This is a genomic window from Azospirillum sp. FG154, from assembly GCF_057809575.1.
Genome location: NZ_JBMDKF010000037.1, coordinates 1 through 46,152, shown reverse-complemented (window position 1 = coordinate 46,152; position 46,152 = coordinate 1). Strand labels below are relative to the sequence as shown.

Sequence of the window (46,152 nt, the reverse complement as noted above, 5' to 3'; positions counted from 1 at the left end):
GAGCATCAGACTACGAATCTGAGGGTCAGGAGTTCGAATCTCTTCGGGCGCGCCATCCTTCCAAAACAGCATGACACGACGACAAGGCCGCCTCCGGGCGGCCTTCGTCGTTTCCGGGCTTTGTTTGTCAGGGTCGGCTTGTCGTCGCCGCGTCCAGCAGCGTCACGGCGTCCGGCCCGGCCCGATCCGCGAGGGTTCGGTCGAACGTGACCAAACGCGCCGCCTTGGCCTTGCCCGCTTCAAACAGAATCACCCCGTCGGCGAAATCCCCACCGGCTTCCAGCAGGCGCAGACCGGCTTCGGCGGCGGCCCGGTTGGTGTCTATGCTGCGGCTTTCGATCAGGCGGCGGATGGCGGTCGCGATGTCCGCCGTCGGGTAGCGGTAGGCGCGTTTGAGGACCCAAACCAGTTCGCACAGCACGATTGTGGAAATGAAAACGGCTTCGGCGCTCTCAATCACGCGGGCCGCTTCGGTGGCTTGCGCCTCGTCGTCCCAGGTCAGAAAACGAACCAGGACGTTCGTGTCCACCGCGATTTTCACCGTTCCCCCGCCTCTTCGATGGTGTTTTGCATCTCTTCCAGAGACAGGGGGCGCTGCCCTGTCCGCCGCAGAGCGCCGCGCAGGTCGGCCACATCGGCGCGCGCGCCAGCGGGCCGCAACTCCACCCGGCCATCGGGCAACAGTTCCACATCGACCCGTCCGCCGGGCTTGACGCCGAGATGGTCAAGCACAGCCTGCCGCAGCGTCACTTGCCCTTTCGCGGTCACGGTCAGTTCGGCTCTCATGGCGCGCCTTAAAGTAAGGGTGGAGATACCTTACTTTAAGGCGATGGACGCGGTGCGTCAAGAGCGCCCCCGCCGCCGCTCAATGCGTGTGGGTGTGGTGGGCGTCGGGGAAATGCGGGTGGCTGTGGCGCAGCGGGCGGTGCCGGTGCGGGTGGCTGTGCGGGGCCTCGGCGGGGCCGGGGAGCGGGCCGTCATGCTCATGCTGGTGATGCGCGTCATGGACGTGCGGGTGGTCGTGGTCGAGGGCGTCGTGGTCATGCTCGTGCGCGTGGGATTCGGTCAGATGCAGCCAGACTCCCAGCCCCATCAGCGCCGCCGCGATCAGCAGCGGAACGGTGACGGGTTCGCGGAACAGGGCCAGCGCGGCCAGCGCGCCGACGAAGGGCGCGGTCGAGAAATAGGCCCCCGTCCGCGCCGCGCCGATCCAGCGCAGGGCCAGCACGAACAGCGCCAGACTGACGCCGTAGCCCAACAGGCCGACGGCCATCGTCGCCGCCATCAGGGCGGGGCCGGGCAATGAATCGCCAAGCGCGAGCGCCAGCGCGACGTTGACGCTTCCCGCCACCAGCCCCTTGACCATGGCCACGTCCACCGGATCGGCCAGCGCGACCTTGCGGGTCAGATTGTTGTCGAGCGCCCACATCAGGCAGGCCCCGATGATGGCGGGCGGCCCCCATCCGGCGAAAAACCCGGAAAGCGACAGGGCGGCGCCGCTGATGGGCCAGGACAGGGCGACGGCCCCGGCGACGATGGCGGCCATTCCGGCGACCAGACGGCGGTCGAAGCCTTCCTGAAAGACGAACCACGCCAGCAGGGCGGTCAACACCCCTTCCAGATTCAGCAGCAGCGAGGCGGTGGAGGCCGCCGTGCTGGTCAACCCGATCATCAGCAGCACCGGCCCGGCGATTCCGCCAGCGGCGACGGCGGCCAACAGCCAGCCCCATTCGGCGCCGCGAACGTTCCGTTCCCCACGCTTGCCCGATTGCGTCAAGCCACGAACAAGCCGGACGGCGCCCAGGCCAAGGCCGGAGCCAAGATAGAGCGTTCCGGCCAGCATCCAGGGCGACAGGTCGGCGACCAGCAGTTTGGCCAGCGGCGTGCTGAGGCCGAACAGAACCGCCGCCGCGATGGCGAGGGATGGGCCAAGACCGATCATGACGACGACGCCTTGTTGTTGAGCCAGCGGTGGCGGACCAGTGTAGGCGCTTTGCCCGGCGTGGATCCCGCAAAGTTTTCGTGATGCCGGACCTCAGTCGGGTGATCCGGCGGGGCGTGGGGGCCGTAGCAAGCGCAGCAGGAACGCCAAGACGTCCCTCTGGCGTCCACGATCACGAACGGATCACCGCGATGACCGCCCGCAACCGCTTTCGCTCCAGCGCGCTCGCCGCTGTCCTTGTCCTGATGGGAGGCGCTTCCGCCATGGCCGCCACCGCCTATGACTTCACCTTCCAGGGCATCGACGGCCAGCCCTTGCCGCTGTCGCAATTCGCGGGCAAGACCGTTCTGGTGGTCAACACCGCCTCGCAATGTGGTTTCACCCCGCAATACAAGGGGCTGGAAGCGCTGTGGGAGAAGTACCGCGCCCGTGGTCTGGTGGTGCTCGGCGTGCCGTCGGACGATTTCGGCGGGCAGGAGCCGGGCAACGCCGCGACGATCAAGGATTTCTGCGAGGTCAATTACAAGATCGACTTCCCGCTGGCCGACAAGACGGTGGTGTCGGGCGACAAGGCCCACCCCTTCTACCGCTGGGCCGGGGACGAGTTGGGCATGCTGGCCAAGCCGCGCTGGAACTTTCACAAATATCTGATTGGCCCGGACGGCAAACTGGTCTCCTGGTTCTCGACCATGACCGACCCGGAATCGGACAAGGTCCGCGCGGCGATTGAAAAGCTGTTGCCGAAGTCGTGAGACGCGCTCACTCCACCGCTTGGCGCAGGGCCGCCGCGCCGGCCCAGGGGGCCAGCGGCAGGGCGGCGGCGAGGATGCCGGCCAGCAGCAGCAGATGCGGGCGCGGCGTCAGCCCGTTGATGGCGGCGTCGATGGCGCCCGCCCCGAAAATCAGCACCGGGATGTAAAGCGGCAGGATCAACAGCGACAGCAGCACCCCGCCGCGCCGCGCCCCCAGGGTCAGGGCCGCGCCGATGGCCCCGATCAGGCTGAGAATCGGCGTGCCGATGGCCAGCGTCAGCACCAGAACGCCAAAGCCCGCCCCGTCCATGTTCAGCAGAACCGCCAGCAGGGGGGCGGCGGCGATCAGCGGCAGGCCCGTCACCAGCCAATGGGCCAAGGTCTTCGCCAACACCACCGCCTCCAGCGGCAGGGCGGTCAACGACATCAGTTCCAGCGAGCCGTCCTCGTAATCGGTCTGGAACAGCCGTTCCAGCGACAGGAGCGAGGCGAGCAGGGCGGCGACCCAGATCACCCCCGGCGCGATGCGGGCCAAAATGTTCGGCTCCGGCCCGACGCCGAAGGGAAACAGCACGACGCACAGCACAAAGAACATCACGGCGATGGTGGCGTCGGAGCCTTGGCGCAGCGCCAGCCGCAGGTCGCGCCCGACCAGACGCAGAAAGCGGTTCATGGCGCGGCATCCTCTCCAACATCATCATCCTGGCCGCCGTCTTCGTCGTCCGTCTGCGGCGTGAAGTCGTCGAGTCGCAGTTCCTCCCCGCCCGGAGTCGCGATGTCGGTGTGGGTGGACAGCGCCACCATGCCGCCCTTGGCGCGATGCTCGGCGATCAACCCCTCGAACAGGGCGATGGCGGCGCGGTCGAGCGCGACGGTGGGTTCGTCCAGCAGCCACAAGGGCGCGGGCGCGGCCAGCAGGCGGGCGAGATTCAGGCGGCGCTTCTGCCCGGCGGACAGGCAGCGGCCCGGCACGTCGGCGATCTGCGGAACCCCCAGCCGGTTCAGCGCGTCGCGCGCGCGCGCCATCGGGTCGGCGGCCCCGCCCAACGCCGCCCAGAAGGCGAGGTTTTCGGCGGCGGTCAGCACCGGCTTCACGGCGTCGAGATGGCCGACATATTGAACGTTGGCCCGATGGGCGTCGGGATCGTCGGCGACCAGGGCGCCGTCCCAGCGCAAGGCCCCGCGAAAGGGCTTCAGCAACCCGCCCATCACCCGCAGCAGGCTGGATTTGCCGCTGCCGTTGGGGCCAAGCAGCACCAGCGCGCCGCCGGGTTCCAGGCGGAAATCCAATCCGGTGAACACCAGCCGGTCGCCGCGCAGGCAGGTCAGCTCGGATCCGGTGAAAACAGGCATGGCGGTTCGACGGGCGGAGCGGTGGAGGGGGAAAGGCGCTGCTATAGCACAGCCCAGGACCGGAGCCGGAAAAAAGAAACGGCCACCGCGAGGGGGTTCTCACGATGGCCGCGCGTCCAGTCGGGGTCTGACTGGTGACTGCTCGGTCGTACGGCGGCCTGTCCGGTTGCGGGTGGCGTTAGGGGGGACGCCCAATGCGCAACAGGCGGCTGCCGTTTGGTTGCCACTAGGACTAATCCAAGAAAGTGGCAAAATTTGGATGAATTAGGGCGGCGGCGTCCCTCGTGTGATTTTTTTGAGGCATTGTTCTGAATCAATGGTTTCCCTTGGCGGCTTGGCCATCGTGCCCAGGTTGCGCCGTGGCGCTGGACTCGCTCGACCGCCGTATTTCGCCCCACTTTTCTGGATTGGCCCGCATGACCACTCTGCTCGCCCTGTTCAACGGTCTGCCCGACATCGCGCGGATCATGCTGACGCTCAGTTTGATCGCCGTCGCTGGGTTGGCGCTGGGGCAGGTGAAGATCAAAGGGGTGGGTTTGGGCATCGGCGGGGTGCTGTTCGCCGGGCTGGCGGGCGGCCACATCGCGGCGGCGGCAGGGGTGAAATTCGACCTGCACGTCCTGCATTTCCTGCGGGAATTCGGGCTGATCCTGTTCGTCTACACCATCGGGGTGCAGGTCGGGCCGGGCTTCTTCGCCGCGTTGAAGCGGTCGGGGTTGACGCTGAATCTGCTGGCGGCGGCGCTGGTCGGCTTGGGCGTGCTGGTGACGGTCGTCATCCACAAGGTCGCGGGCGTGCCGCTGCCCGCTGTGCTCGGCCTGTTTTCCGGGGCCGTCACCAACACGCCGTCGTTGGGCGCGGCGCAACAGATTTTGGCGGAGGTCGGGGCGCCCGCCGCCGCGCTGGAGACGCCGAGTCTTGGCTACGCCATCGCCTATCCCTTCGGCATCGTTGGCATTCTGATCGCCATGATGACGGTGCGCGCCGTCTTCCGCCTGGATCCGGCGGCCGAGGCGAAGAGCTTCGACGACCGCCGCCGGGCGGCGGCGGAGACCCTGGAAACGCTGGACGTCGCCGTGCGCAACCCGACGGTCTTCGGATCGGCCCTGCGCGACATCCATCTGTTCGGCGATCTGGGCATCGTCGCCTCGCGCATGATGCGCGGCGGGCGGCTGTGCGTGCCGCACCCCGACACGACGGTCCAACCGGGCGACGTCTTCCATCTGGTCGGCCCGCGCGCCAAGCTGGAACGGCTCCGCGCCTTTCTGGGGGAATTGTCGGAGGTGACGTTGACCACCAAGGGCACGGATGTGCGGTGGGACCGGCTGGTCGTCACCAGCAACCATGTGCTGGGCAAAACCATCGGGCAATTGAACCTCGCCGACGCTTACGACGTGGTGGTCAGCCGGGTGAACCGGGCGGGCGTCGAACTGGTGCCGTCCCCGGCCCTGACGCTGCAATTCGGCGACATCATGACCGCCATCGGCAAGCCGGAGGATCTGGCCCGCGTCGCCCATCTGGTCGGCAACGCGCCGCGCCGCTTGCAGCAGGTCGATTTCATTCCGGTGTTCATCGGCATCGCGCTGGGCGTGCTGCTCGGTTCGATTCCCGTCTATGTGCCGGGAATGCCCGCGCCGTTGAAGCTGGGTTTGGCGGGTGGGCCGCTGGTGGTGGCGATCATTCTGGCGCGGTTGGGGCATGTCGGCCCGCTGGTCTGGTTCATGCCGCCCGCCGCCAATCTGGCTCTGCGCGAGATCGGCATCGTGCTGTTTCTGGCGGTGGTCGGCTTTTTGTCGGGCGACCGCTTCCTCGACACGCTGCTGCACGGCGACGGGTTGGCCTGGATCGGCTATGGCGCGGCCATCACCTTGATTCCGTTGCTGATTGTCGGTCTGGTCGCGCGGGCGGTCTTCAAGCTGAACTATCTGACGGTCTGCGGCCTGCTGGCGGGCAGCATGACCGATCCGCCGGCGCTGGCCTACGCCAACGCCCTGTCGCCGTGCGAAGCGCCGTCGCTGGCCTACGCCACCGTCTACCCGCTGGTGATGTTCCTGCGCATCCTGGCCCCGCAGCTCATCGTGCTGTTTCTGTGGTAAGGCCCCGGAAAACTGTGAAATCCGCGTTGCGTAACCCATGCGTCACGGTCTAGCCTGTGTTGCATTGGTACGACCACAACCGATCCGGTCCTTCGCATGCATCGACACCCGCCTGTCAGTGACGCCGCCCCCGCCGCCGTCGTCGTCGAGGATCTGCACAAACGGTTTGGCGAGTTGGAGGTTCTGAAAGGGGTGTCGCTGACCGCGCGGGAGGGCGACGTCATCACGATGATCGGCTCCTCGGGATCGGGCAAAAGCACGCTGTTGCGCTGCATCAACATGCTGGAGATCCCCGACGATGGCCGCGTGACCATCGGCGGCGAGACCATCGGCCTGAAGAAGATCCGCAACGGTCGGGCCACCGTTCCCGCCGACGCCCGTCAGGTGGAGCGCATCCGCACCAAGCTGGGCATGGTGTTCCAGAGCTTCAACCTGTGGACCCACATGACGATCCTGGAGAACGTCATCGAGGCGCCGGTCCATGTGCTGGGCGTGCCGAAGGCCGAGGCCATCGACCGGGGCCGCATGCTGCTGGACAAGGTCGGCATTCTGGCCAAGGCGGAATCCTACCCCGTTCAACTGTCCGGCGGCCAGCAACAGCGCGCCGCCATCGCGCGCGCGCTGGCGATGCAGCCCAAGGTCATGCTGTTCGACGAGCCGACCTCCGCCCTGGATCCCGAACTGGTCGGCGAGGTGTTGCGCGTCATCCGCCAATTGGCCGACGAGGGCAACACCATGATCCTGGTGACGCACGAGATGGGCTTCGCCCGCGAGGTGGCGTCCAAGGTCGTCTTCCTGCACCAGGGCCGGATCGAGGAGGAGGGCGCGCCCGACAAGGTGCTGACCAACCCCGATTCCGAGCGGGTGCGGCAATTCCTCGCCCGTCACCTGTCGGGAGCGGCGTGACGCGCGGTTTCGCTTGAAACTTTTGACGAAATGGTCAGCTTTGTCGCGGGGGAGTCCACAAGCCCCCCGACCAGACCAAACACCACGCAACCGCTTGAATCAACCATGCCCGAATCAACAAGGGCGTTCCTGAACAGAGGAGAGTTTCCGTGAAGAAGATCGTTGCCGCTCTGGCGCTTGGCGCCCTGATGGTCGTCACCGGCGGCGCCGCCGAGGCCAAGGACTGGAAGAAGATCCGCATCGCCACCGAGGGCGCCTACGCCCCGTGGAACGCCACCGATCCGTCGGGCAAGCTGGTCGGCTTTGAAATCGACCTCGCCCAGGATCTGTGCAAGCGCATCGGCGCCGAATGCGAGGTTGTCGCCCAGGATTGGGACGGCATCATCCCGGCGCTCCAGCAGGGCAAATATGACGGCATCATGGCCGCCATGTCGATCACCGCCGAGCGCAAGAAGGTGATCGAATTCTCGAACCCCTACGGCACCGAGCCGTCGATGTTCGGCATCCCGAAGACCTCGCCGCTGGCCGCCGCCAAGTTCGGCGCCGAGCGCGTCGATCTGACCAAGGACACGCCCGAGAACAAGGCGGCGCTGGCCAAGCTGGGCGAAGTGCTGAAGGGCAAGACGGTCGGCGTCCAGACCTCGACCATTCAGGCCAACTTTATGGAAAAGCTGCTGCCGTCGGTGGCGGTCCGCACCTATGACAAGCTGGACAACGCGGGCATCGACATGGCCGCCGGTCGCGTCGACGCGATCTTCGGCGACCGTTCGGCGGTCAGCGCCGTTCTGGAGGCTGACGCGGCCAAGGGCATGGTTCTGTTCGGCCCGGCCTTCTCGCGCGGCGTGCTGGGCGACGGCGTCGGCGTCGGTCTGCGCAAGGCGGACAAGGACCTGAAGGAGAAGTTCAACAAGGCGATCGCCGACGCCACCAAGGACGGCACCGTCACCAAGCTGAGCACCAAGCATTTCGGCTACGACATCGCCATCAAGTAAGGATCCCGGCCCCTCTCCCATCCCGTGGGAGAGGGGCCGTCCGTTTTCGCCCTCACGTCCTACCTTGAGCGGCCCATGCTCGAACTTCTTTCATTCGGCCCGAACGGCTGGGGCGGACAGCTTTTGAGCGGATTGGCGATGACCATCGCCGTGTCCGTCTCGTCCTTCACGCTGGGCATCCTGTTTGGTTCGGCGGGCGCGGCGGCCAAGCTCAGCCACAGCCTGATCCTGAACGGAATCGCCGAGCTTTACACCACCGTGGTGCGCGGCGTTCCCGAACTGCTGGTCATCTATCTGCTGTTCTTTGGCGGCAGCGGCATGATTATGGCCGTCGCCGGGATCTTTGGGTATGACGGCTATATTGAGATCAACGCCTTCACCATTGGCGTCGCCTCGGTCGGCCTGATTTCCGGGGCCTATTCGACCGAGGTCATTCGCGGCGCGGTCCAGTCGGTTCCCTTCGGCCAGATCGAAGCGGCGCGCGCCTGCGGGATGAGCCGTTGGCTGATCCTGCGCCGGGTGCTGGTGCCGCAGACCCTGCGCTACGCCCTGCCGGGGCTGGGCAATGTCTGGCAATTGACGCTGAAGGACACGGCGCTGATTTCGGTGACGGCGCTGGCCGAGATCATGCGCGTCGCCCATGTCGCCGCCGGATCGACCCGCCAGCCCTTCCTGTTCTACACCACCGCCGCCGCGCTCTACCTGCTGCTGACCACCGTTTCGACGGCGGTCTTCGAGCGGGCCGAACGGCGCGCGAATCGCGGCGTGCGGAGGGCCTGAGGCATGGATTGGGAACTGATGTGGGACAGCCTGCCCCGTCTGCTGGGGGCCATGCCGCTGACCTTGCTGCTGGTGTTCGCCTCGCTGCTGTTTGGCGCGGGCGTGGCCTTCGCCACGGCGTTGCTGCGTCTGTCGGGCAACCGCGTGGCGGAGACCCTGACCGCCGCCTATGTCTTCGTCTTTCGCGGCACGCCGCTGCTGGTCCAGATCTTCCTGATCTATTACGGGTTGGGCCAGTTCGAGGCGGTGCGCGACAGCTTTCTGTGGCCGATGCTGCGCGAGCCGATGTGGTGCGCCATTCTGGCCCTGACGCTGAACACCGGGGCTTACACCAGCGAGATTCTGCGCGGCGCCATCCTGTCGGTGCCGTTGGGGCAGGTGGAGGCGGCGCGGGCCTGCGGCATGTCGCGGGTGTTGACCTTCCGGCGGATCGTGCTGCCGGTGGCGATTCGCCAGATGCTGCCCGCCTATGGCAACGAGATGATCTTGATGGTGAAGGCCAGTTCGCTGGCCAGCACCATCACCATGCTGGAAATCACCGGGCTGGCCCGCAAGATCATTTCGCAGAGCTTCGCCGTGTTCGAGATCTTCATCCTGGCCGGGGCCATCTATCTGCTGCTGAACTTCCTGGCGTCGCGCTTCATCAAATACACCGAATGGCGGCTGACGCCCTATTTGCGGGCGCGGGCGTGATGTTGGCGGCTTGATCCCGGCCCGCGTGGCTCCACCTTGAGGATGAGAGGGGCGGTTCGCCCCCCTCTCAACAACCGACGGGGAGGGATCAGGCCATGACCGTTCTTCTGCGTTCCGCCGCCAATCCGGGCGGATCCACCACCGAACAGCTTCTGAAAACCGTGCGCGCCGACGTGATCGAGCGGATGCAGGCTTACGCCGCCGATCCCCGCCCGGAAATCGCCCGCATCCTGGCCAACAACATCCGTATTTTGACGCTGCTGACCGAATCCATCGAGTTGGCGGAGGCCAACACGCGGATTCTGTCGTCCAACGATTGAGGGTGTTTTGCGGGCTTGACCTGTCGGGCTGACGCTCCATCTGACGGGGCATGACCGACACGACGCTCTCACCCGCCAAACCGCCCCCGTCTTTCGTTCCGCTCCGGCAACGGTGGTGGCCGCCCCTTTTGTTTTGGCTGCTGGTCAATGTCTGGGGCTTTGTCGAGCGGGGCGGGCAGCCTTTCGCCGGGCATCAGCCCTCGCCGTTGCAGCCGCCGGGCTGGGTGTTTCCGGTGATGTGGTTCACCCTGAACGTCTTTCAGATCTGGGGCGGTCTGCGCCTGCTCGACCCGGCGCGACCGATCCGTCACCGGCGGGCGGTGATCGCGCTTCAGGCCGTCACTTGGGTGATCTACGCCACCTTCAGCGCCGTCTATTTCACCTTGGGAAGCTCGATTCTGGCGGCGGGCTGGACGGTCGGCTTCTTTGTTCTGACGGTGGCGTCCATCGCGCTGGTGGCGCGGGACGACCGCAGCGTCGCGGCGATCTGGTTGCCGCTGATTCTGTGGACCGGCTTCGCGTCGGTCGTCGGGGTTCACAACGCCCTCATCAACCCCGACCCGCTGTTCGGCACGGCGGCGCTGTGGCTGCGCTGAGGCTCAACCGCGATAGCGGTGGGTCTGGCCGGTGAAATCCGTGACGTTGTAAACCCCGACCTCGTCCGTTTCCTGGATCCAGGCCGGGGCGGCGGGGGCCTTGCCGTGGCCGCCGGGAATGTCCAAGACATAGGTGGGTTGGCACAGGCCCGACACCCGCCCGCGCAGGCTTTTGACCAGGGCCTGCCCCTCGGCCAGCGTGCCCCGGAAATGGCTGGTTCCGGCGGCCAGATCGGGGTGATGCAGGTAATAGGGCTTCACCCGGTTGCGGACCAGACCGCGAAACAGCGCCTCCAGCGCCGCCGGGTTGTCGTTGACGCCCTTCAACAGCACGGTTTGCCCAAGCAGCGGGATCCCGGCATCCACCAGACGGGCCAGCGCGGCGCGGACCTCCGCCGTCAATTCGTCGGCGTGGTTGATGTGGACGGCGATCCAGGTCGCCAGATCCGGCGCGGTCAAGGCGGCGATGAGGTCGTCGGTGACGCGGCCCGGATCGGCGGCGGGGATGCGGGTGTGCAGGCGCACCACGCCGACCTGCGGCATGGCGGACAGGGCTTGCGTGATCGTTCGCAAGCGGCGCGGCGACAGCAGGAAGGGATCGCCGCCGGTGACGACGACCTCCCACACCGACGGATTGTCGCGGATGTAGGCGAGCGCGGCGTCCAACTCGTCCCCGCTCAGCGCCTCGCCGCCGGGGCCGACCATTTCGCGGCGGAAACAAAAACGGCAATAGACCGCGCAGGCGTGCAGCGGCTTCAGCAACACCCGGTCGGGGTAGCGGTGAACGACGCCCTTGACCGGGCTGCGGGCGACGTCGCCGATGGGATCGGCCAACTCCTCCGGCGTGGCGTACGCCTCGGCGGGGGAGGGGACATATTGGGCGTACAGCGGGTCGTCGGGCGTACGCCCCTGCAACTGGTCGCGCAAATACGGGGTCAGCGCCACGGCGTAGCGTTCGGCCACCGTTTCGACGGCCTCGCCCGCCTCAACCGTCATCAGCCCGGCGGCCACCAGATCGGAAACGCTGCGCACGGCCTTCATTCCTCTTTCCCGCCTCGGCGGATTGCGTCATTAGGAAAGGGATCGCTCTTACTCCCGTGAGACCCATGCTGTCGACTCTTCCCCGTCTGATTGGTCATCGCGGCGCCAAGGAAAGCGCGCCGGAGAACACGCTCGCCTCGATCCGCGAGGCCGCCCGCCAGGGCGCCCGCTGGGTCGAACTGGACGTCATGCTGTCGCGCGACCAACGCCCGGTTCTCATCCACGACGACACGCTGGACCGCACCACCAGCGGGACCGGCCCGGTGCCGCTGCGCGACGTCGCCGACCTGCGCGCGCTCGACGCCGGAACCTGGTTCGATGCGAAATTCGCGGGCGAGCCGCTGCCAACCCTGGAAGAGGCGGTTGCGCTGATCGACGAACTGGGGCTTGGCCTGAATCTGGAAATCAAACCCTATCCGGGGCAAGAGGTCGCGACCGCCACGGTGGCGCTGGAAACGCTGCGCCCCCTGTGGCCCGCCGGGCGCCCCCTGATGTTTTCCAGCTTTGAGATTCCCTGCCTGGAGGTGGCGCAAAGCCTGTGGCCGGAGATTCCGCGCGGTTATCTGATTTGGGAGGAGCCGGAGGATTGGGCGGCCATCGCCGACCGCGTCGGCGCGGCGACCTTCAACGTCAATCATGAATGGCAGACGCCCGAGACCATCGCCGCCTACCGCGCCACCGGGCGGGCGGTTCTGGCCTACACGGTCAATGAGTCGGAACGGGCCAAGACCCTGTTCGACTGGGGCGTGACGGCGATCTTCACCGACGCGCCGGGACGTCTGGAGTCGGAACTGTCCGGTTCTTCCGTTCGCGATGACCGGAAATCCTGAACGTTTTTTGCGTGAGGGTCCGAATCCGCTCGTAGGAAGCGTCGATTCCTCATATATAGAACCGCTTGGCGCACCCTGCCGGAAGCCGTCCGGTTTTCGACGGGGCCTTTTGTCGTCGGGTGTCCGCCTGTTGATCCGGCGTCCTGGTTTGGGCGCGCGTTCGGTTTTTGGAGGGTTCGTTGAAGGCGTTGAAGCCGTTGCCGATGTCCGGTCGGGATGTTCTGCCGCTCGTCGAGGGTGGCAAGGGGATTGCCGTCTCCAACGGCGAAAGCTCCGGCGCCTGGGCGGCGGCCGGTGGGGTTGGCACCTTTTCCGGGGTCAACGCCGACAGCTATGACGAAAACGGCAACCTTCTGCCGCAGATCTACAAGGGCAAGACCCGGCGCGAGCGCCACGACGAGTTGATCGCCTTCGGCATCGAGGGCGGCATCGCTCAGGCCCGCATGGCGCACGAGGCGTCGAACGGCCAGGGCCGCATCCACATGAACGTCCTGTGGGAAATGGGCGGGGCCGAGCACATCCTGAACGGCGTGCTGGAAGGGGCCAAGGGCCTGATTCACGGCGTCACCTGCGGCGCCGGCATGCCCTACAAGGTCGCCGAAATCGCCGTTCATCACGGGGTGCATTATTACCCCATCGTGTCGTCGGCCCGCGCCTTCCGGGCGCTGTGGCTGCGCGCCTACAACAAATTCCGCGAGAATCTGGGCGGCGTCGTCTATGAGGATCCGTGGTTGGCGGGCGGCCACAACGGCCTGTCCAACTCCGAGGATCCGCAGAAGCCGGAGGATCCGTTCCCCCGCGTTCTGGCCCTGCGCCAGATGATGAACAGCTTTGGCTTGAACGAGACCCCCATCGTCATGGCGGGCGGCGTCTGGTGGCTGTCGGAATGGGAGGACTGGATCGACAACCCCGATCTGGGGCCGGTCGCCTTCCAATACGGCACCCGTCCGCTGCTGACGCAGGAAAGCCCGATCTCCACGGCGTGGAAGAACCGGCTGCTGAACCTGAAGCCGGGCGACGTCTTCCTCAACCGCTTCTCGCCGACCGGCTTCTATTCGTCGGCGGTCAAGAACCCCTTCCTGCTCGATTTGATGGCGCGGTCGGAACGGCAGATCGCCTATCTGCCCAAGCCGGTGGGCGAACATTCCGCCGAATTCCCGGTCGGCCCGCGCGGTCGCCCGGTCTACGTCACCGAGACCGACAAGGTTCGGGCGGAAGGCTGGCTCAGCCAGGGCTTCACCACCGGCCTGAAGACGCCCGACAGCACGCTGATTTTCGTCACGCCGGAACAGTCGGACAAGATCCTGCGCGATCAGGTCGATTGCATGGGCTGCCTGTCGGCCTGCGGCTTCTCCAACTGGATGCAGAACGAGGCCGGGACCACCGGCAAGAAGGCCGATCCGCGTTCCTTCTGCATTCAAAAAACGCTCCAGGCGGTCAGCCACACCGACGATTGTGAAAATCAGTTGATGTTCGCCGGGCACAACGCCTACCGCTTCGCCTCCGATCCCTATTACGCTGACGGCTTCATCCCAACGGTGAAGCAGTTGATCGAGCGGATCGCGTCGGGTTACTGATTTTTCTTGTGAGTTCAGGGCTTTCCCCAATGGGCCGCGTGACGCGCTGTGTTGCGTCGTCCGGCCCATTGGTTTTAGAATGGCTCGAATGTGGTGGAGCGATCCTCCGCCGCGCGACCCATGATTGACGCCGTTCGGCTGAGGGGCTTGCCCATGATGACCGTCAACCGCCCCTACAAGCAGATTCTGGATCGTCTGAACGGCGTTGGGCTGCGTCCGACCCGCCAGCGTTTGGGATTGGCCCGGCTGTTGTTCGAGGGCTGCGACCGCCACGTCACCGCCGAGCAATTGCATGGCGAGGCGCTGTCCGCCGATCTGCGGGTGTCGCTGGCGACCGTTTACAACACGCTGAATCAGTTCACCGCCGCCGGTCTGCTGCGCGAGGTGGTGGTCGAAGCCGGAAAATCCTATTTCGACACCAACACCAGCGACCATCATCATTTCTTCCTGGAAAACACCGGACGGCTGGAAGACATCCCCGGCGATCATCTGGCGGTGCAATCCCTGCCGAAAGCCCCGGCGGGAACGCGGATCGCGCGGGTGGACGTGATTGTTCGGCTGGTTGAAGACGCCAGCCCGACGACTCCCCTGCCTTGCGATTGATTCGCAAACTGTGTGGCGCTGCGGCGTCTTGGCGCAGTGTTTAGAGTCCTTCCAAATTGTTGACGCGACCAACGGTCGGCGCCACTATTCCCGTCACGCCCGCGCGGGTGTGAGACACGCACGGTGACGCTGGGCGCAACCGTCTGGAGGATCCCGTCATGGCGCTGAAGGGCAGCAAGACCGAAGACAATCTGAAGGCCGCGTTCGCCGGTGAAAGCCAGGCCAACCGCCGTTATCTTTATTTCGCACAGAAGGCCGACGTCGAAGGCTACAACGACGTCTCCACCGTGTTCCGCTCCACGGCGGAGGGGGAGACTGGCCACGCTCACGGCCATCTGGAGTTTTTGGAAGAAACCGGCGACCCCGCCACCGGCCTGCCCATCGGCACGACGTCGGACAATCTGAAGGCGGCCATCGCGGGCGAAACCCACGAATACACCGACATGTACCCGGGCATGGCGCGAACCGCCCGCGACGAGGGGTTCGACGAAATCGCCGACTGGTTTGAAACGCTGGCCAAGGCGGAAAAGAGCCACGCCGGGCGGTTCCAGAAGGCGTTGGACAATCTGCTGGGGTGAGGAACGCCGTTCCCCTCTCCCGTCGGCGGCGGGGGAGGGGTGGGGCTTGCGCGTCCGACGCCGCGACACCCATTCCTCGGAGGAGACCGTTCCATGCGCGAAGGCAGCCTGGGGGCGCCGGTTCGTCATCCGCTCGACTGGCAAAATCCCGATTTCTATGACGAGGCCAAGCTCGACGCCGAGATGCGCCGGGTCTTCGACATCTGCCACGGCTGTCGGCGCTGCTTCAATCTGTGCGACAGCTTCCCCCGCCTGTTCGATCTGGTGGACCAGGCGGGCGACGCGGAGTTGCACGGCGTGCCGTCCGCCGCGTTCAAGGGGGTGGTGGACGCCTGCACGCTGTGCGACCTGTGTTTCATGACCAAATGCCCCTATGTGCCGCCGCACGAATGGGCGTTGGATTTCCCGCATCTGATGGTGCGTCACCGTGCGGTCGAGGCGAAAAAGAACGGGATTTCGGTCGCGCTCAAACAATTGACGCAAACCGACCGCAACGGCGAACTGGCGCGCCCGGTCGCCGCCCTCGCCAATTGGGCTTCGGCGGAGACCAACAGCCTGACCCGCCCGCTGCTGGAGAAGGTCGCGGGCGTCCACCGCGACGCCCATCTGCCGCGCTTCACCGGCAAAACCCTGACCATGCGGGCCAAGGCCGAACCGCTGGCGCTGAACCGCGACGCCCCGGCCTTCGGCAAGCGCAAGGCGGTGCTCTACGCCACCTGTTCGGGCAATTACAACACCCCGTCCATCGGCATGGCCGCCCGCGCCATTCTGGCCCGGAACGGCGTCGAGTCGGAGGTGGTCTATCCTGGCTGCTGCGGCATGCCGCAGCTTGAACAGGGCGATCTGGCGCGGGTGGACGGCAAGGCGGCGACGGTCGCGACCGCGCTCGCCCCCTGGATCGACAAGGGTTATGACGTCATCGCCCTGGTGCCGAGTTGCGCCCTGATGCTGAAGCTGGAATGGCCCTTGATCGCGCCAAAGGACGCGCCCCACCGCGCGGCGGTCGAAAAACTGGCGCAGGCGACCTACGACGTCAGCGAATACATCGTCGACATCGCCCGCAAGGAGGGGCTGGCCCCAGGGCTGGAACCGCTGCCGGGCGGGGTGGCTCTGCACATCGCCTGCCACGCCCGCGCCCAGAACATCGGGCAAAAGGCGGCGGAGATGCTGCGGCTGATCCCGAAGGCTGATTTGAAGGTGATCGAGCGCTGCTCCGGCCATGGCGGCTCCTGGGGCGTGCTGACCGAGAATTTTCCGTTGGCGCTCAAGGTCGGCAAGCCGGTCGCCGCGCAGGCTCTGGCCTCGGGCAAACACTTCGTCGCGTCGGAATGCCCCATCGCCGGGCCGCACATCATGCAGGGGATCGAGCGGTTGGCCGATCCCGAAGCGCCCGCGCCCAAACTGGAAAACCTGCACCCCGTCGAACTCTTCGCCCGCGCCTACGGCATCGCCGTCTGAGCCGGACCTGCCAGGAGCCAGCCATGGCCGCCAAGACCGAAATCACCCGCGCCGACATTCTGCCGATGGCGCAATACGCCGCCGAGCGGGCGGAACGCCGCACAGCCTTGATGGCGCTGAAGAAAAATCGCCGCCTGTCGGTCGGCCCGCACGCGACTTTCTTTTTTGAGAATTACGAAACGATGTGGCAGCAGATCCACGAGATGCTGCGCATCGAGAAGGGCGGGGAGGAGCAGATCGCCGACGAACTCAACGCTTACAACCCCTTGATTCCCAAGGGGCGGGAACTGGTCGCCACGGTGATGTTCGAGATCGACGACGCCGACCGCCGCCACCGCGTCCTGAGCGCGCTGGGCGGCGTCGAGGCCCATATGGAGATCAAGATCGGCGGCGAGACCGTTCCGGGCCGTTCCGAGGCGGACGTCGAGCGCACCAACGCGGCGGGCAAGACCTCGTCGGTGCATTTCATCCATTTCGACTTCACCGACGCGCAGGTGGACGCCTTCCGGCATCCAGGCGCGCCGGTGATGGTCGGCATCACCCACCCAAACTACGGCCATCTCGCGGTGATGCCGGAGGCTGTGCGGGCGGCGCTGGCGGAGGATTTTGCGTGAGGGGAATGTTTTTCCCCCTCCCTAACCCTCCCCCGCTCACGCGGGAGAGGGAACTCCGCCGAACGCCGACAAGGAGCCAGCCCCCTCTCCCGCAACGCGGGGGAGGGATGGGGAGGGGGCCGATCCACAAACGCGCGCCTCAGGCCGCCTGGGTCGCCGCCTCGCCGCCTTGCAGGGCCGCCGCCGCCAGATGGGCGGCGTGGCTGCGGACATCCTCCGGCCAATCCTGGATCAACGCGCTGAAACGGTCGGCGTCCTGGGCGTAGAAGGCGCGGACGGCCTCCTCATACTGTGGCAGATCCCCGGCCATGACGGTCATGAAACGGTGGGCGGCCTCGCGGGCGCGGCGGGCGCGGTCCTTGTCCAGGCTGGCCCGCTTGGCCTCCTCCACCAGCTTGCGCAGCGTGACGGAGGCGCCGCCGGGTTGGGTCGCCAGCCAATCCCAATGGCGGGGCAACAGGGTGACTTCGCGCGACACCACGCCCAGCTTGGGACGGCCCGGACCGCTCTTGCGCGCGGTTTCCGCCGGGGCGGGTTGCGGCAGGCGGGCCAGCACGTCGTCCAGGCTGCCACGCAGGTCCAACTCGATCCGGGCGCTGGTCGCGGCCTCGAAAATCAGAATGGGGGCGGACTCGTCGCTGTCGCTGTGCGCCTTCACCGCGCGGGCCAGCGTGGTCAGCGGACCAAGGGCGATGCGGCGCGATCCGGCGAAGGCGATGCAGGCGGCGGTTGGGCTTAGGTTGCTTAAGCTGGTGTTGGCAGGCGTGTCGCTGCTGGTCACGGTGATCTCTCCTGGCCTTACCTTGGCGCGCCCGTGCGGCGTCGTGAAGGCGGCGGGCGTTGTGTAGCCCGGATGATGGAGCAGCGTCAATAACACCGGGGTAAAATCACTCGATTTTTTCACCGGGGTAGGTTCCCCAGAAGTCAGACCGTTGCAGCCAACCACGATACCCTTTGACGTCGATCTCGCACCAATCGCCCTGGCATTTCTTCAGGGAACCGATGACGCCGACTTCGGCGCGCGCGACGACCGGCGCGTCGCTTTGCGGGGTTTTGCGCAGGGAACGCACCTGCCCGATGATGAGCGCGCCACGCTTGCCCGCCAGCGCGCTTTGATGAACCCAACCCTCGCTGCCCTCCCAATCGCGGATGCGCCGCCAGGTGTCGAACTCCTGGATGATTTCGACCGGCATCTCTTTGCGGGTGAACACCCAGTCGATGGGGTAGCTGCCGTTGGGGCCGGAGCGCAGGTTGACTTCACCGACGCGCAGAGTGACGAATCGCGGAATCGGCAGGCCGGACGCGTGGGTCGGATCCCTTTCCTTGCGGGCTTCGGCGGCTCTGGCCTGGAACGCCGGGCCACACCCGGCCCCGATCAACAGGGTCAGCGCGACAAGAGCGAAGCGGCGAGCGAGCATGGAACACACCGAATCAGAAGCGGGACGGGGATTTTGGAACGGACATCGGTCTTGGAACCAGGGGGAACCGGGCGGCACTATAGTGAGGGCGACTTGTTCGGGGCAAGGTTCGCCGCGCCGCTGAACCGTGGCCGCCGCTGAAATCGGGACGCGCCGGGGCCGTCGCGCTGGTTTCAGGGCGGTCATTCGTCACAGCGATCTGGACAGTGAAACAACCGCTTGGTATGGCAACCACAGGCCGTCTTGCGCATCGCTCGCGCGGTCATAAGGTTAGGGGAGGCGCCGCTCGATGACCGACAAGAAAAAGCCGCTCGTCGTCGTTACACGCAAGCTGCCGGATGTCGTCGAAACCCGGATGATGGAGCTGTTCGACACCCGTCTCAATCCGGACGACACGCCGCTCAGCGCCGCGCAGTTGGTGGACGCGGTGGCCAACGCCGACGTGCTGGTTCCCACCGTGACCGACCGCATCGACCGCGAGCTGCTGGACAAGGCCGGGCCGCGCCTGCGCCTGATCGCCTCCTTCGGCACCGGCGTCGATCACATCGACCTGAAGACGGCGCGCGAGCGCGGCATCGTCGTCACCAACACGCCGGGCGTGCTGACCGACGACACCGCCGACATGACGATGGCGCTGCTGCTGGCCACCGCCCGGCGCTTGGCCGAGGGGGAACGGCTGGTCCGCTCCGGCCAATGGGCCGGTTGGGGGCCGACCACCATGCTGGGCCACCGCATGACCGGCAAGCGGCTGGGGATTCTCGGCATGGGGCGGATCGGTCAGGCGCTGGCTCGTCGGGCGCGGGCGTTCGGCATGTCGATCCACTACCACAACCGCCGCCGCGTTCACCCGGATCTGGAGCAGGAGCTGGAGGCGACCTATTGGGCCAGCCTGGACCAGATGCTGGCCCGGATGGACATCGTGTCGATCAACTGCCCGCACACCCCGGCCACCTATCATCTGCTGTCGGAACGCCGCCTGAAGCTGCTGCGTTCGCACTGCTACATCGTCAACACCTCGCGTGGCGAGGTGATCGACGAGGTGGCGCTGACCAAGATGCTGTCCAAGGGCGAAATCGCCGGGGCGGGGCTGGACGTGTTCGAGCATGAACCGGCGGTCAACCCGAAGCTGCTGCGACTCGACAACGTCGTCCTGCTGCCGCACATGGGATCGGCCACCATCGAGGGCCGCATCGACATGGGCGAGAAGGTCGTCATCAACATCAAGACCTTCATCGACGGCCACACCCCGCCCGACCGCGTGTTGGAAACCCTGCTGTAAGAGCGACGCTGAGTTTCCCTCTCCCGTTTCGGGAGAGGGAAAGACAAGCGTGGCTTACGCGGCGAACAGCTGTTCGTCGCTGAGCGCCATCACCGAACCCGACCCCGCCACCACCACCGTCCGCAGCGCGGCGACGCGGGGCAGGAAATGTTCGGCGAAGAAGCGGGCGGTCAGCGGCTTGGCCGACAGGAACGCCGTGTCGGGATCGCCCTCGGCCAGCTTCGCCACGGCGACGCGGGCCGAGCGGGCCAATTGCCAGCCGCCGACGACCAACCCCAGCAGTTCCAGCAGAGTGACCGAGGCCGCCGCCGGAACGCGGACGTCGTCGGTCCCCGCCGTCAGCAGCCACGCCACCGCTTCGCCCGCGTGAACCGTGCTGTCGAGCAGGGCGAGGCCGGTGACGCGCAGCGAGTCGTCGGCGCCGTCGGCCAGGTCACGGCCCAACGCGGCGATGTCGGCGAGCAGGGCGCGCGCCCCGGCCCCGCCGTCGCGCAGGATCTTGCGGTTGACGAGGTCGTTGGCCTGGATCGCCGTGGTGCCTTCGTAAATCGTCGTGATGCGGGCGTCGCGGTAATGTTGGGCCGCGCCGGTTTCCTCGATGAAGCCCATGCCGCCATGCACCTGCACGCCGTCCGACGCCAGAATCTGGCCGGTTTCGGTGCACCAGCCCTTGGCGATGGGGGTCAGCAGATCGACCAGCAGACCGGCGCGCTTGCGTTCGGCCTCGTCCGTGTGGTTGTGGGCGACGTCCACGGCCGCCGCCGCCGTGTAGAGGATTCCGCGCATCGCCTCGATCCGCGCCTTCATGCCCATCAGCAGGCGGCGCACGTCGGGGTGATGGACGATGGCGAAGGGGGCGTTCCCGGTCCAGCCCAGCGGCTTGCCCTGCACGCGGTCGCGGGCGTAGGACAGCGCCTGCTGATAGGCGCGCTCGGCGATGGCCAGACCCTGCATCGCCACGTTCAGCCGGGCGTGGTTCATCATGGTGAACATGTATTCCAGGCCGCGATTGGGCTGGCCGACCAGCCAGCCGACAGCCCCGCCCTCGTCGCCGAAGGACAGCACGGCGGTCGGGCTGCCATGGATGCCCAGCTTGTGCTCCAGCGACACGCAGTTGACCTGATTGCGGGCGCCGATGGAGCCGTCGGCGTTGACCAGGAATTTCGGCACGACGAACAGCGAGATGCCCTTCACCCCCGCCGGGGCGTCGGGCAGGCGGGCCAGCACCAGATGGACGATGTTCTCCGTCAAATCATGGTCGCCGTAGGTGATGAAGATCTTCTGGCCGCTGACGAGGTAATGATCGCCGTTCGGCACGGCGCGCGAGCGGGTGGCGGCGAGGTCCGATCCGGCTTGCGGTTCGGTGATGTTCATCGTGCCGGTCCATTCGCCCGAAATCATCTTGGGCAGATAGATCGCCTTCAGCGCGTCGTCGGCGTAGAGCTGCATGGCGTTGACGGCGCCTTGCGTCAACATCGGGCAGAGCGCGAAGGCCATGTTGGCCGATTGCCACATTTCCTGAACGGCGGTGTTCAGCAGGTTGGGCAGGCCCATGCCGCCCTGTGCGGGATCAAAGGGCAGGCTGTTCCAACCGCCCTCGACCAGCGTCCGCCACGCCGCGCCCCAGCCGTCGGCGGTGCGGGCGACGCCCGCCGCGTCCAACTTGGCCCCTTGGCGGTCGCCAATCTCGTTCAGCGGGGCCAACGTGTTTTCGGCGATCTTGGCGGCCTCGCCGAGAATGCTGTCCACCATGTCGGCGGAGGCGTCCTCAAAACCCGGCAGCGCCGCGACGTCGGCCATGCCGGCGAGATGGTCGAGAACGAAACGGATCTCTTTGAGTGGCGGAACATAGGCGGTCATGGCGCGCACCTCGCGGCAAATCGGGTGGAGAACGCCCTCTCCCGTTTCGGGAGAGGGAAGGGACCCATGCGCCGCATGGGAAGGGTGAGGGGGCGGCAAGGATCCTTTGACTGGATTCTTGGCGAACCCCTCACCCTCCCCGCGTCGCGGGTCCCCTCCCTCTCCCGCGAGACGGGAGAGGGAAACAACGCAGGCAAGACCGCGTTACAGCGCGGCGGACAGTTCGGGCAGTGCCCTGAACAGGTCGGCGACCAGACCGTAATCGGCGACCTGGAAGATCGGCGCCTCTTCGTCCTTGTTGATGGCGACGATGATCTTGCTGTCCTTCATGCCCGCCAGATGCTGGATCGCGCCGGAAATGCCGACGGCGATGTAGAGATCCGGGGCGACGATCTTGCCGGTTTGGCCGACCTGATAGTCGTTCGGCACGAACCCGGCGTCCACGGCGGCGCGGGACGCGCCGACGGCGGCGCCCAGCGTGTCGGCGATGGCCTCCAGCAGGTGGAAGTTTTCGCCCGACTGCATGCCGCGTCCGCCCGACACGACGATGCGGGCGGCGGTCAGTTCGGGCCGTTCCGATTTCGACAGCTCCGCCGAGACGAAGCGCGACAGGGCCGGATCGGCGACGGCGGCGACCGCCTCGACCGGCGCGGCGGCGGACCCGTCGCCCCCCCGATCACCGGCGGCGTCGAAGGCGGTGGAACGCGCCGTCACCACCTTGACCGAATCCGCCGATTCGACGGTGGCCAGCGCGTTTCCGGCGTAGATCGGGCGGACGAAGCGGTGGGGGGAGACGACGCCGGTGATCTCCGACAGCATCGCCACGTCCAGCAGCGCGGCGACGCGCGGCAGGGCGTTTTTCGCCGTCGAGGTCGCCGGGGCCAGAATGTGGCTGTAGCCGCCCGCGAGGCTGACGATCAGGGCGCTCAGCGGCTCGGCCAGCGGGTGGGCGTAGAGGGCGGAGTCGGCGACCAGCACCTTGGCGACGCCGTCGATCTTCGACGCGGCGTCCGCCACGGCGGCGACGCCCGATCCGACGACCAGGACATGGAGGTCGCCGCCGATGGCCTTGGCGGCGGTGACGGCGTTGCGGGTCGCGGCCTTGAGCTGACCCTGTTCATGTTCGGCGAGGAGGAGGACGCTCATGGGATGACCTTCGCTTCGTTCTTCAGCTTGGCGACCAGGGTGGCGACGTCGGGGACCTTGACGCCCGCGCTGCGGGTCGGCGGCTCCTCGACCTTCAAAACCGTCAGGCGCGGGGTCAGATCGACGCCGAGCGCGTCGGGGGCGACGATCTCCAGCGGCTTCTTCTTCGCCTTCATGATGTTGGGCAGGGTGGCGTAACGCGGCTCGTTCAGGCGCAGGTCGGCGGTGACGACGGCGGGCAGGGGCAGGGCGATGGTTTCCATGCCGCCGTCCACCTCGCGGGTCACGGTCAATGCGCCGTTGGCGGCGGCGATTTTGGAGGCGAAGGCGCCCTGGCCCCAACCCAGCAGCGCGGCCAGCATCTGGCCGGTCTGGTTGCAGTCATCGTCGATCGCCTGTTTGCCGACGATGACCAGACCGGGGGCTTCCTTGGCGACGATGGCCTTCAGCGCCTTGGCGACGCCCAGCGGCTGGGTTTCCAGATCGGTCTGCACCAGAATGGCGCGGTCGGCCCCCATGGCCAGCGCCGTGCGCAGGGTTTCCTGCGCGGCGGTCGGGCCGACGGCGACGACGACGATCTCGGTCGCCGCGCCGGATTCCTTGAGGCGGACGGCCTCCTCGACGGCGATTTCGTCGAACGGGTTCATCGAGAATTTGACGTTGGCCGTCTCGACGCCGGTTTGATCGGTCTTCACCCGGATTTTGACGTTGTAGTCCACGACGCGCTTCACGGCGCAGAGGATTTTCATGGCGGGGACCCTCGGGGGAGTGGTGGTGTTTTTTGTGGCGTGGGAGCGCTGGGCGAAGTTCGCCCCCTCCCCATCCCTCCCCCGCTTCGCGGGAGAGGGGGCCGGACCTTTGTCAGCGTTCAGCGGCAGTCCCCTCTCCCGCGCAGCGGGGGAGGGTTAGGGAGGGGGAAACGGCGGCCCGCAAAGAGGGGTCGAACGCGCCCTTACAGTTCTTCGGTCTGCTTGCGCAGGACGAACTTCTGGATTTTGCCGGTCGAGGTCTTGGGCAGCGGGCCGAAGACCACGGTGCGCGGGGCCTTGAAATGGGCCATGTGGGCGCGGCAGAAGGCGATGATGTCGGCCTCGGTCGCGCTGGCGCCGTCCTTCAGGCTGACGAAGGCGCAGGGCGTCTCGCCCCATTTCTCGTCATGGCGGGCGACGACGGCGGCCTCCATCACGTCGGGGTGCTTGTAGAGCACGTCCTCCACCTCGATGGACGAGATGTTCTCGCCGCCGGAGATGATGATGTCCTTCGAGCGGTCCTTGATCTCGACATAGCCGTCGGCGTGCCAGACCGCCAGATCGCCGGTGTGGAACCAGCCGCCCGCGAAGGCTTCGTCGGTCGCCTTGGGGTTCTTCAGATAGCCCTTCATGACGTTGTTGCCGCGCATCATGATCTCGCCCATCGTCCGCCCATCCTTGGGCATCGGGGCCAGCGTGTGCGGGTCGGCGATCATGATTTCTTCCAGCATCGGGCCGCGCACGCCCTGGCGGGCCTTGATCGCCGCCTTGTCGTCGATGGACAGGTCGTTCCAGCGGTCATGCCAGACGCAGACCACGGTCGGGCCGTAGCATTCGGTCAGGCCATAGACGTGGGTGACGTCCCAGCCCATGCGCTCCATCCCCGCGATCACGGCGGCGGGCGGGGCGGCGCCCGCGACCATCACCTTGACTTTGTGGCTGATGCCCTCCTTCAGCGCGGCGGGCGCGTTGTTCAGCATGTTCAGCACGATGGGGGCGCCGCAGAAATTCGTCACCTTCTCGTCGCGGATCAGGGTCAGCACGGCCTCGGGGCGGACTTGACGCAAGCAGACGCTGGTTCCGGCGGTTACGGCGATGGTCCAGGGGAAGCACCAGCCGTTGCAGTGGAACATCGGCAGCGTCCACAGATAGACCGGCGCGTCGCCCATGTTCCAGGACAGCGCGTTCGACACCGCGTTCAGATAGGCCCCGCGATGGTGATAGACGACGCCCTTCGGGTTGCCGGTGGTGCCGGAGGTGTAGTTCAGCGCGATGGCCTGCCATTCGTCGGTCGGCAGGATCCAGGGATGTTCGGTCTCGACGTCGGCGAGGAACGCCTCATAATCGCGGTCGCCGATCAACTCGCCGCCGACATAGCTCGGGTCGTCGATGTCGATCACCGGGATCGGCGCGTCGAGCAGGGCCAGCGCCTTTTTCGCCACGCCGGAGAATTCGCGGTCAACGATGAGAAGCTTGGCTTCGGCATGCTTCAGGATGAAGGCGATGGCCTCGGCGTCGAGCCGGGTGTTGATGGCGTTCAGCACGCCGCCGGTCAGCGGCACGCCGAAATGCGCCTCGAACAATTCGGGCGTGTTGGCGGCCAGCATGGCGACGGTGTCGCCCTTGCCGACGCCGACGTTGGCCAGCGCGGCGGCCAGACGGCGCACGCGCGAAAAGGTTTCCGCCCAATTGCGGCGGATGGCGCCATGAATGACGGCGGTGCGTTCGGGCCAGACCGACGCGGCGCGTTCCAGATAGGTCAGCGGCGTCAGCGCCACGAAATTCGCGGCGTTGCGGTCGAGGTCGCGTTCGTAAGCGTTGGCTTCACTCATCGGACCATTCTCCCCAGGGGTGATTCTTGTTGGCTTTGTTCGGCTTCGGCTGTCGCCCAAAACGCCAGCGGGCCGGGCGTCGCGGCTCTGGAGCGTTCCTGTAGCAGCTCAGCTTTGCGAAACTTTCTCCAGATTATGACCAATTGTTATCGAGAGCCGCGCGGAGACGTCACCGCAGCCAGACGACGTCCCCGGCGAACAGATAGCCCGCGCCATAGACGGTTTTGATGAGGCGGGGGGAACGCGGATCCTCTTCGATCTTTTTGCGGATGCGCGACACGCGAACGTCGATGCTGCGGTCGTAGGGGAAATCGTCGCGGTCCAGATCGGGGCCTTGCAGATGCTCGCGCGACAGAACCCGCTTGGGCGCCTTCAGCAGGGTCAGCAGCAGGGCCGCTTCGGCGGCGGTCAGGCTGTCCTGGCGCCCGTCGTCGGCGGTCAGCGTCAAATCGCCCAGATCGAACACCCAGCCGCCAAAGCGCGCCCGCCCGGTTTCCGCCGTGGCCGCCGCCGCCGTCAATTGCTCGCGCCGCCGGATGGCGCTGTTGACGCGGGCGACCAGCTCGCGCGGCTCAAACGGTTTGACGACGTAATCGTCGGCCCCCAGCTCCAGCCCCAACACCCGGTCGGACGTGCCGCCGCGCCCCGACAGGATGATGACGCCAAAGCGGACATCCTCCCACAGCTCACGCACCAGGGTCAGGCCGTCCATGTCGGGCAGGCCGAGATCGACGATGCACAGGTCGGGGGCCTGCCGCTGGATCGCCTGCCGCGCCTCCCGCCCGCTGCCCCAGGCCGACACCGCGTAGCCGTAGCTTTCCAGCACCCCGGTGACGAGATTGCGGATGTCGGCCTCGTCCTCGACCACATAAATCCGTTTCTTTTGCGTCACGCGCGCTTCCCCCTTCCCATTGTCCGGCCCGGTTCGTTCAGGCCGACGCGGGTTCGCTGGCGTGGCCGATGGCCGCCACCAGGTCCCGCTTGTCCCACGGTTTGCGCAGTATGACCGCGTCGGGGGGCGGCTCGCCAGACTCCACTGAAAAGCCGCTGACCAGAACCACCCGCAACGCCGGGCGCAGCCGCCGCGCCCGCCGGGCCAGTTCGATTCCCGACAGACCGGGCATGACGATGTCCGACACCAGCAGCGACAGGCCGTCGATCTGTTCGATCAACTCCGCCGCCTCGTCGCCGCTCGACGCCTCGACGACGGAAAAGCCCAGCTCGACCAGTTGCTGGCGCATCACCTGCCGCACGTCGTCGTTGTCCTCCGCCATCAGGGCCAGCTTGCCGCGCCAACCGCTGTCCAGCGCGTCGGGCTGGGGCGGCGGGGCGGGGAGGTCGGGCAGGCGGGCGACCGGCTCGGCGCGCGGCAACAGCAGGGTGACGGTTGTCCCCCGGTCGGCGGCGCCCTGGCCGGGCTGGCTGTCGATCTGGAGATAGCCGCGCGATTGCTTGACGAAGCCATAGACCATCGACAGCCCAAGGCCCGAGCCTTGCGTTTTGGTGGTGAAGAAGGGTTCGACGGCGCGGGCCAGCGCCTCCGCCGTGAAGCCGACGCCGCTGTCGCGGACGCGGATCTCCAGATAATCGTCGGGCCGCACCGGCTCGTCGAAGACCAGCCCGTCGGTCACGCCGCGCCGGGCGATGGCGATGTCCAGCCGCCCGCCGTCGGGCATGGCGTCGCGCGCGTTGATCGCCAGATTGACCAGGGCGTTTTCCAATTGGGTCTGGTCGGCGATGGTCCAGAAATCCGGGCCGTCCCCCGGCACCTGGATGTCGATGCTGCTGGGGAAGGAGCGGCGCAGAAGAACCGCCATGTCGCGCAGCAGGCCGCACAATTCGATGGGTTCCGGTTTCAACGGCTGTTGGCGGGAAAAGGCCAGCAGACGCCCGGTGATGTCGGCCCCGCGCCGTCCGGCGCGTTGGGCCGGCTCCAGATAGGCGTCCAGCCCCTCCACCCCGGCGTAACGCTCGCGCGCCGCCGACAGGTTGCCGATGATGATCGACAGCAGATTGTTGAAGTCGTGCGCCAACCCGCCGGACAATTGGCCGACCGCCTTCAAACGCTGCGCCTCGATCAACTGGCGCTCGGTCTGTTTTTCGTCGGTGACGTCCAGGGTCAGGACGAACAGGCCGGAGACCGCGCCGTCGGCCCCATGATGGGGAATCAGCGTCGTCTTGGTGATGAGCGTTTTTCCACCGCGCGGCAGGCTGTACTCGAACGTCACCAGCTCCCCCGCCCGGCAGCGGTCGAGATGGGGGGCCAGCGCCTCATGCGCGCGGCGCCCGACGATGGACGCCAACCCTTGGCCGATGACCTCGGCCTTGGTCCGCCCGACCAGCTCGGCCCAGCGCCGGTTGGCGAAGGTCAAACGCTCGTCGCGGTCCAGACCGGCGATGCTGGCGGGGATGGCGTCGAGGATGACGCGTTGGCGTCCCTCCGATTCGGCCAGCGCCCGGCGGGCGGTGTCCTGGCTCGCCATCGCCGCGCGCAGGCGGGTGTTGGCGTCCTCCAGGGCGGCGGTGCGGTCGCGCACCCGGCTGTCCAGCGTGGCGATGTTGTCGCGCACCCGCCCGACCATGCCGTCGAAGGCGGTGGCGAGCAGGCCGATTTCGTCGTCGCGGCGGATGCCGCTTTCGGCGTTCAGGTCGCCCGCCCGCACCTGCGCGGCGGCGTCGGCCAACCGCCGCAGCGGGGCGACCAGCCGCCGCACCGCGACATAGCCCAGCAGGCCGCCGGTCAGCATCAGCGCCACGGCGATGGCGAGAATCCGGTTGCCCAGCACCACCGACGACCGCCGCAACTCCTCCACATAGACCGAGGAGGCGATGTACCAGTCGAAGCCCTGGAAATGCCGGACCCAACTGATCTTTTCATAGGCGTAGTTGCCCGGATCGTCGGGCTTGTCCCACAGATAGGTCAGCGGTTCGCCTTTGGCGGCGGCGATTTTCAGCTCTTCGGCGATGGGCTTGCCGGTGACGGGGTTCACCAACGTGCCGAAGGCGGTGTTTTCGATGTTGGCGTTGGGATGGATAATCATCCGGTTCGCCGAGTCGAAGATGTAGAGATAGCCGGTGCGGGCGATGCGCAGGTTGCGCAGGGCCTGGCGCAGATCCTCGATGGCTTCGGCCTTGCGCCGCTCGACCTCGGCGTCCACGTCGGCCAGATAGGCCCCGGTGCCGACGACGACGCCGCGCCGGGGCAGGTCGCGGAAATAGCTGAGCTTGGGCGCGCGTTCGTCGCCGTTGGGCCGCCACCAGGGATAGGTCAGGAAGCCTTCGCCCTCCCGCCTCGCCGTGGCGATGATGGTGGGCAGGATGTAACGGCCCGTGTTGTCGCGCAGGTCGGACTTGTCATGGCCCTGATAGTCGGGCGACGGGTGGGACAGGATGATCGAATTGTAATCGGTCGCCCAGATGTAGCCGTCGCTGCCGTAACGCAGGGCTTGAAGCCCTTCGGCGACCTGTCGATTGGCCTCCTCCCGCGTGATGTCGCCCCGGTCGGCGCGGGCGTGGACATGGTCGATGTAACCGGCGGCGGCGGACACCATGTCGCGCAGGCGGGTCTTGTAGGACTCCACCGTGATCGTCCGCTGCTCCTCCAGCCCGCCCCGGATTTTGCTGACCAGCTCGAACACGTTGTCGAGGATGGTGCGGCTGGCGTCGCGCTCGATCTCGTAAGCCGTCTCTTCGATCAGCGGGACGGCCAGCAGATAGACCGCCGACGAAAACAGCCCCAGCGTCAGCAGGATGGCCGAAAACAGCCGAAGAAACAGACGCGAGCGGAACAAACGCGAGCGGACCATGGGGCGACGTGACCGGCGGCGGAAGGGGCGGGGCGGAAAACGCCGCCATAGTTCCAGCTTCCCGCCGGTCGCTCAATCGCAAACGATGCGAAAATTGCTGAATCGCCCCCGCAACAATTCGTCATATTTCCGGGAAATTTGGGCAAAACTGTTGGCGTAGGCGATGGCGCAGGATCCCCGATTGAGGGGCCAAGCAACGAGAAAAGACGGCCATCGTCTGGAGGAAGCATGTCAAACCCCGTCTACGCGCGGGTTCGCCAGAACCCAAAATTCCATGAGTTGGTGAAGAAGCGGAGCCGTCTGGCGCTGGGCCTGTCGGCCATCGTGCTGGCGTCCTATTACGCCTTCATGATGGTCGTCGCCTTCGCGCCGCAGGTTCTGCGCGCGCCTTTGTCGGAGGAATCGGCGTTGAGCGTCGGTTTCCCCATCGGGGCGGCGATCATCGTCGTGTCCTGGCTGCTGACCGGCGTTTATTCGCATTTCGCCAACGGCGAGTTCGAGACGCTGAACGACGCGATCACCCGGGAGACTCTGCAATGAGCCGCGCGCTTGGAAAAACGGCGGGGCTTGGCCTCGGCCTTGGCGTGGCCCTGACTCTGGCGCTGAGCGTTCCGGCGCTGGCGGCGGGCGGTGATCTGGGCGCGGTGGAGAAACAGCCGGTCAACGTCTCGGCCATCGCCATGTTTCTGGCCTTCGTCGTCATGACGCTGGGCATCACCTATTGGGCGGCGAGCCGGACCAAATCCACCGCCGATTTCTACACGGCGGGCGGCGGCATCTCCGGATTCCAGAACGGGTTGGCCATCGCGGGCGACTACATGTCGGCGGCGACGCTGCTGGGGCTGTCCAGCCTGGTCTTCGCCAAGGGCTATGACGGCTTCGTCTACACCATCAGCTTCTTCGTCGGCTGGCCGATCATCCTGTTCCTGCTGGCCGAACGGCTGCGCAACCTTGGCCATTTCACCTTCGCCGACATCGCGTCCTACCGGCTGGACCAGAACAAGATCCGCACCTTCGCGGCCATCGGCTCGCTGACCGTGGTGTGCTTCTACCTGATCGTCCAGATGGTCGGGGCGGGGCAGCTCATCAAGCTGCTGTTCGGGTTGGATTACAACGTGGCGGTCGTGGTCGTCGGCGTGCTGATGGTGGTCTACGTCACCTTCGGCGGCATGATCGCCACCACCTGGGTGCAGATCATCAAGGCGGTGCTGCTGCTGGGCGGCGGGATCGTGCTGACCTTCCTGGCCCTGTCGCGCTTCGGCTTCAGCCTGGAGGCCATCGCCAAGAGCGCCATCGCCTCGCACAAGGACGGGGTCAAGATCATGGGGCCGGGCACGCTGCTGGCCGATCCGGTCTCGGCGGTGTCGCTGTCGTTGGGTCTGCTGTTCGGCACGGCGGCCCTGCCGCACATCATGATGCGCTTCTTCACCGTTCCCAACGCCAAGGAAGCGCGCAAGAGCGTGTTCGTGGCCTCCGGCTTCATCGGTTTCTTCTTCCTGCTGGTCTGCATCCTGGGCATGGCGGCGATCACCATCGTCGGCACCGATCCGCAATTCTTTGAAGGCGGCAAGGTCGGCGGCAAGCTGATCGGCGGCGGCAACATGCCGGTGATGCATCTGGCCAAGGCGCTGGGCGGCGATCTGTTCCTGGGCTTCCTGTCGGCGGTCGCCTTCGCCACCATCCTGGCGGTGGTGTCGGGTCTGGCCTTGGCGGGGGCCTCGGCCATCGCGCACGACCTCTACGCCCGCGTCATCCGCAAGGGAACGGCGACGGAGCGCGAGGAGATGCGCGTGTCCAAGATGGCCTCGCTGGTGCTGGGCGTGCTGGCCGTCGTGCTGGGCATCGCGTTCGAGAAGCAGAACGTCGCCTTTCTGGTCGGTTTGACCTTCGGCATCGCGGCGTCGGTCAATTTCCCGGTGCTGATCCTGTCGATGTACTGGAAGGGGCTGACGACGCGCGGGGCGCTGGCTGGCGGTCTGGCCGGTCTGGCGTCTGCGGTGACGATGGTCATCCTGTCGAACGCCGTTTGGGTGGTGGTGCTGAACAACCCGGCGCCGATCTTCCCTTACGAGCATCCGGCCCTGTTCTCGATGACCTTGGCCTTCCTGGTCACGATCATCGTGTCCAAGCTGGACGGCAGCGCCTCGGCGGCGGCGGAGCGGGTGGCGTTCGACGACCAGTTCGTCCGCTCGCAAACCGGCATCGGCGCGGCGGCGGCGTCGAACCACTGACCGCCGGGTTTCCGCCCGACTGTTGGGGCGTTTGAGGAAAAGTCCTCTCCCGCGACGGCGGGGGAGGGCTTTTCGTATGCGCGTCAGGCCCCCGCCGACACCGTGTTGTCCTTGCGGCGGGACAGTTGAACCTGACCGTCCAGGCATTTGACGTAGCCGGTCTTGCCCAGCTTCAACCCGTCGAGGATCGTCACCAGCGCGCGCGGGATCGCCGCGAACTCCTTCGATCCGCGCGACTGGCTGTTGTAGTTGGCGATGTGGGCGCGCAAGTCCGCCTTGGACACCGGCTTGCCGTCGTTTCCGATCATGATGTGGCGCTTTCTGGTTTGTGAGGTGGCGGAAGGCTGGGTTACGCCGATGGGCTTGTTGCTTCCGCAATCGCGCCCGCCGCCGTTCGTTCGACCCGCGCGGCGGGAAACAGAATGCGCACCGTGGTGCCCCGCCCCAGCGCGCTGTCGATGGTCAGACTGCCGCCGTGCAATTCGATCAGGTTGCGGCTGATGGACAGACCAAGGCCGCTGCCGCCGAAGCGGCGGGCGATGGAGCTGTCGGCCTGTTGGAAGGGTTCGGCGATGGTGAGCAGCGCGTCCGGGGCGATGCCGATGCCGGTGTCGCGCACGGTGATGACCAGATCGCCGCCATCGGGCCGACCCTCCTCGGGCAAAACGGCGTCGGGCAAAACGGCGACCTCGACCTCAACCCGCCCGCCGGATGGCGTGAACTTCACCGCGTTGGCCAGCACGTTCAGCAGAACCTGCCGCACCGCGCGCTCATCGGCGAACAGTTTTGGCAACGTGGAGGGGGCGTTCACGCTCAACCGCAAATTCCCACGTTCGGCAGGAAGAACGGCGAGCGCGCGGCAGGACTCCAGCGCATCGGCGATGTCGATCCATTCCTCGTCCAAGGTGAAACGTCCAGCCTCCAGCTTTGACATGTCCAGAACGTCGTTGATGAGGTCCAGCAGATGGCGCCCGCTGTTTTGCACATGGCGGGCGTAGTCGCGGTAACGCGGACTGCCCAGCGGCCCGAACAGCTCATGCAGCATGATGTCGGAAAAGCCGATGATGGCGTTCAGGGGCGTGCGCAACTCGTGGCTCATGGTCGCCAGAAAGGCGCTTTTGGCGCGGTTCGCGGCTTCGGCCTGCTCCTTGGCGGCGGCCAAGCGGTCTTCAGCTTCGACGCGGTCGGTGATGTCGCGCACCAGCATCAGCATGCTGGGGCGCGCGCCGAAATCATCGGCCAGCATCTGGGTGCGCGCCTCGAACCAGCGCAAGCCCGATTGCACGGTCAGTTGGTATTCCATGCGCTGCGGTTGGCTGGTCGCCAGGGTCTGGCGCAAGCTTTCCATCAACTGCCGTCCCCGCCAGTCCGGCAGCACCTCTTCCGCCCGGCGACCGATCATCCGTTCCGGCGGCAAAATCAGCAGATCGTTGCTGTTGGCGAAAATTTCACGGTAGCGGCCTTCGTCATCCAGGATGAAGACCAAATCAGGCAAGGCGTGAACCAGGGCGGTCAAACGCGCGGTGCTGGCGCGCAGGGCCTCTTCGGCCAGACGGCGTTCGGTCACGTCGCGGGTGACGCCCAGATACAGGCCGTTGTCCAGCCGCACCGCGTTGACCTCGGCGCGCAGGATGGCGCCGTTCTTGTGCCGCAGGGCCATTTCGCCGCGAAACAAGCCGCGCTGTTTGACGGTGCGGAAGCCTTCGACGCTGCTTGGCCCCATCGGATGGTCGCGGGCGATGAGGTCCAGCACCCGCATCGCCAGGATCTCGTCGCGGCTGTAGCCCAAGGTCTGGCAACCCGCCGGGTTGACGTCCACATAGCGGCCGGCCTCGTCGCTGATGAAGAATCCCTCCATCGCCGCGTCCAGGTAGGAGCGCAGCCGGGCCTCGCTCTCCCGCAGGCTGTTTTCAAAGCGTTTGCGTTCGGTGATGTCGCGGGCTTCCGCCACCAGCAGCGCGACGCGCCCGGCCTCATCGAAGATCGGCTTGATCGAGACGTCCATGATGCGGATGTCGTCGACGGTGTGAATGTCCGTTTCATAGCGGACGAACTGTCCAGCGGCGGCGGTCTCAATGGAGTGGCGAAATTGAGCGGCGATTTCAGGTGTGCGCGCCCAACCCCGGACGTCCCAGGCTGGGCGCCCGATCACCGCTTCGGGCGGCAGATTGGCCAGCGCGCAAGCGGGCTGGTTCATCGCCACGACCAACCCGTCGGGCGACAGCAGGCCCATGATCTGAAAGCTGCTGTTGAACAGGGCCTGGGATTGTCGTTCGCTGGCGTCCAGGGCCTTGGTGGTTTCCTCCAACTGGCCGAGATGGCGGAGAAGCTGGGCGGCCAGCGCGATCAGCAACGCCGACATCGCGGTGGTTTCCAACGCGCGCCGCCACAGATCGGCGCGCCAACTGGCCAGATAATCGTCCGAACTCAGGCGAACCAGAACATGCAGCGGCAACCCATCGACCGAGCGCACGACGCCGATCCGGTCCTCGCCGTCATAGGGCGAGACGCCGCTCAACATGTGGGTTTTCTCTCCGTCATCGACGCGGGGCAGAAAACGCGCGTTGGCGTAGGGGTTCTCCTCGATCAGCGCAATGGCGCGCGAGTTGGCGAGCACCGCGCCGTCGCTGCGCCACAAGGTGACGAAGCCGCGCGGCCCGATGTCGAGCGTGGCGTAGAAGCGGGCGAATCGGCGCAGATCGATGATGGCGGCGGCAACCCCGGCGAATTGGCCGTCGGCTCCCGTTAGGCGGCGGCTGACCGCGATCCGCCAGCCGGTGTTTTCGCCATCGCGGAAGGGGGTGGACAGATGAAAGCTTCTGGGTTTGGCGTCGCGCAGCGCCTCGAACAGATCCAATCCCTTGACCGAGGCGAGAGACGGAGGACCGGCGCTGTAGTGAATCGCTCCGTCACGGTTGGTTATCAGCAGGTTGCGGACGGCGGGAATCGATTCAAGGCGTTGTTGTCCGTTCATCGGCGGCGTCTCGCCCGTTGGAGGCGGAGATGGCCGAGGCGCGTCGGCGCCGTCGATCAAGGCGAGAAGCGACTGGTCGGCGGAACGGATGGTGTTCAGCGCGTCGGCTTCCAGGGTGATGGCCAGATTGTGGGCCTGGCGCAGCGTGTCCTCTTCAACCCTGTGGCGTTCGCGTCGCAGATCCGCAAACGCCACCAAGGCGAAGCCGACGATCACCGCCGCCAACAGGCCGATTCGCCACACGACGACGCGCTTGGACATCGTGGATGGTTTCAAACCGGGGAACCGCCAGCCGAAGGAGCGCGGCCCATGGGGCGATCCGATCCCATGTTTGGGAGTGTCGGGCACAGAAAAATCCGCTCCGTTGGTTCCGTCGTCGTCCTACGGGGCAAGCCCACTCGGGATGTCGCGTGGTCTTGAGTGTAACACGCCCATTCAACGGGTTCATCCGTTCCCCATTCCATTGGAGAAGACCCCAATGTCGAGGCCCGATGGCTCTCGGATCGGATGGGTTGGACGTTTTCCTCGACAAACCGGGCGGCCCGCGCTTCTCTGAGGGCCGCATGATCGGTCGTCGCCCCGCCGGAGAGGTTTTGTGTTGGAGTTCCTTCAGGACATCGTCAACAGCCCGCTGTTCGGGTTGCTGCTGTTCGATCTGGCCATCGTCTGGCCGCTGTGGCGCATTCTGCGCCGGGCCGGTCTGTCGTCTTGGTGGGCGTTGCTGGCGCTAGTCCCCTTCGGGCTGGTGCCGGTCATCGGCGTTCTGGCGCACAGCCGCTGGCCGGTTCTGCCGGTGCGGGAAAAGCGCGCGACCAAAGCCCGCAGGAGCCTGTGATGGCCTTCATCAACGATCTGGAACCCTGGCAGTTCTATCTCATCATCTCGCTGGTCATGACCTACAGCATGGTCGCGGGCGGCTGGGTGGTGGCCAAGGCCGGGCGCAGCCCGCTGTGGGTGCTGTTCCTGCTGGTTCCCTACGTCAACGTGCTGGCGATCTGGCTGTTCGCCTACATCCACTGGCCCTTCGTGGATCGGGTGGAGGCCTCGCCACCGGCGGACGACGACGCGGACGCTTGAAAGCGGGGGCTGAACGGGGGTTGAAGGCGGGGGGGAAAGGCCTTACGGTCGCGCCCTATATCCCTTTTCCCACACCGCAAGAGCAGTCCCATGAGCGGCGCGTCCAAGAAGCAGGTCAAGAAAGTTGTGCTCGCCTATTCGGGCGGCCTCGACACCTCCGTCATCCTGAAATGGCTTCAGGAAACCTATTCCTGCGAGGTGGTGACGTTCACCGCCGACCTCGGCCAGGGCGAGGAGCTGGAGCCGGCCCGCAAGAAGGCGGAGCTGCTGGGCATCAAGCCGGAAAACATCTTCATCGACGATCTGCGCGAAGAGTTCGTGCGCGACTTCGTCTTCCCGATGTTCCGCGCCAACACGCTGTATGAGGGCACCTATCTGCTCGGCACCTCGATCGCCCGGCCGCTGATCGCCAAGCGCCAGATCGAGATCGCCAACCTCGTCGGCGCCGACGCCGTGTCGCACGGCGCCACCGGCAAGGGCAACGACCAGGTGCGGTTCGAGCTGGGTTACTACGCCCTGCGCCCTGACATCACCATCATCGCCCCGTGGCGCGAATGGGATCTGAACAGCCGCACCACGCTGCTGGACTACGCCGAAAAGAACCAGATTCCGATCGCCAAGGACAAGCGCGGCGAAGCCCCCTATTCGACCGACGCCAACCTCCTGCACATCTCCTACGAAGGCAAGGCGCTGGAAGACCCGTGGGTCGAGCCGGACGAGGACATGTTCACCCGCTCGGTCGCCCCGGAAAAGGCCCCCGACGCCCCGACCTACATCGAGGTGGACTTCAAGAACGGCGACGCGGTCGCCATCAACGGCGTCGGCATGACCCCGGCGCAAATCCTGACCGAACTGAACCGTTTGGGCGGCGAGAACGGCATCGGTCGTCTCGATCTGGTCGAAAACCGTTACGTCGGCATGAAGTCGCGCGGCGTGTACGAGACGCCGGGCGGCTCCATCCTGCTGGTCGCCCACCGCGCCATGGAAAGCATCACCCTGGATCGCGGCGCCGGCCACCTGAAGGACGAGCTGATGCCGCGCTACGCCGAGCTGATCTATTGCGGCTATTGGTGGTCGCCGGAGCGTCTGGCGTTGCAGGCCCTGATCGACCAGACCCAGGACGTCGTGAACGGCACGGTGCGTCTGAAGCTGTTCAAGGGCACGGTCTCGGTGGTCGGCCGCAAGTCGCCGAACTCGCTCTACCGCATGGACTATGTGACCTTCGAGCAGGACAGCGTCTACAACCAGAAGGACGCCGAAGGCTTCATCAAGCTGAACGCGCTCCGCCTGCGTCTGGGCGCGATGGCCAAGCAGAAGCTGGGGTAAGCAGAGAAGCGCGTTGGCGGGAGGGCGCGGCCCTCCCGCGACCCTCCCGCCAAGGGCCGAAAGGCCCTTGGAACCCGGTTGTCAAGACAGGCGGGGGTCGTTGAAGGCGGCCTTGGAGAATTCCAGGCTTTGGCGCGGGAACTCGCAGAGAGCCTGCACGCTGTCGCGGCGCACGAACAGCCGCCAGCTTTGCAAGGCGGTCGGCGCCGGATTGGCGAAGGCCGCGCAATCAAGAAGCGCCAGATTGGCCCCCCTCTGCGGATCGCGGATGGAGGCGTAGCGGATCGCCTGGACGCCCGCCGCGCGCGCCGCGTCGGCGAAATCCTGACAGGGGCCATAATCGGTTGGATGAGTCCACAGCGCAGCCTGCTGGTCAAAAGGCGGGTGGGTCAGATCCAACCCCTGTTCGGCGCTGTATTGAACGCTGAAGGCCGTGTAATCGCCGGGGTTGGCGGGCAACGGCGTGCCGGGGGATTCCGCGAAGAACAACAGCCGGTAAAAGGCCAGTTCCGCCACCGCCGTTGAAACCGCTTCCGCCGCATAAAACACCCCCGCCGTCCGACCCGCCCGGCGAAAGCGCGAGCCATGCGGGTATTCGGCGTCGTAGCGGAAGGGCGTGGACAGCAGGAAATGAAGATGTTGGCAGGGGGCTGGAACCGGCGGCTTGGTTCCGTCGATCAGGCGTTCCAAAATCGCCTGCTCGTCCAGACTGTCCACCAGCTTCAAGGTGGAGCAGCGGTGCTGCGCCTCCACCAGCCGCCAGCCGCTTCCGTCCAGCGGCGTGACGTCAGACGACAGCGCGGCGGCTGTCCAGATAGGCGATGACATTCACAAGCCCGCTGATGGTCTGGATCTGGTCAAGCGGCTTTCCCCCCAACGCCGTGTTGGTGTTTTTCAGCCACGCGCCGGACACCGTTTCGTCGCCCCCGGTGATCGAATCCAGCGAGCGGTAGAGACGAATCAGCAGGACGGCAAGCTCGAATTCCTTGCTTGCCGCCGCGATCTGATAGCCCTGCCGCCTCATCCGGGAGATGGTGGGTTCGGACAACCCCAAAATCCGCGCCAGCACGCTGTTTTGGATGCCGAGCTGTTCAGCGGCGCGGATCACCGCCTTCGTCACCACCTGCGCGGCGGCTGTGTCGCTCGCTTGCGGGGAGCGCGTCTGGGCGTGCGCCGTCATCGCCGGTCTCCATCGTTCCTTGGAAAGAAAGTGTGTGGTTTCTTTCCAAGGAACGCAAGCGGCATCTCTCTATTATTCGGACGTCAAACTCAAATTCCCCGCTTCGTCCAACGGGAAGAAGGGGTTCCAGGCGACTTCCCACAGATGGCCGTCGGGATCGGCGAAATAGCCGGAATAGCCGCCCCAAAAGACCTCCTGCGCCGGTTTCAGGATGCGCGCGCCCGCCCGTTCGGCCTCGGCCATCAGGGCGTCCACCTCTTCCTTGGAGCGCAGATTGTGCGCCAGCGTGATGCCGCCGAAGCGCGCCGGGTCGCCCGCGTCGGTCAGATGGGCGTCGTCGGCCAGCGCCGCGCGGCCATACAGGCTCAGAGCCATGCCGCCCAACTGGTAGAAGGCGACGTTCTCGTTGCCCGCCGGGGAGGGCGTCCAGCCCAACCCCTGCTCGTAAAAGCGCCGGGCGCGCGGCAGATCGGCGACGCCCAGGGTGACAAGGCTGATGCGTGGCTGCATTTTGGTCTCCATCACGCGGCGCGCAGAGGACGGACGCGCTGAGCGATGATCGGCCCGGATTCGCGGGTTGCGACGCGCAGATCGTGATGGGTTTGCAGGTTCAGCCAGAATTGCGGCTCTATGTCAAAATAAGCGCCAAGCCGCAAGGCGGTGTCCGCCGTGATCGACCGGCGTCCGGCGATGATTTCGCTGACCCGGTTGGCGGGGACGTCGATGTCGCGCGCCAAGCGGTTGGCGCTGATTCCGTGCGGTTCCATGAACTCCTCCTTCAGGATTTCGCCCGGAGTGATGGGGGGCAGAAGGTCGGACATTCGGAAGGTTCCTTATAAGTCGGTGTCAGTGGTAGTCGCAGATCTCGACGTCGTGGGGGTGTCCATCGATCCATCGAAAGCAGACTCGCCACTGATCGTTGATGCGGATGCTGTGTTGGCCCGCGCGGTTTCCCTGCAACGCTTCCAAGCGGTTTCCAGGGGGAATGCGGAGCGCTGAAAGGTTTGACGCGGCGTTCAGCATGGCGAGTTTCCGCCGGGCGCTCTGTTCGCAGGATTGAAACCGGGCAACTCGGACGTCGTTAAAAAGCTGTTTGGTGTCTTGATCGGAAAATGAATGAATCATGGGGGGAGTTTCCAAAAGGAATCGGCGTTGGGTTGAAAGTTTATGGGGTGGGGCTTAAATCGCCCCAACAATCAATAATACGCATATCATAATATGAACGTAGTTGTATGTCAAGCGTACAATTTCAAAATTTTCTCATATTCAAACAGAAGATCAACCGCCCGTTCCCTCGCTCACCAACCGCAACAGGGCGTGCGCGACCACCTGTTCGCTCATCACCGTTTCGCTCGCGCCGCAGGCCCGCAGATGGGCGGCTCCGGCGTCGGAATGGGCGCGGGCCAGAATCTCCAGGGCCGGGTTGGTCTTGCGCGCCTGCTCGACCACCTGTCCGGCCTCGAACGCGTCGGGGATGACGACGACCAGCCGCCGCGCCGCCGCGAGGTTGGCGGCTTGCAGCACGGTCGGATCGGCGGCGTTGCCGAACAGCACCTCCGCCCCGTCGGCGCGGGCGGCCTGGGACGGGTCGGCCCGGTCCTCGATGACGACGAAGGGCGTGCCGCTGTCCTTCAGACCGGCCCCGATCACCGAGCCGACCCGGCCGTAGCCGACCAGGATGGTGTGCCCCTCCAGGCCGGTCGGCTCCAGGGTGGGCGCGTCGTCGGTTGTCGCGGCTGCGGGCGTCGCCGCCTCTTCCACCGGCACGAATCGGAACAGCAGGGCGAACAGAATCGGGTTGAGCAGGATCGACAGAATGGCCCCGGCCAGGATCAAATCCTGCCCGATCGGCGGCAGAATCCCCAAACCAACGCCCAAACCGGCGAGAATGAAGGAAAACTCGCCGATCTGCGCCAGACTGGCGGAAATGGTCAGGGCCGTGCCGGTGGAGCGGCCAAAGGCCCGCACGATCAGGAAGGCCGCCAGCGACTTCCCTGCCAGAATGATGAGCAGGGTCGCCGCCAACTCCAACGGCGCGCGGACCAGGATGGACGGGTCGAACAGCATGCCGACCGACACGAAGAACAGCACGGCGAAGGCGTCGCGCAGCGGCAGGGTTTCTTCCGCCGCGCGCTGGCTGAGCGCCGATTCGCTGAGGATCATCCCGGCGAAAAACGCGCCGAGCGCAAAGGACACGCCGAACAACTCGGCGGCGCCGAAGGCCACCCCCAACGCGATGGCCAGCACGGCCAGCCGGAACAGCTCCCGCGATCCGCTGTGCGCCACCCAATGCAGAATCCAGGGAATCACCCGCCGCCCGGCGATCAGCATCACGGCGACAAAGGCCGCGACCTTGCCCAGCGTCACCAGCAACACCCCGCTCAGACCAAGCCCGAAGGGGCCGCCCGCGACCCCAGTCGCGCCGCCCGCGTCGCCTTTCATCGCCCCGGCCACCGCCGGAATCACCACCAGGGCCAGCACCATGGCGAGATCCTCGACGATCAACCAGCCGACGGCGATCCGTCCGCGATCCGTCTCCACCAACCGCCGTTCCTGCAAGGCGCGCAGCAGAACCACGGTGCTGGCGACCGACAGGGCCAGCCCGAAGACCACGCCCGCCATCAGCGACCAGCCCATCAGCCAGCCCAGCCCAACGCCCAGCAGCGTCGCCACGGTGATCTGAACCACGGCCCCCGGCACGGCGATGGTCTTCACCGACAGCAGATCTTTCAGCGAGAAATGCAAACCGACGCCAAACATCAGCAGGATGACGCCGATTTCGGCCAATTCGTTGGCCAGCCCTTGATCGGCGACAAAGCCCGGCGTGAACGGCCCGACCACCACCCCAGCCAGCAGATAGCCGACCAGCGGCGACACCCGCAGCCGGTGCGCCAGCGCGGCAAAGACGAAGGCAAGGCCGATGCCGGCGACGAGAATGGCGATCAAGGGGCCGGAATGCATGGATCTCCCGCGCAAGGTTGGGGGCGAAAGGAAGGGGCGAGGGTGTAGAGATTGGGACGGCGGGGGGTGAGTTCAACCAAATCAGCCGTCAGCGTGGGAATCAGACCCCAGAAACGCGAAACGGCCCCGGTGAGGGGGCCGTTTCCAGAGAGGCTGTTGCGCGCGGCCCTTATTGCGGGGCCATGCGGATCGCGCCGTCCAGGCGGATGACGTCGCCGTTCAGCATTTCATTCTCCAGAATATGCTGGACGAGGCGGGCGTATTCGTCGGGGCGACCGAAACGCTTGGGGAAGGGAACGGTGGCGGCGAGACTGTCCTGCACCTCTTGCGGCATGCCCAGCAGCATCGGCGTGCCGATCAGGCCGGGGGCGATGGTCATCACGCGCACGGCGCTGCGCGCCAGATCGCGGGCGGCGCAGATGGTCAGGGCGACGATGCCGCCCTTCGACGCGGCGTAGGCGGCTTGCCCGATCTGCCCTTCATAGGCGGCGACCGAGGCGGTGTTGATGATGACGCCGCGTTCCCCCGATTCCAGAAGATCCAGCTTGGCCATGTCGGCGGCGGCCAGACGCAGGATGTTGAAGCTGCCGATCAGATTGACCTCGATCACCTTGCGGAAGGAGTCGAGCGGCATGGCGCCGTCGCGCCCGACGATGCGCTGGGCGGGCGCGATTCCCGCGCAGTTGATGGCGATGCGGGCCGGGCCGTGGGCGGCGCGGGCCGCCTCGAACGCGCGTTCCGCCGACTCGCTGTCGGTGACGTCGCAGACCAGACCCAGCCCGCCGATCTCCCGCGCGGTCTGCTCCACGGCGTCCTTGTTGACGTCCAGCACCGTGACCTTGGCGCCCTGTGTGGCGAGATGGCGGGCGGTCGCCGCCCCCATGCCCGAACCACCCCCGGTGACGATGGCGGACAGACCGGCGATGTTCATGCTGTTTCCTCCTGACGCGATTGGGCCGTGAGACCGGCCACGGGATGAGCGCCGTTATAGCAGATGCGCGCGCGCCACCACACTCTACCGTATGGTTAACGGTGCGCGTCGCGGAACATTGGCGCTATGCGCGATTGGAAAGGGTTCCGCCGGGAGGGCTGCGGCGTGTCAGGCCGCCCGTTGACGCGGCTGTGGATCGTTTCCGGCCTGAAGGCTGCGGGATTGGGCGACGTCGCGGTGCATGGTGTAGAGCGCCGATCCGGCGATCACCGCCGCGCCGATCCACCCCCACAAATCCATCATGTCGCCAAAGGCGATCCAGGCGATCGCCGCGCTGAAGGGCAGGCGAGCGTAATCATAGGGCATCATCGCCGAGGCCGGAGCCAGCGACAGCGCGCGGGTCATCGCCAATTGGGCCAGGGTCAACACGCCGCCCAGCAGCAGCAACCATCCCATCTCGGTCCAGGTCGGCCAGACCCAAACAAAGAGGGACGGCGCCAGCACAGCCGGAAGCGCCGCCATTGGCGCGGAAAACAGGCTGATGTAGGCGACGACGACCGGAATGCCGTCGGTTTGGGTCAACCGCCGGGTCAGCAGCAGGGCGGCGGCGGCGGCGGCGCAATGCAGCATCAAAATGGCGAAAGCGCCGTTGATTTGCCCGCCATCCGGGCGCAGCACGATCAGCACCCCGGCCAAACCGACGAACACAGCCCCCCAGCGTCGGATCTGGACGCGTTCATGCAGGAACAGGGCTGCGCCGAGCGTGGCGAACAGCGGCGTGGTGAAGCTGATCGCGGTGGCGGTGGGCAACGGGATGTGGGCGAGGCTGTAGTACCACGCCATCATCGCGGTGACGCTGATCGCCGCCCGCGACCAGAACAGGCCCAACCGCCCGCCCGCGATCACGGCGCGGCAGGGCGCCGCGCCGCTGGTCAACATCCAGGGCAGCATGAAGACGACGGACAGCAGATTGCGGATGAAGACGATTTCCAGCGACGGCAGGCTCATCGCCACATGGCGGACGGTGGCGTTTCCAGCGGCGAACAGCAGGGCCGCCGTCAGCATCCAGGCCACCGGCTCCACCATGCGAGGCGACGCGGGAGCTTGCTTCACCGGCAGGGGGGAATGAGTGGTTGGCATGACGGCACGCCCCCGGTGTTGTCGGGTGAGACCATCGCCTGCACGGACAATGGCGTCAATGAACCATCATCATTCTCGCGCACTCCAGTTTTCGCAAGTCTAGAACAATCCTTTTGATTGCTTTATCCCAATGATCGCGTCGTAAAAAGCTGCGATCTCGAAGCAATCTCTCCGCTGCATACGTGAGTATATCATCGTTGAGCGGTCGTCGGGATTGTCGTTTTTCTTTCCGGCGCGCCGTGTCCATTCAGGCGCTTTTCGGCGGCGCGCAAAAAATCCGCCGCGCCTGGAAAAACGCGGCGGATCATGCGTTTGATGGTTTTCAGATAATCTTCAGAACGATCACCGCCAGCAACCCGGCGATCACCCACAAGGCGAGGCGGTCGCTGCGGCGGCGGCGGTCCCAACCTTGCAGCATCTGGCGCACCGTCTGCGGGTGCAGGCGCAGGCCGCCGGTCGCCATGTCGGCGGTCACGCGTTCGGCCTCGCGGACCAGGGCGGGCAGGCGGCGGATGGTGGACAGCGCGGCGCCGACATCCTCGACGATCTGCGCCTCCGGCCCGCGATTCTCGCGCATCCATTGCTCGATCAGCGGGCGGGCCAATTCCCACATGTTGATGGTGGGGTTCAGCAGGCGTCCGACGCCCTCGGCGGTCAGCATGCTTTTTTGCAGCAGCAGCAGTTGCGGCTGGGTTTCCATCTCGAATTGTTCGGTCACGGCGAAGAGCTGGGCCAGCAGCCGCCCGACCGAAATGTCGCTCAACGGCTTGTTCTGCAACGGCTCGCCGATGGCGCGGCAGGCTTGCGTGAAGATCTCGATGGATTGGTGGCGGGGGACATAGCCCGCCTCGAAATGCACGATGGCGACGCGGCGGTAATCGCCGGTCAGGAAGCCGATCAGCATGTCGGCCAGATAATAGCGCGTGGCTTGATCCAGCCGCCCCATGATGCCGAAATCCACGGCGGTGATGGTGCCCTGTTCGTTGATGAACAGGTTGCCGGGGTGGAGGTCGGCGTGGAAAAACCCGTCGCGGAACACCTGGTTGAAGAAACTGGCCGAGGCCATGGCGAGGATTTCGTCACGGTTGAAGCCCGCCGCCTCAATCCGCGCCGCCTCGTCCACCTTGAAGCCGCGAATCCGCTCCAGCGTCAGCACGCGCCCGCCGGTGCGGTCCCAGTCGATGGCCGGAACGCTGAAGGTCGGATCGTCCTTGAAGTTGCCGCCCAGCTCCGACGCGGCGGCGGCCTCCATCCGCAGGTCCATTTCCAGGCGGGAGGTGCGGGCGAAGGTGTCCACCACCTCGCGCAGGCGCAGCCGCTTCAGCTTGGGCAGCACCGCTTCGGCCAGCGCGGCCAACCAATAGAACAGGTCGATGTCGCGCTCGAACGCCGCCTCGATGCCGGGGCGCAGCACCTTGACGGCGACCTCCTGCCCGGTGGCGGTGACGGCGAAATGCACCTGCGCGATGGACGCGGCGGCGACCGGTTTGTCGTCAAAGCTCTCGAACAGCGCCGACAGCGGTTGCCCGAACTCCGTTTCGATGATGGCGCGGGCGTCGCGACCGGGGAAGGGCGGCAGCTTGTCCTGCAACTCGGCCAGATCGACCGCCATCCGCTCGCCCACCAGATCGGAGCGGGTGGACAGCAATTGCCCCAGCTTGATGTAGGTCGGCCCCAGTTCGGCCAGGGCGCGGGCCAGACGTTGGCCGTCGCGCCCCGGCACGCCGCGCCGGGCGATCAGCCGCCACAGCCAGGACAGGCCGGGGGCGGTGGCCAGCAGGCTGGCGGGCAGGGCGTCGTAACGGGCCGCCGTGCGGCCGATCACCGCCAGACGCAGCAGGTTGCGCAGAATTCGGAACACGTCGGTCAGATCCGCCAGCCGGAATGGATGGCGGCGATCCCGCCCGTCAGATTGCGCACGCGCACGGACGCGAAGCCCGCCGCCGCGATGCGCCGCGCCAGATCCTCTTGCGCCGGAAAGCGCCGGATGCTTTCGGCGAGGTAGCGGTAGCTGTCCTCGTCCTTGGCGACGATCCGCCCGATCTTCGGCAGCACCTGGAAGGAATAGAGGTCGTACAGCTCGCGCAGCACCGGCAGCACGACGTGGCTGAATTCCAGGCAATAGAATTTGCCGCCGGGTCTCAGCACGCGCCGCGCCTCGGCGATGGCGGCGTCGATCCGGGTGACGTTGCGCAGGCCGAAGGCGATGGTGTAGGCGTCGACCGACCGCGACGCGATGGGCAGCTTTTCCGCGTCGCCCACCGTCCAATGCACGCCCGACAGAATGTTGCGGTCGATCGCGCGGTCGCGCCCGACGCGGACCATCGCCTCGGTGATGTCGCAGACGACGGCGGCCCCGCCGCCCCGGTTGAGAAAGCGGAACGCGATGTCCCCGGTGCCGCCCGCCACGTCCAGCAGGGTCATCCCCGGCTTGGGCGCGACCATCTCCATCAGCGTGTCCTTCCACAGCCGATGGACGCCGCCCGACATCAGATCATTCATCAGATCATAGTTGGTCGCCACGCTGCCGAAGACGGCGCGGACCAGTCCCGACTTGGCGTCGGGATCCACGGGCTTGAAACCAAACCACTCGCCTTCGGAACCGGAGACGGGGCCAGGAACGGATGCGGTCGGATGGGGGGGCGTGTCGCTCATGCGTGGGACCATAGCGCGGCGCGCGGAACGACGCCAGCGGGCGGATTGCGCGGCGGGTGCGGCGGTTCAACGCCAACGGCGTTTGCCGGTCCCGCAAGCTGGAACACTGAACGTGGCCCTGGACCGCCCCCCAGATATGAGACGTGGATAAAATGTTCCGGCATGGTCATGCCACCAGGGCCGGGCGGCCGCCCGGCCCTGGTGGCGGCGATTTTTCCTCGAACTCGACCGGCGGGCTGTAAGCGAGGGCCGAGTGGAGACGCTGGCGATTGTACGCCTCGTCGATGAAACGGTCGATGCAGGCGCGCGCCTGGGCGATGTCGGCGTAGCTGCGGCCATCGACCTCTTCGGTCTTGAGCGTCTTCATGAAGCTTTCCGCCATGGCGTTGTCGTAAGGGCAGCCGACGCGGCTCATGCTTGGCTGGACGCCGTGGGCCTTCAGACGCTCGACGTAGG

47 protein-coding genes are annotated in these 46,152 nt (G+C 66.2%); 20 read left to right on the top strand and 27 right to left on the bottom strand.

Annotated features, from left to right (window positions below; all coding sequences use genetic code 11):
• Positions 1–127 precede the first annotated feature (127 nt).
• The 3 genes from ACODS4_RS26390 to ACODS4_RS26380 form a co-directional block, all read right to left on the bottom strand.
• The gene (locus tag ACODS4_RS26390) at positions 128–529 is read right to left on the bottom strand and encodes a type II toxin-antitoxin system VapC family toxin (RefSeq protein WP_488868643.1); all 402 of its coding nucleotides are present in this window, start codon (positions 527–529) and stop codon (positions 128–130) included.
• Positions 530–537: 8 nt separating this feature from the next.
• On the bottom strand, positions 538–786 hold the full coding sequence (locus ACODS4_RS26385; RefSeq protein ID WP_488868642.1) for an AbrB/MazE/SpoVT family DNA-binding domain-containing protein: 249 nt from the start codon (positions 784–786) through the stop codon (positions 538–540).
• A 79-nt stretch (positions 787–865) separates the two neighbouring features.
• The gene (locus tag ACODS4_RS26380; RefSeq protein WP_488868641.1) at positions 866–1,942 is read right to left on the bottom strand and encodes a DMT family transporter; all 1,077 of its coding nucleotides are present in this window, start codon (positions 1,940–1,942) and stop codon (positions 866–868) included.
• A 191-nt stretch (positions 1,943–2,133) separates the two neighbouring features.
• On the opposite strand from ACODS4_RS26380, the gene ACODS4_RS26375 reads away from it, so the two are divergent.
• Positions 2,134–2,694 carry a glutathione peroxidase gene (locus ACODS4_RS26375; protein WP_488868640.1) on the top strand — a complete coding sequence of 187 codons (561 nt, stop codon included), beginning with the start codon at positions 2,134–2,136 and terminating at the stop codon, positions 2,692–2,694.
• Positions 2,695–2,701: 7 nt separating this feature from the next.
• Here ACODS4_RS26375 and ccmB read toward each other — a convergent pair whose 3' ends face one another.
• The gene (gene ccmB, locus ACODS4_RS26370) at positions 2,702–3,367 is read right to left on the bottom strand and encodes a heme exporter protein CcmB (protein ID WP_119831696.1); all 666 of its coding nucleotides are present in this window, start codon (positions 3,365–3,367) and stop codon (positions 2,702–2,704) included.
• The gene (gene ccmA / locus ACODS4_RS26365; RefSeq protein WP_488868639.1) at positions 3,364–4,047 is read right to left on the bottom strand and encodes a heme ABC exporter ATP-binding protein CcmA; all 684 of its coding nucleotides are present in this window, start codon (positions 4,045–4,047) and stop codon (positions 3,364–3,366) included. The genes ccmB and ccmA overlap by 4 nt, the downstream gene beginning before the upstream one ends.
• Before the next feature lie 416 nt (positions 4,048–4,463).
• Here ccmA and ACODS4_RS26360 point away from each other — a divergent pair, with 416 nt between their 5' ends.
• The 7 genes from ACODS4_RS26360 to ACODS4_RS26330 all read left to right on the top strand — a co-directional run bounded on the left by ACODS4_RS26360 (position 4,464) and on the right by ACODS4_RS26330 (position 10,430).
• Entirely contained in the window at positions 4,464–6,143 is a 1,680-nt protein-coding gene (locus ACODS4_RS26360; protein WP_488868638.1) for a putative transporter, read from the top strand.
• 96 nt (positions 6,144–6,239) lie between these two features.
• Positions 6,240–7,049 carry an ABC transporter ATP-binding protein gene (locus ACODS4_RS26355; protein ID WP_298368089.1) on the top strand — a complete coding sequence of 270 codons (810 nt, stop codon included), beginning with the start codon at positions 6,240–6,242 and terminating at the stop codon, positions 7,047–7,049.
• Between the two features lie 149 nt (positions 7,050–7,198).
• On the top strand, positions 7,199–8,041 hold the full coding sequence (locus ACODS4_RS26350) for a transporter substrate-binding domain-containing protein (protein WP_488868637.1): 843 nt from the start codon (positions 7,199–7,201) through the stop codon (positions 8,039–8,041).
• 75 nt (positions 8,042–8,116) lie between these two features.
• A complete protein-coding gene (locus tag ACODS4_RS26345) occupies positions 8,117–8,821 on the top strand; it encodes an ABC transporter permease (RefSeq protein ID WP_488868636.1) in 705 nt (234 codons plus the stop codon).
• A gap of 3 nt (positions 8,822–8,824) precedes the next feature.
• Positions 8,825–9,514 (top strand): ABC transporter permease, encoded by a 690-nt coding sequence (locus ACODS4_RS26340; RefSeq protein WP_488868635.1) that lies wholly within the window; start codon positions 8,825–8,827, stop codon positions 9,512–9,514.
• A 95-nt stretch (positions 9,515–9,609) separates the two neighbouring features.
• A complete protein-coding gene (locus tag ACODS4_RS26335; protein ID WP_488868634.1) occupies positions 9,610–9,834 on the top strand; it encodes a hypothetical protein in 225 nt (74 codons plus the stop codon).
• 50 nt (positions 9,835–9,884) lie between these two features.
• Complete coding sequence (locus tag ACODS4_RS26330) at positions 9,885–10,430, top strand: TspO/MBR family protein (protein ID WP_488868633.1); 546 nt, start codon at positions 9,885–9,887, stop codon at positions 10,428–10,430.
• Positions 10,431–10,433: 3 nt separating this feature from the next.
• On the opposite strand, the gene ACODS4_RS26325 is transcribed toward ACODS4_RS26330, so the two are convergent.
• A complete protein-coding gene (locus tag ACODS4_RS26325; protein ID WP_488868632.1) occupies positions 10,434–11,471 on the bottom strand; it encodes a lysine-2,3-aminomutase-like protein in 1,038 nt (345 codons plus the stop codon).
• 65 nt (positions 11,472–11,536) lie between these two features.
• Here ACODS4_RS26325 and ACODS4_RS26320 point away from each other — a divergent pair, with 65 nt between their 5' ends.
• The 6 genes from ACODS4_RS26320 to ACODS4_RS26295 all read left to right on the top strand — a co-directional run bounded on the left by ACODS4_RS26320 (position 11,537) and on the right by ACODS4_RS26295 (position 17,131).
• Positions 11,537–12,301, top strand: coding sequence for a glycerophosphoryl diester phosphodiesterase (locus ACODS4_RS26320; protein WP_488868631.1), 765 nt, complete (start codon positions 11,537–11,539; stop codon positions 12,299–12,301).
• 179 nt (positions 12,302–12,480) lie between these two features.
• Positions 12,481–13,878 (top strand): NAD(P)H-dependent flavin oxidoreductase, encoded by a 1,398-nt coding sequence (locus tag ACODS4_RS26315; RefSeq protein ID WP_488868630.1) that lies wholly within the window; start codon positions 12,481–12,483, stop codon positions 13,876–13,878.
• Positions 13,879–14,034: 156 nt separating this feature from the next.
• The gene (gene irrA, locus ACODS4_RS26310; protein ID WP_488868644.1) at positions 14,035–14,481 is read left to right on the top strand and encodes an iron response transcriptional regulator IrrA; all 447 of its coding nucleotides are present in this window, start codon (positions 14,035–14,037) and stop codon (positions 14,479–14,481) included.
• A gap of 158 nt (positions 14,482–14,639) precedes the next feature.
• Positions 14,640–15,059 (top strand): rubrerythrin family protein, encoded by a 420-nt coding sequence (locus tag ACODS4_RS26305; RefSeq protein ID WP_488868629.1) that lies wholly within the window; start codon positions 14,640–14,642, stop codon positions 15,057–15,059.
• 93 nt (positions 15,060–15,152) lie between these two features.
• Complete coding sequence (locus ACODS4_RS26300; protein WP_488868628.1) at positions 15,153–16,517, top strand: heterodisulfide reductase-related iron-sulfur binding cluster; 1,365 nt, start codon at positions 15,153–15,155, stop codon at positions 16,515–16,517.
• A 23-nt stretch (positions 16,518–16,540) separates the two neighbouring features.
• The gene (locus tag ACODS4_RS26295) at positions 16,541–17,131 is read left to right on the top strand and encodes a DUF3501 family protein (protein WP_488868627.1); all 591 of its coding nucleotides are present in this window, start codon (positions 16,541–16,543) and stop codon (positions 17,129–17,131) included.
• Positions 17,132–17,270: 139 nt separating this feature from the next.
• Here the strand turns inward: ACODS4_RS26295 and ACODS4_RS26290 are convergent, their stop codons facing one another.
• Positions 17,271–17,912 carry a DUF2239 family protein gene (locus ACODS4_RS26290; protein ID WP_488868626.1) on the bottom strand — a complete coding sequence of 214 codons (642 nt, stop codon included), beginning with the start codon at positions 17,910–17,912 and terminating at the stop codon, positions 17,271–17,273.
• 106 nt (positions 17,913–18,018) lie between these two features.
• Positions 18,019–18,549 carry an SH3 domain-containing protein gene (locus tag ACODS4_RS26285; RefSeq protein ID WP_488868625.1) on the bottom strand — a complete coding sequence of 177 codons (531 nt, stop codon included), beginning with the start codon at positions 18,547–18,549 and terminating at the stop codon, positions 18,019–18,021.
• Between the two features lie 289 nt (positions 18,550–18,838).
• Between ACODS4_RS26285 and ACODS4_RS26280 the strand changes: the two genes are divergently transcribed.
• A complete protein-coding gene (locus ACODS4_RS26280; protein WP_488868624.1) occupies positions 18,839–19,828 on the top strand; it encodes a 2-hydroxyacid dehydrogenase in 990 nt (329 codons plus the stop codon).
• Between the two features lie 54 nt (positions 19,829–19,882).
• Here ACODS4_RS26280 and ACODS4_RS26275 read toward each other — a convergent pair whose 3' ends face one another.
• From ACODS4_RS26275 to ACODS4_RS26250, 6 genes are all read right to left on the bottom strand, one after another.
• Positions 19,883–21,688 (bottom strand): acyl-CoA dehydrogenase, encoded by a 1,806-nt coding sequence (locus ACODS4_RS26275; RefSeq protein ID WP_488868623.1) that lies wholly within the window; start codon positions 21,686–21,688, stop codon positions 19,883–19,885.
• A gap of 204 nt (positions 21,689–21,892) precedes the next feature.
• On the bottom strand, positions 21,893–22,834 hold the full coding sequence (locus tag ACODS4_RS26270; protein ID WP_488868622.1) for an electron transfer flavoprotein subunit alpha/FixB family protein: 942 nt from the start codon (positions 22,832–22,834) through the stop codon (positions 21,893–21,895).
• Positions 22,831–23,583: an electron transfer flavoprotein subunit beta/FixA family protein gene (locus ACODS4_RS26265; protein WP_488868621.1), complete on the bottom strand. Its 753-nt coding sequence runs from the start codon at positions 23,581–23,583 to the stop codon at positions 22,831–22,833. The genes ACODS4_RS26270 and ACODS4_RS26265 overlap by 4 nt, the downstream gene beginning before the upstream one ends.
• A 203-nt stretch (positions 23,584–23,786) precedes the next feature.
• On the bottom strand, positions 23,787–25,415 hold the full coding sequence (locus tag ACODS4_RS26260) for an acyl-CoA synthetase (RefSeq protein ID WP_488868620.1): 1,629 nt from the start codon (positions 25,413–25,415) through the stop codon (positions 23,787–23,789).
• 169 nt (positions 25,416–25,584) lie between these two features.
• On the bottom strand, positions 25,585–26,307 hold the full coding sequence (locus ACODS4_RS26255; protein WP_488868619.1) for a response regulator transcription factor: 723 nt from the start codon (positions 26,305–26,307) through the stop codon (positions 25,585–25,587).
• A gap of 37 nt (positions 26,308–26,344) precedes the next feature.
• Positions 26,345–29,221, bottom strand: a complete 2,877-nt coding sequence (locus tag ACODS4_RS26250; RefSeq protein ID WP_488868618.1) for a cache domain-containing protein — start codon at positions 29,219–29,221, stop codon at positions 26,345–26,347.
• Positions 29,222–29,449: 228 nt separating this feature from the next.
• Between ACODS4_RS26250 and ACODS4_RS26245 the strand changes: the two genes are divergently transcribed.
• On the top strand, positions 29,450–29,761 hold the full coding sequence (locus ACODS4_RS26245) for a DUF485 domain-containing protein (RefSeq protein WP_488868617.1): 312 nt from the start codon (positions 29,450–29,452) through the stop codon (positions 29,759–29,761).
• Positions 29,758–31,452 carry a cation acetate symporter gene (locus tag ACODS4_RS26240; protein ID WP_488868616.1) on the top strand — a complete coding sequence of 565 codons (1,695 nt, stop codon included), beginning with the start codon at positions 29,758–29,760 and terminating at the stop codon, positions 31,450–31,452. The genes ACODS4_RS26245 and ACODS4_RS26240 overlap by 4 nt, the downstream gene beginning before the upstream one ends.
• Positions 31,453–31,535: 83 nt before the next feature.
• Here the strand turns inward: ACODS4_RS26240 and ACODS4_RS26235 are convergent, their stop codons facing one another.
• Positions 31,536–31,760, bottom strand: coding sequence for a hypothetical protein (locus tag ACODS4_RS26235; protein WP_488868615.1), 225 nt, complete (start codon positions 31,758–31,760; stop codon positions 31,536–31,538).
• Positions 31,761–31,801: 41 nt separating this feature from the next.
• Positions 31,802–34,687 (bottom strand): PAS domain S-box protein, encoded by a 2,886-nt coding sequence (locus ACODS4_RS26230; protein ID WP_488868614.1) that lies wholly within the window; start codon positions 34,685–34,687, stop codon positions 31,802–31,804.
• A gap of 334 nt (positions 34,688–35,021) precedes the next feature.
• On the opposite strand from ACODS4_RS26230, the gene ACODS4_RS26225 reads away from it, so the two are divergent.
• The 3 genes from ACODS4_RS26225 to ACODS4_RS26215 all read left to right on the top strand — a co-directional run bounded on the left by ACODS4_RS26225 (position 35,022) and on the right by ACODS4_RS26215 (position 36,829).
• Positions 35,022–35,261, top strand: a complete 240-nt coding sequence (locus tag ACODS4_RS26225; protein WP_488868613.1) for a hypothetical protein — start codon at positions 35,022–35,024, stop codon at positions 35,259–35,261.
• Positions 35,261–35,503 (top strand): hypothetical protein, encoded by a 243-nt coding sequence (locus tag ACODS4_RS26220; protein ID WP_488868612.1) that lies wholly within the window; start codon positions 35,261–35,263, stop codon positions 35,501–35,503. Before ACODS4_RS26225 ends, ACODS4_RS26220 begins: the two co-directional genes overlap by 1 nt.
• Positions 35,504–35,593: 90 nt before the next feature.
• Positions 35,594–36,829 (top strand): argininosuccinate synthase, encoded by a 1,236-nt coding sequence (locus ACODS4_RS26215; protein ID WP_488868611.1) that lies wholly within the window; start codon positions 35,594–35,596, stop codon positions 36,827–36,829.
• A gap of 81 nt (positions 36,830–36,910) precedes the next feature.
• Here the strand turns inward: ACODS4_RS26215 and ACODS4_RS26210 are convergent, their stop codons facing one another.
• From ACODS4_RS26210 to ACODS4_RS26160, 11 genes are all read right to left on the bottom strand, one after another.
• The gene (locus ACODS4_RS26210) at positions 36,911–37,657 is read right to left on the bottom strand and encodes an RES family NAD+ phosphorylase (RefSeq protein WP_488868610.1); all 747 of its coding nucleotides are present in this window, start codon (positions 37,655–37,657) and stop codon (positions 36,911–36,913) included.
• Positions 37,617–38,009 (bottom strand): antitoxin Xre/MbcA/ParS toxin-binding domain-containing protein, encoded by a 393-nt coding sequence (locus tag ACODS4_RS26205; protein ID WP_488868609.1) that lies wholly within the window; start codon positions 38,007–38,009, stop codon positions 37,617–37,619. Before ACODS4_RS26205 ends, ACODS4_RS26210 begins: the two co-directional genes overlap by 41 nt.
• A 72-nt stretch (positions 38,010–38,081) precedes the next feature.
• Positions 38,082–38,519 carry a VOC family protein gene (locus ACODS4_RS26200; RefSeq protein ID WP_488868608.1) on the bottom strand — a complete coding sequence of 146 codons (438 nt, stop codon included), beginning with the start codon at positions 38,517–38,519 and terminating at the stop codon, positions 38,082–38,084.
• A gap of 11 nt (positions 38,520–38,530) precedes the next feature.
• Positions 38,531–38,830, bottom strand: coding sequence for a HigA family addiction module antitoxin (locus ACODS4_RS26195; protein WP_488868607.1), 300 nt, complete (start codon positions 38,828–38,830; stop codon positions 38,531–38,533).
• A 25-nt stretch (positions 38,831–38,855) separates the two neighbouring features.
• Complete coding sequence (locus ACODS4_RS26190) at positions 38,856–39,134, bottom strand: type II toxin-antitoxin system RelE/ParE family toxin (RefSeq protein WP_488868606.1); 279 nt, start codon at positions 39,132–39,134, stop codon at positions 38,856–38,858.
• A gap of 153 nt (positions 39,135–39,287) precedes the next feature.
• Positions 39,288–40,970 carry a YbaL family putative K(+) efflux transporter gene (gene ybaL / locus ACODS4_RS26185; RefSeq protein WP_488868605.1) on the bottom strand — a complete coding sequence of 561 codons (1,683 nt, stop codon included), beginning with the start codon at positions 40,968–40,970 and terminating at the stop codon, positions 39,288–39,290.
• A gap of 169 nt (positions 40,971–41,139) precedes the next feature.
• Positions 41,140–41,901 (bottom strand): SDR family NAD(P)-dependent oxidoreductase, encoded by a 762-nt coding sequence (locus tag ACODS4_RS26180; RefSeq protein WP_488868604.1) that lies wholly within the window; start codon positions 41,899–41,901, stop codon positions 41,140–41,142.
• 168 nt (positions 41,902–42,069) lie between these two features.
• The gene (locus tag ACODS4_RS26175; RefSeq protein ID WP_488868603.1) at positions 42,070–43,041 is read right to left on the bottom strand and encodes a DMT family transporter; all 972 of its coding nucleotides are present in this window, start codon (positions 43,039–43,041) and stop codon (positions 42,070–42,072) included.
• 322 nt (positions 43,042–43,363) lie between these two features.
• Positions 43,364–44,902 (bottom strand): 2-polyprenylphenol 6-hydroxylase, encoded by a 1,539-nt coding sequence (gene ubiB, locus ACODS4_RS26170; protein WP_488868602.1) that lies wholly within the window; start codon positions 44,900–44,902, stop codon positions 43,364–43,366.
• A 5-nt stretch (positions 44,903–44,907) separates the two neighbouring features.
• Entirely contained in the window at positions 44,908–45,696 is a 789-nt protein-coding gene (locus ACODS4_RS26165; RefSeq protein WP_488868601.1) for a class I SAM-dependent methyltransferase, read from the bottom strand.
• 166 nt (positions 45,697–45,862) lie between these two features.
• On the bottom strand, positions 45,863–46,152 hold a 290-nt coding region (locus ACODS4_RS26160), incomplete at its 5' end, for a transposase (RefSeq protein WP_488868600.1).

Excerpts from the sequence above, each read along its gene's own strand:
- ACODS4_RS26385 (WP_488868642.1), bottom strand. The coding sequence starts at position 786 with ATGAGAGCCGAACTGACCGTGACCGCGAAAGGGCAAGTGACGCTGCGG.
- ACODS4_RS26380 (WP_488868641.1), bottom strand. The coding sequence starts at position 1,942 with ATGATCGGTCTTGGCCCATCCCTCGCCATCGCGGCGGCGGTTCTGTTC.
- ACODS4_RS26375 (WP_488868640.1), top strand. The coding sequence starts at position 2,134 with ATGACCGCCCGCAACCGCTTTCGCTCCAGCGCGCTCGCCGCTGTCCTT.
- ccmB (WP_119831696.1), bottom strand. The coding sequence starts at position 3,367 with ATGAACCGCTTTCTGCGTCTGGTCGGGCGCGACCTGCGGCTGGCGCTG.
- ccmA (WP_488868639.1), bottom strand. The coding sequence starts at position 4,047 with ATGCCTGTTTTCACCGGATCCGAGCTGACCTGCCTGCGCGGCGACCGG.
- ACODS4_RS26360 (WP_488868638.1), top strand. The coding sequence starts at position 4,464 with ATGACCACTCTGCTCGCCCTGTTCAACGGTCTGCCCGACATCGCGCGG.
- ACODS4_RS26355 (WP_298368089.1), top strand. The coding sequence starts at position 6,240 with ATGCATCGACACCCGCCTGTCAGTGACGCCGCCCCCGCCGCCGTCGTC.
- ACODS4_RS26345 (WP_488868636.1), top strand. The coding sequence starts at position 8,117 with ATGCTCGAACTTCTTTCATTCGGCCCGAACGGCTGGGGCGGACAGCTT.
- ACODS4_RS26340 (WP_488868635.1), top strand. The coding sequence starts at position 8,825 with ATGGATTGGGAACTGATGTGGGACAGCCTGCCCCGTCTGCTGGGGGCC.
- ACODS4_RS26335 (WP_488868634.1), top strand. The coding sequence starts at position 9,610 with ATGACCGTTCTTCTGCGTTCCGCCGCCAATCCGGGCGGATCCACCACC.
- ACODS4_RS26330 (WP_488868633.1), top strand. The coding sequence starts at position 9,885 with ATGACCGACACGACGCTCTCACCCGCCAAACCGCCCCCGTCTTTCGTT.
- ACODS4_RS26325 (WP_488868632.1), bottom strand. The coding sequence starts at position 11,471 with ATGAAGGCCGTGCGCAGCGTTTCCGATCTGGTGGCCGCCGGGCTGATG.
- ACODS4_RS26320 (WP_488868631.1), top strand. The coding sequence starts at position 11,537 with ATGCTGTCGACTCTTCCCCGTCTGATTGGTCATCGCGGCGCCAAGGAA.
- irrA (WP_488868644.1), top strand. The coding sequence starts at position 14,035 with ATGACCGTCAACCGCCCCTACAAGCAGATTCTGGATCGTCTGAACGGC.
- ACODS4_RS26305 (WP_488868629.1), top strand. The coding sequence starts at position 14,640 with ATGGCGCTGAAGGGCAGCAAGACCGAAGACAATCTGAAGGCCGCGTTC.
- ACODS4_RS26300 (WP_488868628.1), top strand. The coding sequence starts at position 15,153 with ATGCGCGAAGGCAGCCTGGGGGCGCCGGTTCGTCATCCGCTCGACTGG.
- ACODS4_RS26295 (WP_488868627.1), top strand. The coding sequence starts at position 16,541 with ATGGCCGCCAAGACCGAAATCACCCGCGCCGACATTCTGCCGATGGCG.
- ACODS4_RS26285 (WP_488868625.1), bottom strand. The coding sequence starts at position 18,549 with ATGCTCGCTCGCCGCTTCGCTCTTGTCGCGCTGACCCTGTTGATCGGG.
- ACODS4_RS26280 (WP_488868624.1), top strand. The coding sequence starts at position 18,839 with ATGACCGACAAGAAAAAGCCGCTCGTCGTCGTTACACGCAAGCTGCCG.
- ACODS4_RS26275 (WP_488868623.1), bottom strand. The coding sequence starts at position 21,688 with ATGACCGCCTATGTTCCGCCACTCAAAGAGATCCGTTTCGTTCTCGAC.
- ACODS4_RS26270 (WP_488868622.1), bottom strand. The coding sequence starts at position 22,834 with ATGAGCGTCCTCCTCCTCGCCGAACATGAACAGGGTCAGCTCAAGGCC.
- ACODS4_RS26265 (WP_488868621.1), bottom strand. The coding sequence starts at position 23,583 with ATGAAAATCCTCTGCGCCGTGAAGCGCGTCGTGGACTACAACGTCAAA.
- ACODS4_RS26260 (WP_488868620.1), bottom strand. The coding sequence starts at position 25,415 with ATGAGTGAAGCCAACGCTTACGAACGCGACCTCGACCGCAACGCCGCG.
- ACODS4_RS26250 (WP_488868618.1), bottom strand. The coding sequence starts at position 29,221 with ATGGTCCGCTCGCGTTTGTTCCGCTCGCGTCTGTTTCTTCGGCTGTTT.
- ACODS4_RS26245 (WP_488868617.1), top strand. The coding sequence starts at position 29,450 with ATGTCAAACCCCGTCTACGCGCGGGTTCGCCAGAACCCAAAATTCCAT.
- ACODS4_RS26240 (WP_488868616.1), top strand. The coding sequence starts at position 29,758 with ATGAGCCGCGCGCTTGGAAAAACGGCGGGGCTTGGCCTCGGCCTTGGC.
- ACODS4_RS26235 (WP_488868615.1), bottom strand. The coding sequence starts at position 31,760 with ATGATCGGAAACGACGGCAAGCCGGTGTCCAAGGCGGACTTGCGCGCC.
- ACODS4_RS26230 (WP_488868614.1), bottom strand. The coding sequence starts at position 34,687 with ATGTCCAAGCGCGTCGTCGTGTGGCGAATCGGCCTGTTGGCGGCGGTG.
- ACODS4_RS26220 (WP_488868612.1), top strand. The coding sequence starts at position 35,261 with ATGGCCTTCATCAACGATCTGGAACCCTGGCAGTTCTATCTCATCATC.
- ACODS4_RS26215 (WP_488868611.1), top strand. The coding sequence starts at position 35,594 with ATGAGCGGCGCGTCCAAGAAGCAGGTCAAGAAAGTTGTGCTCGCCTAT.
- ACODS4_RS26210 (WP_488868610.1), bottom strand. The coding sequence starts at position 37,657 with ATGTCATCGCCTATCTGGACAGCCGCCGCGCTGTCGTCTGACGTCACG.
- ACODS4_RS26205 (WP_488868609.1), bottom strand. The coding sequence starts at position 38,009 with ATGACGGCGCACGCCCAGACGCGCTCCCCGCAAGCGAGCGACACAGCC.
- ACODS4_RS26200 (WP_488868608.1), bottom strand. The coding sequence starts at position 38,519 with ATGCAGCCACGCATCAGCCTTGTCACCCTGGGCGTCGCCGATCTGCCG.
- ACODS4_RS26195 (WP_488868607.1), bottom strand. The coding sequence starts at position 38,830 with ATGTCCGACCTTCTGCCCCCCATCACTCCGGGCGAAATCCTGAAGGAG.
- ACODS4_RS26190 (WP_488868606.1), bottom strand. The coding sequence starts at position 39,134 with ATGATTCATTCATTTTCCGATCAAGACACCAAACAGCTTTTTAACGAC.
- ybaL (WP_488868605.1), bottom strand. The coding sequence starts at position 40,970 with ATGCATTCCGGCCCCTTGATCGCCATTCTCGTCGCCGGCATCGGCCTT.
- ACODS4_RS26180 (WP_488868604.1), bottom strand. The coding sequence starts at position 41,901 with ATGAACATCGCCGGTCTGTCCGCCATCGTCACCGGGGGTGGTTCGGGC.
- ACODS4_RS26175 (WP_488868603.1), bottom strand. The coding sequence starts at position 43,041 with ATGCCAACCACTCATTCCCCCCTGCCGGTGAAGCAAGCTCCCGCGTCG.
- ACODS4_RS26165 (WP_488868601.1), bottom strand. The coding sequence starts at position 45,696 with ATGAGCGACACGCCCCCCCATCCGACCGCATCCGTTCCTGGCCCCGTC.